The organism is Luteibacter anthropi (assembly GCF_023699965.1).
Classification (GTDB): domain Bacteria; phylum Pseudomonadota; class Gammaproteobacteria; order Xanthomonadales; family Rhodanobacteraceae; genus Luteibacter; species Luteibacter anthropi.
Genome location: NZ_CP077072.1, coordinates 4832185 through 4889855 on the forward strand (window position 1 = coordinate 4832185; position 57671 = coordinate 4889855).

Sequence of the window (57671 nt, forward strand, 5' to 3'; positions counted from 1 at the left end):
CCAGGCTCGCCAGCGGTGAGTGGGTGGGCGCGCTGGCCATGAGCGAGCCCGGTGCCGGCTCCGACGTGGTCGGCTCGATGAGCTGCAAGGCCGAACTGGTCGGCGACACCTGGGTCGCCAACGGCACGAAAATGTGGATCACCAACGGTCCCGATGCCGACGTGCTGCTGGTCTACATGCGCACCGCGCCGCGCGCAGCGGGCAGCCGCTGCATGACCGCCTTCATCATCGAGAAGGGCATGAAGGGCTTCTCCACCGCACAGAAACTCGACAAGCTGGGCATGCGCGGCTCGAACACCTGCGAACTGGTGTTCGAGAACTGCGAGATTCCGGCAGAAAACATCGTCGGCGAAGTGAACGAAGGCGTGCGTGTGCTCATGAGCGGCCTCGATACCGAGCGCCTCGTGCTCTCCGGCGGCCCCATCGGCATCATGCAGGCCGCGGTAGACCTCGTGCTGCCCTATGTGCGCGAGCGCAAGCAGTTCAACGCCCCCATCGGCACCTTCGGCCTCATGCAGGGCAAGGTGGCCGACATGTATACGGCGCTGCAATCCTCGCGCGGCTTCGCCTATATGGTGGCGCAGCAGTTCGACAACGGCGTGAAATCGCGTATCGATCCTGCCGCGTGCCTGCTCAATGCGTCCACCAACGCCGTGATGGTGGCGCTGGAAGCCATCCAGGCGCTAGGTGGTAATGGTTATATCAACGAGTTCCCGGCGGGGCGGCTGCTGCGCGATGCGAAGCTCTACGAGATCGGCGCGGGCACGAACGAAATTCGCCGGATGCTTATCGGTCGCGAACTGTTCCACGGAAAGTCTTAACCAGGCGCCTCCCCGGTCACGTCACCGCAAGCGGCGTGTCACAACCATAGCGACCTGATCAACGCCGCCGCTTCCGGCACACGGAAGCGGCGGCGTTTCATTACCAGGCCACGCGCACACTCGCCGACGCCGAACGCGAATGATCCCGGTCGGCAAAGCGCTGATCCATGCCGAACGCCAGCTGCGTGCGCTCGCTCATGTCCCACCCCAACTGCAATCCGGCCGTGGCCGCGCTACGCGACAGGCCGATGCCTTCCACCGGGGCCCATTGCGAGAAGCCCGTGTAGCGTGCGGCAAACACCTCGCCCCGCGTGGCGAACGCGTTCTGCCAGCCCAGCTTCATGTCCAGGCGCAACTTGCCGTACGACGTGAACCAGGAAGCCCCCGCACGTACGCCCACGCCAGCCTGCCAGCGCGACGTGGTGTGATCGTTGGCCGTCAGGCCGAAGCCATCGCCGCCTATTTCCTGGAAACCCGAGCGATGAATGCTGGCGTATTGCACATTGGCAAACGGCGTCAGCGAGAACGCGCCCATCTGCGTGCGATAACCCAGTTCGCCATAGGCGGAGTTGTAGCTGCCGTTGATATCGCCACCGGCAAAGGTCGCTGCCTGATCGCCGAAACGCAGCAGGCGACGCGTATCGCCACGGAAGCTGCCGTAGCCTACGCGCCCCACGCCGTACCAGTTGGCCCCTTGCGTTCCGGCATAGAACGAGCCTTCGGTGGAGCGGTTGCGCTGGCGGTCGAAGTTGCCGGAGAGCTGGCCGGTGCTGCGCATGGTAGCTACCGTCACACCGGCGAAGCCGTTGCTGCCGATGCGCACGTCCTGGCCGATCATGCCACCCGAGAGGTTGAAGCCGACGTTGCCGAAACCAGCGCGACTCATGCCACCCTGATCGTTGAGCGACTGCGCCCACGAACCCCGGGTGGTATCTGCATCCAGATGCGACATCAGCGCATCGTTACCTGCATCGATGCCGGCCAGCGTCACCGCCGTACCGGCAGCGTAAAGCTGGCCGGAAAGCGATTCCAGCGAAGCCTGCGCCTGGGCCGTGCTGCGCGACTGCTGGATGCCGCCCGCTGCGGACAAGGTGCCATTGGCGACGACATTACCTGCCGATGAAGCCAGCGACTGATCGATCTGTGCAAAAGCCGCATCGACGCGTGTGGCGGACGACTGCGCCGCCAGCGATGCAGGCATGGACGCCTGCGCCACCTTCACCACGCTGATGTGCGACGTGTCCACCCAGACTTCCGTCGGCGCATACTGCAACGTGGTCTGCAGATAGATGCCCGGTGCTGTACTCAGGCCGGCAAACTGCCCGCTCACGGACGAAGCCGTCAGCACCTGCTGGTGCGATGCCGGCACATATTTGTCCTTGACGCCCGAAATATAGAACTGACCATTCAACGATGCGGTGCCGTTGACGATCAGTGGTGCACCCAGCACCTGCGCCAGCGTACCCGTGCTGCCCTGGACGAAATTGCCCGTGATCGTCGTACCCGCATCCGTCGTCTGTAACCGACCCTGGTTGAGCACGTTGCCGCCGATGTCACCGTGCGCAATCACCTGCCCCGCCGGCGATCCAGACTGGGCAGGGAGAATCGTGACCGCACCGGGCAACCGGCCCATGGATTCGAGCGTGGTGCCTTCGCCGACAATGCTGCCGCCGCTGTAGCTGTTGTTTTTGCTCGTCAGCACGAGCCGTGCATTGCCGCTGGTGGTAAGTCCACCCGTGCCGCTGATGTCGTTGCTGAAAGTGACGTCGCTGCCCGCAACGAGATTGATCGTCAGCGGACCCCAGTCGAGCGTGCCGGGCCCACCGATGGCACGGCCCACGTTGAGGCGACCGTAGCCGTATACCGGGTCGGGACCCGGCGCGCCCAGATCATCGGCGGTGCCAAGGATGATCTGGCGCACTGCGTCCTTCGACAACGTGGGAAACACGCCAGATACAACCGCAGCGCCGGCGGCCACCTGTGGCGCGGCAAAGGAGGTGCCGCTCCAGACCTCATACGAAGGATTGGCCGCCGTCGCATTGGCCGCCAGCGTCACGACGGCGCCCGGCGCCGCCAGGCAATAGTTCTGCGCGATACCGCACCGGTTGGAGTAGGAGGCAATGCTGGTGGGGTTGGCGCTGTCCAGCGCTACTACCGTCAGCCAGCCACGCTCAAGCTCGGGCGCGCGATTGGGTAGTGCGGCGACATCCGACGGATTTGCCTGGCCACTATTACCCGCGGCAAAAACGAACAGCGCCCCGAACCGGGCGGCCGAATACGCGTCACGGAAACTCTGCGTGGTGGACGCGCTGGATGCATCCCAGTAAAGGCCACCCCACGAATTGTTGATGATCGTGGCCTTGGCACCGATCAGGTCGCTATTGATCTTGCCCAGCGGATCGGCCGACGTGACCTTGTTCCCCTGGCCGCTGCCGTCGTCGGTCGGCGCCTTGTCGGCAATGATCCGGGCCGTGACGATGCTGGCGGACGGTGCGATGCCGCCACCGAACAGACCCTGTGTCGTGCCCACCGCCACTTCGGCCACGGCCGTGCCATGGCCCACCACGTCGCCCACGCTGGTGTTGTTTACCACCGGGTCCACGTAGCTGAAGCTCTGCAACACTTTGCCGTTGAGGGTGGGATTCGTCGCGATCACCCCCGAATCGACGATACCGATGATGGTGCCGGCACCCTTGGCACCTGCCGCCTGTGCCGCTTTTGCATTGGTGGCCGTGAGCTGGATATCCGACGGCGGCGCCGGAGCCGACGGCGTGGAAGGCGGTGTCGCCGGCTGCACCGGGGGCGGGATGTTATAGGAGGGACGGCTATTGCTCCCGCCTCCACCGCCGCCGCACGCGGTTACGCCCAGACTCACGCAAACAGCCAGCGCAAGCTCGCGCTGGCGGAGCAGGTTCCAATGCATCTCGTTGTTCCCCCGAATGGACGTCAATGTCGTGAGGCCTGATCCTGGCCACATGGCGCAGGATGTTGCCAAATCATTGAGAATTTGCGCAAGGCCTTGCGCGCCTGACGCAGCGCAGATTGCCCCTCACCGGGCGCCACTGCGATACTCGACGGGTTTTCCGCCCCCAAGGGCGGCCATCCGAGCATTACGGAGTTCCCATGTCCGACATCGTCATCGCAGGTGCCAAGCGCACTGCCATCGGTTCCTTCCTCGGCCAGTTCACCGGCGTGCCCTCCCCCGAACTGGGCTCCATCGCCATCAAGGCGGCCCTGGAGCAGTCCGGCATCCCCGCGGCGGACGTGAGCGAAGTGATCATGGGTTGCGTGCTGCCGGGCAACCTCGGCCAGGCCCCGGCCCGCCAGGCCTCGCTCAAGGCCGGCCTGCCGACCTCGGCCGGCTGCACCACCATCAACAAGGTGTGCGGTTCCGGCATGAAGGCGCTCATGCTCGCCCACGACCTCATCAAGGCCGGTTCGGCCAACGTGGTGGTGGCCGGCGGCATGGAGTCGATGACGAATGCCCCGCACATGGTCAACGCCCGCACCGGCATCCGCTACGGCGACGGCCAGCTGGTGGACCACATGGCCTGGGACGGCCTCACCAATCCGTACGACGGCAAGGCCATGGGTGTGTTCGGCGAGCAGTGCGCCGACAAGTACCACTTCACGCGAGAAGCGCAGGACGCCTATGCCATTGCCTCGGTGGAGCGCGCGCAGGCGGCGCAGAAGTCGGGCGCGTTCGCGAATGAAATCGTTCCGGTGACCGTGCAGGGCCGCAAAGGCGCGCAGGATTTCGCCGAAGACGAACAGCCCGGCCGTTCCGATACCGCCAAGATTCCCACCCTGCGCGCGGCATTCCGCAAGGAAAACGGCACCATCACCGCCGCCAGCTCGTCCAGCATTTCCGACGGCGCCGCCGCGATGATCGTGCTCTCGGCCGATGAAGCGAAGAAGCGCGGCGTGACCCCGCTGGCCCGTGTCGTGGCCCATGCCACGCACTCGCAGGAACCCGAGTGGTTCACCACCGCACCGGTGGGCGCCATCCAGAAAGTGCTCGAAAAGGCCGGCTGGAAAGCATCCGACGTCGATCTGTTCGAAGTGAACGAGGCGTTTGCCGTGGTGCCGATGGCCGTCATGCACGAGCTTGGCGTCTCGCACGAGAAGATGAACGTCAACGGTGGCGCGTGTGCGCTGGGCCATCCGATCGGTGCCAGCGGTGCCCGTATCGTGGTCACTCTTCTCAATGCGTTGACAGCCCGTGGGGCAAAAAGGGGCGTCGCGGCGCTTTGCATTGGCGGCGGCGAAGCAACGGCGGTCGCTATCGAACTGATGTGAACCCGGCGTCGAAATTTCAGGCGGTCATCTCGAAAAAATCACGCGATGTACATGGGTTTTAATACCCCCTGAAGCACACACCGGCATTCGGTAGCCATGCCTGAGCAACTAAGCTATTAATACGCCCGCCTAACGGCATTCCACGGCTAAGGAGAAACACAATGAATTTGACGCGTACCCTTCTCGCCTCTGCGCTCGTCGCGCTGCTGGCAGCATGCAGCAACGGCGCGCAGGATTCCGCGCAGGATGCCCAGAAGTCCGCTGCGGATGCCCAGCAGCAGGCTGACAAGGCCCAGCAGGCCGCCGACCAGTCGCAGAACGCCGCGACCTCGCAGGCCGCCGACCAGGCCCAGCAGTCCGCCGACCAGGCCAAGGACGCTGCATCCCAGGCCCAGGCCGCCGCCTCGTCCTCCACCGGCGCCGCCAAGGATGCCGCTTCCAACGCTGCCGACCAGGCCGACAAATCGGCTGACCAGGCCAAGGACGCTGCGTCCAACGCCAACAGCGCGAAGGACGACAAGAAGTAATCGGGGCACTGTCCCGCTGAAAACGGCCGCCTCCGGGCGGCCGTTTTTTTATGGCCCGCAGGCAGCTCCCCGCACCGCTTTCGCTTATTTGTAGGAGCGCGCCTTGCGCGCGACCCCTGAACGCGATTCATAAAAGGGCAATGCAGACAATGATCGGGCAGCGTTCACACCCCCGACCCACCGCCTGCCCGATCATCTCAACGCATCATTCGCCATACGTATCCTTGCGGGGTCGCGCGCAAGGCGCGCTCCTACAGGTCACGGGGGCATCGCAACAGATCAAGGCGCATCACGGGATACCGCAACGCAGCGTTCGCAGGCATTGCCAGCCCGCTATGATGGCCGTTTCGTCCGTCGCGAACGTCCCCCATGCCCATCCTCACCTCGCAGATCGACACCCGCTCCGCCGATTTCCAGGCTTCCAGCCAGCGCCTGCGCGCGCTCACCGACGACCTGCGCGATACGCTCAAGCGCACCGCCGAGGGCGGCGGCGCCAAGGCCCGCGAGAAACACGTGGCGCGGGGCAAGCTGCTGCCGCGTGAGCGCATCCGCGCCCTGCTCGATCCCGGTTCGCCCTTCCTCGAAATCGCCCCGCTCGCCGCGCACGGCATGTACGACGACGCCGCACCCGCAGCCGGCGTCATCGCCGGCATCGGTCGCGTGATGGGCCAGGAAGTGGTGGTGCTCGCCAACGACGCCACGGTAAAGGGCGGCACGTACTTCCCCATGACGGTGAAAAAACACCTGCGTGCGCAGGAAGTAGCGATGGAAAACCGCCTGCCCTGCATCTACCTGGTGGATTCCGGCGGCGCCTTCCTCCCCTTGCAGGACGAAGTATTCCCCGATCGCGAGCACTTCGGCCGTATTTTCTACAACCAGGCACGCATGAGCGCGCAGGGCATTCCGCAGATTGCCGTGGTGATGGGGTCGTGTACCGCCGGCGGCGCGTACGTGCCAGCCATGAGCGATGAAACCATCATCGTGCGCGAGCAGGGCACGATCTTCCTTGGTGGTCCGCCGCTGGTGAAGGCCGCCACGGGCGAGGTCGTGGATGCCGAAGCGCTCGGCGGTGCCGACGTGCACACCTCCGTCTCGGGCGTAGCCGATCATTTCGCGGAAAACGACGCCCATGCGCTGTCCATCGCGCGTGACATCGTTGGTTCGCTCAATCGCGTGAAGCGGGTGCCGCTGGCATTGCGTGCGCCCATCGAGCCGCGTTTTTCCGCCGAAGAGCTTTACGGCGTGATTCCGGAAGATACCCGTCGTCCGTTCGATATCCGCGAAGTGATCGCACGTATCGTCGACGATTCCGATTTCCACGAATTCAAGGCGCGCTACGGCAAGACCCTGGTCACCGGCTTCGCGCATATCCACGGCTACCCCGTGGGCATCGTCGCCAACAACGGCATCCTCTTCGGCGAATCCGCGCAGAAGGGCGCGCACTTCATCGAACTGTGCAACCAGCGCAACGTGCCGCTGGTGTTCCTGCAGAACATCACCGGCTTCATGGTGGGCCGCAAGTACGAAAACGGCGGCATCGCGAAGGATGGCGCGAAGATGGTCACGGCTGTGGCCTGTTCACACGTGCCCAAGTTCACCGTGGTGATCGGCGGCAGCTTCGGTGCCGGCAACTACGCCATGTGCGGCCGCGCCTATGGCGCCCGTTTCCTGTGGATGTGGCCGAACTCGCGCATCAGCGTGATGGGTGGCGAACAGGCGGCGTCGGTGCTGGCGACCGTGCGTCGCGATGGCATCGAGGCGGGTGGCGGCACGTGGAGCGCGGAGGAAGAAGAAACCTTCAAGGCGCCGGTACGCGAGCAGTACGAGCGCCAGGGGCATCCGTATTACGCGAGCGCTCGCCTGTGGGACGACGGCATCATCGATCCGGCCGACACGCGACGCGTGCTGGGCCTGGCGATCTCGGCATCGATGAACGCCCCCATCGAACAAGGCCGCTTCGGCGTCTTCCGCATGTAACCTCCTGTAGGAGCGCGCCTCGCGCGCGACCGGTACAAAGCCTTGAGCCCACCGCTCCGCACGGTCGCGCGCAGGCCCGCTCCTACACAACCTTGCCCTGTAGGAGCGCACCTCGCGCGCGACCGGTACAGGGCCTTGAGCCCATCGCTCCGCACGGTCGCGCGCAGGCGCGCTCCTACACAACCTTGCCCTGTAGGAGCGCGCCTTGCGCGCGACCGGTACAGGGCCTTGAGCCCACCGCTCCGCACGGTCGCGCGCAGGCGCGCTCCTACAGATGAACTGAGGAATGGTGGGTAAGTCACTGGGCCATCGACATTCCCGACCAGCGTGATAACCTCGCCGGTCCATGTCCGACCTTGATCGCAACGCCCCCCACGTCTTCACGCCCTCCGGCCTGAACCGGCTGGTGCGTGATCTGCTGGAAGACGCCCTGCCCATGGGCGTGTGGATCGAAGGCGAGCTGTCGAATGTGTCGCGCCCCGCCTCCGGTCACATCTATTTCACGCTGAAAGACGCCAACGCCCAGGTGCGTTGCGCCATGTTCCGCATGGCAGCATCGCGCCTGCGCTTCCGTCCCGCGGACGGCATGCACGTGCTGATGCGGGCCAAGGTGGGCCTGTACGAAGCCAGGGGCGAATTCCAGCTCGTGGCCGACCACATGGAGCCGGCCGGCGAAGGTGCGCTCCAGCGCGAGTTCGAGCAGCTCAAGGCCCGCCTCGGCGCCGAAGGCCTGTTCGATGCCGAGCGCAAGCGTCCCCTGCCTGATTTCCCGAAACGGATCGGCGTCATCACCTCCCCTTCCGGCGCGGCCGTGCGCGACGTGCTCAGCGTCATGGGCCGGCGCTTCCCGCTGGCCGAGGTTGACGTACTCCCCGTGCCCGTACAGGGCCGCGAGGCACCGCCCGCCATCGCCGCGATGCTGCGCAGCGCGTCCGCCAGTGGCCGTTACGACGTACTGCTGGTCACCCGTGGCGGTGGCTCGCTGGAAGACCTGTGGGCGTTCAACGACGAGAGCGTGGCGCGGGCCATCCACGCCAGCGACGTACCCGTGGTGTCCGCCGTGGGCCACGAGGTGGATTTCACCATCGCCGATTTCGTCGCCGACCTGCGCGCCGCCACGCCGTCCGCGGCAGCCGAGCTGCTGGTACCAGACGGCGCCGACCTGGAACGCCGCCTGGACCGCCTGCGCCAGCGCATGGCCACCCTGATGGCACGCCGCCTGCAGGCCGCCGCCCAGCGGGCCGATCACTGGCAGGCGAGGCTCAACGCCCAGCGCCCGCAGGCCCGGCTGGCCCGGGATGCGCAGCGACTGGAAGCCCTGCGTCGTCGCCTGCATATGAGCATCGGGCAAGCCAACGCCCTGCGCCGTGCCCGGCTCGAACGCCTTCAAGCGCGCCTCGCCGCGCGTCATCCCCGGTTGCGGCTGGATCCGTCGCGCGCCCGGCTGGCTGAGCTGCGCCAGCGGATGAGCAGCGCCATCGGCCGAAGGCTGGAGCGCGAGCGTGCCCGCGTGGCGCAACAGGGGCGCACGCTGCACGCCGTGAGCCCGCTGGCGACGCTGGAGCGTGGTTATGCCATCGTCTTCGACGAGCGCGACGCCATCGTGCGCCGGGCGGCCGATGTGGCCGTGGGTGAGCGGGTGCGGGTGATGTTGGGTGAGGGGGAGTTGAGGTTGCGGCGCGAGGATTGATTTCGTTCGCCCTGGGCCGGTCGCGCGCGAGGCGCGCTCCTACAGAGGGATTCGCATGACGGACCATTTACCCTGTAGGAGCGCGCCTCGCGCGCGACCGCTCCAACGCCAAGCCTCCCAGCGGCGAAACGCCTCACGACACCTGAACGCCTCCGGCACCATCATGTCGGGCATCGTGTCAAAGAGGGCCATGCCCATGCTCGCCAAGAGCTACCCCTACTACCTCGCCAACAAGCCCGTCAAAGCCAAGGCGAAACTCGACGTCACCGACAAATACACCGGCAAGGTCGCCACCCGCGTGGCCCTGCCCGATGCCGACGCACTCGAACAGGCCATCGCCGCCGCCACGGCCGCCGCTCCGGCCATGAAGCGCTTCAAGCCCTACGAACGCCAGGCCGTGCTCGAACACTGCGTGAAGCGCTTCCGCGAACGCCAGGACGAACTGGCCTACGCGCTCTGCGTCGAGGCCGGCAAACCCATCAAAGACGCCACCGGCGAAGTCACCCGCCTCATCGAAACCTTCAAGATTGCCGCCGAAGAAGCCGTGCGCCTCAACGGCGAAACGATCAATCTGGAAATCTCCCAGCGCAGCGCCGGCTACTACGGCTACACCCGCCGCGTGCCACTGGGGCCGGTGTCCTTCATCACCCCGTTCAACTTCCCGCTTAACCTCGTGGCGCACAAGGTGGCGCCCGCCATCGCCGCCGGATGCCCCTTCGTGCTGAAGCCCGCCGAGCGCACGCCACTGGGTGCGTTGATCATCGGCGAGATCCTCGCCGAGACGAACCTGCCCAAGGGCGCATTCTCGGTGCTGCCGATGGAAGGCCGCGATGCCGAGGCACTGGTGACCGATCCGCGCCTGAAACTGCTCTCCTTCACCGGCGGCCTGATCGGCTGGGACCTGAAAGCCAAGGCCGGCCACAAGAAGGTCACGCTGGAACTGGGCGGCAACGCCGCCTGCATCATCGACGCCGACCAGGGCCCGCACCTGGATGCCGTGGTGGATCGACTCGTCTTCGGCGCCTTCTACCAGTCGGGCCAGAGTTGCATCAGCGTGCAGCGCATCCTGGTGCACGATGATGTCTACGACACCCTGCGCCGCAAGCTCGTGGCGAAGGTCAAAACCTTGAAGGCCGGCGACCCGAAGAAGAAAAGCACCTTCCTCGGCCCCATGATCGACGAGGCGGCCGCCACCCGCCTCGAAGGCTGGGTGGCCGAAGCGAAAAAAGCCGGCGCCAAGGTACTGTGCGGTGGCAATCGCAAGGGTGCGATGCTGGAAGCCACCCTGCTGGAAAACGTGCCGCACGATGCAAAGCTGCAACGCATGGAGGCCTTCGGCCCCGTGGCGCTGCTGCAACGATTCATGACCTTCGACGAGGCCATCGGCATCGTCAACGACTCCGACTTCGGCCTGCAGGCCGGCGTGTTCACCGACAACCTGCGCCACGCCATGCGTGCATGGGACGACCTGGAACAGGGCGGCGTCATCGTCAACGACGTGCCCAGTTTCCGCGTGGACAACATGCCCTACGGCGGAGCCAAGTCGTCGGGCATCGGCCGCGAAGGCGTGCGCTATGCCATCGAGGACATGACCGACCTGCGCCTGATGGTCATTCGTGACGCCTGACACGAAGACTGCACACTAGGCCAGCTAGGCTGTCGCTTCCTCCCGACGGAAGCGACACGTGTCCACCCTGGTCTTCGTGCACGGCTGGAGCGTTACCGATACATCCACCTACGGTACCCTGCCGGCCACGCTCGTGCAGCGTGCCGCGCAGACCGGCTCCACACTGCGGGTGCTCGACATCCGCCTGTCTGAATACGTGACCTTCGACGATGCCGTAACGATGGACGACATCGTGCGTGGCTTCGATCATGCGCTGCGTGGGCTGGATCTTCCCGATGGCCAGTTCGACTGCGTAACGCATTCCACTGGCGGGCCGGTGGTCATGGCGTGGCTACGTGCGCAACGGATGATGCCCAAGGCTTATGCGAACGTGAAAGCACGTCACGTCATCATGCTTGCACCTGCTCACTTCGGGTCCGCTCTGGCGAAACTCGGCAAGGGCGTGCTCGGTCGCCTCAAGGCGTGGTTCAACGGTATCGAACCGGGTCAGCGCATCCTCGACTGGCTGGAACTGGGCAGCCCCGAATCGCTGTCGCTCAATCTCGGTGTCGTGCATGGCGCCGATCTTTCATCGCAAGGCACATATCTGTTCAACCTCATCGGCGACCGCCCCGACCGCAAGCTCTACGACGTCATCAACGCCTATACCGGTGAAGATGGCTCCGATGGCGTCGTGCGTCTGGCGGCTGCCAACCTCAACGTCACGCATCTGACACTCACCCAGCAGGCCGGTGGCCCGCTTCTCACCGCCACCACGGCGCGCGCACCACGCAGCGCGTTCCGTCTGCTGCCGGGCCTTGCACATTCCGGCACCACGCAAGGCATCATGGCCGCGCAGCCACCACCGTCGATCACGGTGGAAACCATCCTGCGCTGCCTCGCGGTGAATTCGGCCGCATCGTATGCCGCACTGTGCGATGCCTTCGTCGCCGAAAACGCGCAGCGTGATGCAAACAAGGTAGAACTGGAGCCAGCTGGCATCTTTGCGCCACGCGTGCATATCCATGATCCACGCAGCCTGCTTATCGTGCGGCTGCGCGATGATCGTGGCGAAGTCCCGGTAAACGCGCAATTCCAGCTCACCGCCGGCCCTGAAGCCTCGCCGGATCAACTACCGCCCGGCTTCATGATCGACCGGCAGGCGAATGATCGCGACGCAGCGACGTGGGCGCTGTTTCTCAACCATGCCATTCTTGCGGGTGATGCGGCCGTGCCCGATCCGCGCGATACCTCGAAAACCCTGCGTGGCCCGCTCGTGGCGCATTCGCCCTACGGCGCGCGCATCCAGCCTGCGGACATCAGCGGACTTATCCGTCATGTAGTCGCGAACACGGCGCAAAACAGCGATCTGCTCACCAACATGCGCCCCCATGAAACCACCATCATCGATGTGGTGCTGTCTCGCCGCGTAGCCGAAGGCGTCTTCCGCCTCACCGACAAACTGACGCCCGTCGAAGATTTCCGCCACCCCACTCCCGGCCCAGACCTCCTGTAGGAGCGCGTCTGCGCGCGACCCCTGAACACGGCAACGGCGAAGGAACCTGCACACTTGGTCATGATCGCAGTCAGGGGTCGCGCGCAAGGCGCGCTCCTACACCATCGATTGCAGCTCACCAATGAGCGTGGGTATCAGCTCCGACACTGTCGGATGAATGGGCACCGCCCATTGCAGCGTGTCGATCGTGGCACCGGCATTCATCATGTCCAGTACGCCATGAATCGCTTCGTCACCTCCTGTACCGAGAATCGCCGCCCCCAGGATCAGCCGCGTTTCGGCATCGGCCACCATCGACATGAACCCTTGCGTTTCGCCCTTTTCCACTGCGCGCCCCACGCGCGTCATCGGCCGCTTCGCCACCAGCAAAGGGCGCCCCGTGGCACGCGCCTGCGCCTCCGTCATGCCCACGCGCCCAAGCGGCGGATCGACATACAGCGCATACCCGGGAATACGCTCGCTAACTTTGCGCGAGCCACCGTCGAGAAGATTCGCTGCGACAATCTCGTAATCGTTCCACGCCGTATGCGTAAACGCTCCTTTGCCGTTGCAGTCGCCAAGCGCCCAGACACCTTCCGCACGCGTCTCCAGCGCATCGTTGACAACGATGTAACCCCGCTTGTCCACGGCTACACCCGCACATTCGAGACCGAGATCATCCGTGTTCGGCCTGCGGCCCACGGCAAGCAGCACATGCGATCCCACCACATCCGGATGACCTTCGCGACAATCCACGCCAACGACCACGCCATCGGCATGACGCCCCAGGCGGATACAGCATGCATCGGTACGCACGGCGATTCCTTCAGACACCAGTATCTCGCGTACGGCGTCTGAAACCGCCTCGTCTTCACGGGCGATCAGGCGAGCACCCTGCTCCACCACCGTCACCTGCGCACCGAAGCGCCGGTACATCTGCGCGAACTCCAGTCCGATGTAGCTGCCACCCACTACGACAAGATGCTCAGGCACGGTTTCCAGCGGGATGATCGTGCTGTTGGTGAGGTAGTCCACCTCATCAATGCCCGGAAAATCGGGGACGTTTGCGCGCCCACCTACGTTGAGGAAGATCCACGGTGCCGTCAGCGCCTCGCCATTGACCTCGATCACGCGCGGCCCGGTAAAACGTGCATGCCCCCGGATGAGTTCCAGTCCCGGCATCCCGGCAAGCCAGTCTTCATTGCCCTTGCGTGAGTCCAGGATGACCTTGCGCGCCCGCGCCGCCACCGTGGGCATATCGATCTCGACGGGCCCCGTGATAACCCCGTATTCCGCACCACGTCGCGCCAGGTGCGCGGCGTAGGCGCTGGCAACGAGGGTCTTGGTGGGTTTGCATCCGGTGTTGACGCAGGTGCCGCCGACCAGATGGCGCTCGATCAGGGCGACGGAGCGGCCCGAGGCAGTGAGCCGCCCGGCAAGCGCGGGACCGGCCTGGCCGGCACCGACGATGATGGCATCGAACGAACGGGGCATGCGTGGGTCCCTGTCGATGGTGACCCCGGCCCGATTCGAACGGGCGACCTTCCCCTTAGGAGGGGGACGCTCTATCCAGCTGAGCTACGGGGCCCCGGCCGCGAAGCATACCCTACCGGCCCCGGCGAAAAGAAGGGTTGAACGGCCTTCAGCGATTTCCGCGCGCCGTCGCTGCCGCTTTAGGGCTGGCGAGAACCCAGCCGGCAATCAGGATGGCTGGCACACCCAGCGTGATGATGGTGCCTATCAGCGGATCCTGGAGGTAAGCGATGCAGCAACCGAAGAGCACCGCCAGCAGGGCGACGATAAAGCCGAACACCAGGGCAAACATGCCGCGCACGTGACGCCGGCGCTCCAGCGTGCGGCGATGGGCACCCTCCTCCTCCGCCATGCGAATGGTGTGCTCGAAGGCGCGCTCGGTCATGTTCAGGATGCGCTCGGAGGCACCGGGCACCGTTCTTTCGTAGGCCATCACGGTTTCCGCCGATGGCAGGGTAACCGGAAGCCTGGCCGTGGCATCCTCATGACCGGTGGTTCCGTTTACGTTGTCGTCGCTCATCGCCACCTCCCCTTCGATCAGCCGACTCTAGCGACCTGACACAGGGGACGCCAACCGACGAAGGTCATGGATGGCGATCAATGACTGGCCGCCAAGCCAGGCTCTTCCCTGGCGGCAGTCTCCGAAAAGGCCCTATAAGTTCACTTTCATGATCCGAACCCCGTGCAGGTCGGCTTGCGCAAATCGATGGCCTCGATGTGCTGATCCAGCGATACGCGAAGATTGGCCCTGTCGATGCACGATGCCAGCAGCCCCTCCTGTAATCGCGTACAGGTAATCCACTGGCCTGCCGCATCATTCGACATCGCATGGCAGCTGAAACGAATGCCTGACAGGCGCTCTTCCACGTCCGCTCGCGGGTCACCAATGCGTACGCGCTTGTGCACGGCCGATTTGAAGTGACCGTCGGGAATGAGGCGATGGCATGCGCCCAACCCTGTCGTCGCCAGAGCCACGACGAACACCGCGAGCAGGCGTTCAGGCCTCGACATAACGCAGGTATCCCACCACGCCGCCGCCACCGTCCTTCGGATGGTGCGCGCCGTCGAGCACCTGCACTTCGGCGAAATCGAACGGGCTCACGCCCTCGATGCAGGCCGCGTTCACGCCATACTGGTTGGGATTGGAACGGCGCTGGTGAAAGGTGTAGATGCCGCACTTCGAGCAGAAGAAATGCTTCGCCGTGCCCGTGTTGAACTGGTATTCGGTGAGCTCATCCTGGCCTTGCTCGATGGTGATGCCGCCCAGGTCGGCCGAAACGGCCACGGCACCACGCATCCGGCAATACGAGCAGTTGCAGCGGCGCGCGGTGCGCAGGCCATCGGTGAACTTGACGGTGAAACGAACGGTGCCGCAGTGACAGGCGGCGCGCGCCTCGGTGATGTCGGGAAGCATGGCGGACCTTCCGGGTGAGGAGGCGCCATGATAATCCTTCACCGCACCAGCGAGAGATGCCGCTGCGGCAACGGCGGCACCCGGGAAGGCCGCTTCGCGTCGCTTCCAAAGGGCCGCCATACCCCATCGGCCCCTTCGATGCCGATGCTGGCGTCGCCGCCATCGGACACGGCCCGGTTCAGGGCGGCCCGCAGGGCCTCGTAGCGCGAGGGAAACGACTCGACGACCACCCCGTCGACCCTCACCGGCCAGCGGGTGTCCTCGCCGGGATGGAACGGAATCTCGTAGACGCGGGTCATGGCTGCAGTGTCCTCAAGTACAACTTGAGGCAAAGCATGCGGTTGCGCGCGTCATCGCAGGGTCGTTTTAACCCTGCCCGTCACTAACGTTTCCCCCACATCCGTCCCGCGCCGCACAACAGGTCGTGAAGGGGGTGTTTGCTAGAATCCCGGTTTTCCCTCGCACGCCGGCATCCTGCCGGCGCGTCGCCAAAGGAGTTGCCATGTCCGTCAAGATCCTCGAAGCGCTCGGCCTGAAGTCCACCGAATCCGGTACCTACCTCGGCCGCGGCGAATGGGCCGCCACCAGCGGTGCCGGCACGCTGTCCCCCACCAATCCGGCCACGGGGGAAGTGATCGCCACGGTGCAGGCCTCCAGCGCGGCGGACTACGAGACCATCGTCCAGCGCGCCCAGGAAGCCTTCACGGTGTGGCGCAACACCCCGGCCCCGCGCCGTGGCGAGGCCGTGCGCCTGTGTGGTGAGGCCCTGCGCAAGCACAAGGATGCCCTTGGCTCGCTGGTGGCCCTGGAAATGGGCAAGATCAAGCCCGAAGGTGACGGCGAAGTGCAGGAGATGATCGACATCGCCGACTTCGCGGTGGGCCAGAGCCGCATGCTCTATGGCAACACCATGCATTCGGAGCGCCCTGGCCACCGCATGTACGAGCAGTGGCATCCGGTGGGCCTGGTGGGCATCGTCAGCGCGTTCAACTTCCCCGTGGCAGTGTGGAGCTGGAACGCCTTCCTGGCCGCCATCTGTGGCGATATCTGCATCTGGAAGCCGTCGCCGAAGACCCCGCTCTCGGCCATCGCCACCATGAAGATCTGCAACGAGGCGCTGAAGGACGCCGGCTTCCCGGACATCTTCTTCCTGTTCAACGACGCCGGCACCGAGCTGGCCCAGACCTTCGTCGACGACAAGCGCATCCCGCTCGTCAGCTTCACGGGCTCCACGAAGGTCGGCCGCATGGTGGGTGAGCGCGTGGCCCGTCGCATGGGCCGCAGCCTGCTGGAGCTGGGCGGCAACAATGCCATCATCCTCGACAAGTCGGCCGACCTGAAGCTGGCGATCCCGGGCATCGTGTTCGGTGCCGTCGGCACCGCCGGCCAGCGCTGCACCACCACGCGCCGCCTGATCGTCCACTCGTCCATCCACGATGCCGTGGTCGATACCCTCGTGAAGGCCTATGGCCAGGTCGAACAGAAAATCGGCGACCCCACCCTCGCCACCACCCTCATGGGCCCGCTGAACAGCCCGGAGGCCGTGCAGGCCTACGTGGACGCGGTGGCCAAGGCCAAGGCATCGGGCGGCACCGTGCGCACGGGTGGCAAGGCGCTCACCGACCGCAAGGGCAACTTCGTGCTGCCCACCATCGTCACGGGCCTCACCAACGACACCGAGGTGGTGCAGACCGAAACCTTCGCCCCGATCCTCTACGTGATGCCGTTCGACACCCTCGACGAGGCCATTGCCATGCAGAACGGCGTGCCGCAGGGCCTGTCATCGGCCATCTTCACGCAGGATCTCAAGTCCGCCGAGCAGTATCTGTCGGCATCGGGCTCCGATTGCGGCATCGCCAATGTGAATATCGGCACCTCGGGCGCGGAAATCGGTGGCGCCTTCGGTGGCGAGAAGGAAACCGGCGGCGGTCGCGAGTCGGGCTCGGACGCCTGGAAGGTGTATATGCGCCGCCAGACCAACACCATCAACTACTCCGATTCGCTGCCGCTGGCGCAGGGCATCAAGTTCGAGTTTTAAGCAACGGGTGATGCCATGACCGACCTGCGCTCCACGGAACGTTTCTCCGACCGCGTCGAGGACTATGTCCGCTACCGGCCGGATTACCCACGGGCGCTGGTCGGCTGGCTGCATCATCACGGCGTGGGCGCCGACTGGACGGTGGCCGATATCGGTGCCGGCACGGGCATCTCGGCGAAGATGTTCCTCGATGCCGGTCACCGGGTCACCGCCGTGGAGCCCAATGCGGCGATGCGTGCGGCCGCCACGCGGTGGCTTGCGGATCACGCGGGTTTCACCGCCGTGGACGGCACCGCCGAGGCCACCGGGCTGCCCGATGGCTCGGTGGACCTCATCATCGCCGCGCAGGCGTTTCACTGGTTCGACAGGGAAAAAGTACGCACGGAATTCCGGCGCAATCTTTCGCCGCGCGGGCTCGTGTCCGTGTTCTGGAACTCACGCCGCCTCGTCGGCACACCGTTTCTCGAAGGCTATGAGCGCCTGCTGCACGAGTACGGTATCGATTATGTCGGCGTAGCCGAGCGCTATACCGATGACGACACCATGCAACGATGGTACGGCGCCGGTTACGTCGGCATGGCATCGTTTCCCCATAGCCAGAAGCTCGATTACGCGGCCCTGGAAGGACGACTCATGTCGTCGTCCTACGTACCCAAGGCCGGCCATATCAACCACGAACCCATGCTGTTCGCCCTGCGCTCGCTGTTCGACGCCACGCAGGACGGTGGCACCATTGATTTCGACTACGACACCCGGATCTTCCTGGGTCGCCCGGACGCCTGATGTACGACCTGATCCGCCCCCTGCTCTTCAAGCTCGACGCCGAAACCGCGCACGGCCTCACCCTCTACGCCTCCGACGTCGCCCAGCGCAGCGGGTTGTCGAAGTGGGTGAACACGCCGCCCGCCGATCTTCCGGTGAAAGCCTTCGGCATCGATTTCCCGAATCCGGTCGGCCTTGCCGCCGGCCTGGACAAGAACGGCGAACACCTCGACGGTCTCGCCGCCATGGGCTTCGGTTTCGTGGAGATCGGCACGGTCACGCCGCGCTCGCAGGCCGGCAACGACAAGCCCCGCATGTTCCGCCTGCCGGAGCACGAGGCGGTGATCAATCGCCTGGGCTTCAACAACGGCGGCATCGACGCACTAGTGCGCAATGTGGAGAAGGCCACGTTCCGTGGCGTGCTGGGCATCAACATCGGCAAGAACAAGGACACGCCGAACGAGCGTGCCACCGATGATTACCTGGTGTGCCTTGAGCGTGCGTATCCGCTGGCCAGCTACATCACGGTGAATATTTCCTCGCCCAATACGCAGGGCCTGAGAGACTTGCAGGAAGAGGAAACGCTGCGCCGCTTCATCGGCACGATGCGTGAGGCACAGGAACGGCTTGCCGGCCAGCATGGCAAGCGCAAGCCGATGCTGTTGAAGATCGCTCCCGACCTTACCGAGGCCGAGCTCGATGCCATCGCCGAGGTGTTGCTGGCCTCGGGCATCGATGGCGTGATCTGCACCAACACCACCATCGACCGCGACACCGTGGCCGGCTCGGTGCATGCGAAGGAAATGGGTGGTCTTTCGGGTCGCCCCCTGTTCGCCAGGTCCACCGCCGTATTGCGCGGCATGAAGGCGCGCGTAGGCGAGCGCCTGTCCATCGTGGGCGTAGGTGGCATCCTCGACGGTGACAGCGCCGCCGAAAAACTCGAAGCCGGCGCGTCGCTCGTGCAGGTGTATTCCGGCCTCGTGTATCGCGGGCCGAAGCTTATCAATGAAGCGGTGGCGGAGATTCGCCGCCGTGGGATCCTCGCATGACCATGAACAACGCCCCGGTCGACATGGGCGGCTTTACCCTTGCCTCGGATGCGCCGCTGGGCGGCCGCAACACGCTGCGCGTGGATGCGCGCGCGAAGCTGCTCGCCGAAGTGCATGATCCGGTGAAAATTCCTGAGCTGCTGGCCTATCCCGCCGTGAAAAGCGGGCCGGTGCTAGTGCTTGGTGAAGGCAGCAACCTGCTCATCAAGGGCGATATCGACGGCACAGTGGTAGCCATGGCCAATCGTGGCGTGGAGACGTTCCAGCGTGACGACCGTGTGCTGATTCGCGTGGCGGCGGGTGAGCGTTGGGATGATTTCGTGCGCTGGTCGCTGGGACAGGGTTATGCAGGACTGGAAAACCTGATCCTTATTCCGGGCACGGTGGGTGCGGCGCCGATCCAGAACATCGGTGCGTACGGCGTGGAAGTGGCCGAGTTCATCGATACGGTCGAGGCATGGGACACCCACGCCAATGCCTTTGTCGTTCTGGATAAAGCCGCCTGTGCGTTCTCGTACCGGCATTCCAGTTTCAAGCAGCAGGCCGGCCGCTGGATCGTCGTCGCCGTGACGTTTGCGCTACCGCGTGAGCGGCCGTTGTCGCTCGATTACGCGGGTATCCGCGAGGAAATCGCCAAGATGGGCATCGAGCGGCCCACGCCATATCACGTGGCCGAAGCGGTGGTGCGGTTGCGTTCGCGCAAGTTGCCCGATCCAGCGGTAATCGGCAATGCGGGTAGTTTCTTCAAGAACCCCGTGATTCCCAAGGCCAAGGCCGATGCATTGGCACTGGCTCATCCTGGGTTGCCGGTGTGGCCGCATGTCGGTGGCACGGCGAAAATCTCGGCCGCGTGGCTCATCGAGTCCGCTGGCTTCAAGGGCGAGCGCGAGGGCGATGCAGGCATTTCCAACCGACACGCGCTGGTGCTGGTGAACCATGGCAAGGCTACCGGCCCGCAGCTATGGGCCTTCGCACAGAAAGTTATCGCAGGGGTACAGGCCAAGTTCGGCGTCACGCTAGACCCCGAACCTCTGGTCATCTGACCCCTGTCGCGCGCAGGCGCGCTCCTACAACGGTGAGGCCATCAGCTGCACAGGGCCCTGTAGGAGCGCGCCTCGCGCGCGACCGGTTTTCGCGAAAACCTTACCTCGCTGCAAATACCCTGTCGCGCGCAGGCGCGCTCCTACATCAGAGAGTGTGGAGCCAGGCGAGTTCGGATTCCGAGAAGCCGGCTTCGCGGCGGGCTTCAAGATTGAAAGGGCCGCGTAGCGAGCCATGCATGTAGTCGTCGAGCAGCTTGGCGAACGTGGCTTCCGGCTCGATGCCGTCGCGTTCGCAGCAGTGGTGGAACCAGCGCGTGCCGGCGGCGACGTGCGCCACTTCCTCGCGCAGGATCACCTCGAGAATCGCCACGGTGCGATCGTCGCCCTGCTTGCGCAGGCGATCCATCATGCCCGGCGTGACGTCCAGACCACGCGCTTCCAGCACGCGCGGTACCAGCGCCATGCGGGCGGTATCGCTATGCGCGGTTTTCTCGGCCATGTCCCACAGGCCGTTATGCGCATCGAAGTCGCCGTAGGCATGGCCCAGTTCGGCCAGACGCCCCGACAACATCGTGTAGTGCCGCGCTTCGTCATTGGCGCATGACGCCCAGTCGCGGTAGTACTGCATCGGCTTGCCACGGAAGCGGTAGACCGCGTCCCAGGCCAGGTCGATGGCATTGAATTCGATATGCGCGATGGCATGCACCAGCGCGGCCCGCCCTTCCGCCGAACCCAGTCCACGCTGCGACAGCTGGCGTGGCGATATCAGCCGGGGACGCTCGGGACGCCCCGGCAGGGCAATGGGCAGCGGCGCCGGCGAGGCCTCGTCGGGACGCAGTTCGCCCCGACACAGTGCATCCCACGTAGCGAAGCTCAGCCGGACCTTCTCGGCCGGATCGGACGCATCGAGGCAGCGGCGGGCGGCGGCGTGGAGATCATGCATCGTGCAACGGCGGCGCGACGAACGCGCCGCCTCATCCTCAGGCGCTGCGGCGTTCGGTCTTGGCGGAATCCGAACGCTGGGCTTCCTGCTGCTGGAGGAAGTTCTTGTCCACGCCCGTGACGTACTCGCCCGAGAAGCACGAGGTATCGAAACGCTTCAGGTCGTCGTTGCCATCGGACACGGCCCAGATCAGGTCTTCGAGATCCTGGTAGATCAGCCAGTCGGCACCGAGCGCCTTCTCCACTTCTTCCACCGTGCGGCCGGCAGCGACGAGTTCCGACGTGGCCGGCATGTCGATACCGTAGACGTTGGGGTAACGCACCGGCGGCGCGGCGGAAGCGAAGTAGACGTTCTTCGCACCCGCGTCGCGAGCCATCTGGATGATCTGGCGCGACGTGGTACCGCGGACGATGGAGTCGTCCACCAGCAGCACGTTCTTCTTGCGGAATTCCAGGTCGATGGCGTTGAGCTTGCGACGCACGGATTTCACGCGCTCGCCCTGCCCCGGCATGATGAAGGTGCGACCGATGTAGCGGTTCTTCACCAGGCCTTCGCGCATCGGCACGCCCAGCGCCTGCGCCAGCGAGCTGGCGGCGGTGCGCGAGGTGTCGGGGATGGGGATGACGGCGTCGATGCCGTGGTCCGGGCCGCGCTCGCGAAGGATCTTCTCGGCCAGCTTCTCGCCCATGCGCAGGCGGGCCTTGTAGACCGAGACGTCTTCCATCATGGAATCAGGACGCGCGAGGTACACGTATTCGAAGATGCACGGGGTGTGCAGCGCGCCTTCGGCGCAATGCTTCGCATGCAGCTCGCCACCATCGGTGACGATCACGGCTTCGCCCGGCGCGATGTCGCGCACGCGCTTGAAGCCCAGCACGTCGAGGGCAACGGATTCCGACGCGATGGCGTATTCGCGGCCTTCGGCCGTGACGCGCTCGCCGAGCACCAGCGGACGGATGCCGTTGGGGTCGCGGAAGGCGATAAGGCCGTAGCCCAGCACCAGCGCGAGGCAGGCATAGCCGCCCTGGGCACGGGCATGCACGCGCGACACCGCCTTGAACACGTGCTCCGGCGTGAGGTCGCCGCGATCATCCACCTGCAGCTCGTGCGCCAGCACGTTGAGCAGCACTTCGGAGTCGGAGTCGGTATCGATGTGGCGACGGTCGTCCTCGAACATCTCGCGACGCAGGGTCTCGGTGTTCACAAGGTTGCCGTTGTGCGCGAAGGCGATGCCGTAGGGCGAGTTCACGTAGAAGGGCTGGGCCTCTTCCATGCCCTCGGAACCAGCCGTGGGATAACGGCAATGGCCGATGCCGATGCGGCCGCGCAGCTTGCTCACGCCTGCCGAGTTGAAGACGTCACGCACCAGGCCATTGCCCTTGTGCAGACGCAGTCGGGCGCCGTCCACGGTGGCGATGCCGGCGGCATCCTGCCCGCGGTGTTGCAGGACGGTCAGGCCGTCATACAGGGCCGATGCCACTTCCGTGGTACCGACGATGCCGATGATTCCGCACATGGGAGTTGCCTTCCTAAGGAGTAGCCGCTGTGGACGATGCGGCAGGTTGAGCGTGGTCTTGTCGCGGGGCCTGACCGGGGAGCGTCAGGTCGCGCAGTTTCATGAGATCGTCGCGGCTGGGGAGCTGGACGTCAGGCATTTTAACGTTTTGCAGCGCTTCTGGCGGATGCAGGTACTGACGGACGTTGGACGGGATCTGCTGGCCGATCCATGCGGCCGGAGCCGCGAACTGGCCGAGCATGGTGGACTGGCGCCACCAGGGGTCGTTCGGCAACGGCGTGAAGCCGAGGATGAACACCACGAGGCTGACGATCAGCACGCCGCGCGCCAGGCCGAAAATCATGCCGCAGAGGCGATCCGTGCCGCCGAGGCCCGTGCTGGAGATGAGTCGCGAGATCATGAACCGGACGACCGCGCCACACAGCAGCACACTGATGAAGCAAAGCCCGTAGCCGATGGCGGCGCGGGCTGTCGGCACCGAAATGGTGCCCGCGAAATAATCGGCCAGGGTGGGACCGAACGCCCAGGCCACCCCGAAGGCCACCACCCAGATCACCAGCGACAGCACCTCCGAGATGAGGCCACGCGCGAGGCCGATCAAGACCGAAATGAACAGCACGGCCAGGATCGTGTAATCGGCCCAGTTCATGAACGCCCCCTCCCTGTGTCAATCGTGGTGCCGGCGCTCAGGGCGCCGTCACCACGACACCGTCGAGGCCAACCTTAGCCTTGATCTGATCCTTGAGGCGTACCGCGTCATCGCGTTGCGTCTGCGGACCGGCGCGCACGCGCCAGAGCTTGGCGCCGCTGCTGGAAGCGATGCTGTCGGTGTAGCCCGGGATGCCGGCGGCGCGGAGCTTGTCGCGCAGGCGGGTGGCCTCAGCTTCGCTGCTGACGGCGGCCACCTGTACGGCAAAGCCACCGGCACGCGGCGCGGCGGCAGGCACGGCGGCGGCCGCCGGTGCTGCCGGTGCGGGTGCCGCAGCGGCCGGCTTGGCGGGGGCCGGTGCATCGGCCGTGACGGTTTCAGCCTTGGACGACAGCGACGCCGGAACGCCCGGTACCGCCGCGACGATCTTCAGGCGGGCCGCCTCGGCGGCGGCATGGGTCTCGAACGGACCGGCATGCACGCGCGTGAGTGCCTTGCCGCCCTGGTTCACGCCCACCGCTGTGACCGGGTAACCCAGCGCGCGCACCTTCTGCACCAGGGCGTCGGCCTTGGAACGGTCGGCGTAAGCGCTGAGGTTGATGGAGAAGCTGCCACGACCGGCCGTGCCGGGCGCCTGGGCCGGCGCGGATGCGGGCGGCGTAGCCGTGGCGACAGGCGTGGCCGGAACACTGGCCGGGACCGGCCTGGCGGGCTTCGTTGCCGCCGTGGTGCCCTTGGCGGGCGCCTGCGGCTGGTTGGCGAAGTCTTCCGGCAGGGCATCGGGCGGCTTGCGCGAGGTGATGCTCACCGACGCCAGGCGATCGCCACCGGCGGCCGGCGTGGGACGCGTCGCCGATGGCGTGGCGGCCACCGGTTGTGCCGGCGCATTGGCCGGGGTGTTGCCCGGCGCGTTCGCAGCTGCCACCGGCTGCGGCGCGGAGACCGCACCGGTGCCGTTGGGCGAGACGTCCAGCGTGCGGGCCTGCAATTCACGATCGGGTGCCGGGGGAATCTCCAGGCTCACCGTCTGCTCGGCATCGCCCTTCGGCGGGGCGTTGGAAAAAAGCATTGGCACGAACAGGACCAACAGGGCGATCAGGACGGCGGCACCCAACAGGCGTGTTTTCAAGGAAAGCTCCATACGACCGGCGCAATGCGAATCGGCGCGATTATAACCGTCAATGGAGCCCCTCGACGCCCTGTCGGTCGCAGGCGTTCACATCGCGGCCGACAAGGCGGCGCTCGCCACGAAGAACGAGCCGAACACCAGCACCACGTCATCCTCGCCTGCGGCGGAGCGCGCGGCGCTCCAGGCAGCGGTAACGCTTGGGAAGGCGTCGGACGACGCACCCGGCAAGGTCGCCGCAAGGCTTGCCGCGATGGCCGTGTCGCTGAGGCCGCGCGGCGTGTCCCGGTCGAGTGCGGCGAGGTACCAGTGGGCCACGCGATCGCCGAGCGCGGCGATCACGCCGCCGGTGTCCTTGTCCGAAAGTGCGCCATAGACGGCGAGCACCCTGCCCTGCGGCCGTTCGGCATCGATCCACTCAGCCAGCGCACGCGCGGCCTGCGGGTTATGACCCACGTCCACCAGGGTGAGCGGGCGCTCGCCGATGCGTTGCAGGCGGCCCGACACGCGCACGATGCGCAGCGCACGGGCAAGGGCCTGCGCCGGGACGGTGAGGCGGTCGGCCAGCGCATGCAGCGTGGCGATGGCGGCAGCGGCGTTGGCGAACTGCACCGGCGCGTCGAGTGCCGGGCGCGGCAAGTCGAATGCGCTGCCGTCGCGATGCGTCCAGCGCCAGCCTTCGCCCTGGATGTGCGTCGAGAAGTCCTGTCCTGCCCGCTGGACCGATGCGCCAATGCCTTGCAATGCGTCGATAAGGCCATCGGGCGGATTCGTTTCGCCGATGATGGCGGTACGTCCTGCGCGGGCGATACCCGCCTTTTCGCGACCGATACTGTCGCGATCGTTACCGAGCCAGTCCTGGTGATCGAGATCGATGGTGGTGACCACCGCGATGTCGGCATCGATGATGTTCACCGCGTCGAGGCGGCCACCGAGACCCACTTCGAGGATCGCCACATCGAGCGAGGCGCGGGCCATCAGGTCGATGGCAGCCAGCGTGCCGAATTCGAAATAGGTTTGCGCCATGGCGCCGCGCGCGGCTTCGATGCGCTCGAACGAAGCCACCAGCGCCTCATCCGATGCGTCCTCGCCGTCGAGGCGGATGCGCTCGTTATAGTGAATGAGATGCGGCGAGGTATAGCAGCCCACCCGATAACCCGCCTCGCGCAGCATCGCTTCCAGCAGGGCCACCGTGGAACCCTTGCCATTGGTGCCGCCCACCGTGATCACGACGGGCGCCGGACGGGGCGAGCCCATGGCACGCCATACGGCGCTGACACGGTCGAGGCCGAGATCGATGCCGACAGTGTGGACGCCTTCCTGATAGGAAAGCCATTCGGCGAGGGTGCGGGTGGTCATGCGGGGTCCTTGGCGCGATCGATCGCGCGCATCCAGAAATCGAGGGAGTGTTCACGAGGGAGCACGTCGTCGCGCTCCCTCCAGGAGAGGGTGCAGGCCATGCCGGGCACGGGTGCATAGCCGCGCGTGCGCCAGAAGGCATCGTTGGGGCGATAGCCCTGCGGGGCACGCGGATCGGCCGGATCACGGCGTACCGAACAGAACGCCGTCCAGCGGAAGTCTCCTGCGCCGGTAGCGTGGGCTTCACGGGCGTCGAAGAACGCATGGCCCACGCCCCGGCCACGCCAGGGCGTCAGCAGCACGGATTCACCGAAGTAGAAAACCTCGTCCAGCGCCATGCCGCGCGCCAGGAACGGCTGGTGGAAGGCCTCGCCATCGTCGGCCAGCGGGATGCCCGTGGAGGCCCCCACGGCCTCGCCCGCCTCGTTGCGGGCCACCACGCAGACACTGCGGGGTGAACCGGCGTACGCGGCGAGGTATTCTTGTTCGTAGCCGATGTCGCCTTCGTAGAGGTATGGCCAGTCGCGGAACACCGCGATACGCAGTGCAGCAAGCTCCTTGATCACCGGCAAAATGGCGTCGCCCACATGGACGCCGATGGCGATCCCGGGAGTGTGTCGCATGGCGGAAAGCCCAACGAAAGAGGCGTGAAGCTTAAATGTTGCCATTGGACCCGCGCATCCCCCCGCCGGGTCCCTTCGAAACACAAAGGTTTATCGCATGTTCGCGCCATGGTCCCATCTGGTCGACTGGACGAGCGCCCACGCCATCGTCCCCTTCCTCAGCCTGCTGCACCTCAATGGTCTGGCGGGCGATCCGCGTGAGATCGCGGAAGCCATCCTCATCTCGCTGTTGCAGGTCGGCATCATCGCGTTCCTGTTCCGTCCGCTGGAAACCCTGGCACCGGCGGAGAAGTGGACCGATCGCAAGCTGACCAACGTGGACTGGCAGTACACGTTGATGATGTTGCTGGGCATCTTTCCGATGTTCAGTTACCTCGTGCTCACGCCGATCAGCAATTATTTCGGCGGTGCCGACAACACGCCGGGCGATGAGTCGTTGCTGGGCATCGTGCATCTGATTCCGGCGTTGAAGGACCATCCATTGGCCCTCTTCGTCGTCTACTACGCGATCTACGATCTCGTCTATTACTGGATGCATCGCCTCCAGCATGCGCTGCCGTGGTGGTGGGCGCTGCACAGCATGCATCACAGCACGCGGCAGATGAGCTGCTGGACGAACGATCGCGGCAGTCTGGTGGATGGTTTCCTGCAGTCGATGGTGCTGGCCGGTGTGGGCCTCATCATCGGCGTGGCGCCCACGGAGTTCGCGTGGCTGATGCTTCTGGGCGAGCTGGTGCAGAATTTCTCGCATGCCAATGTGCGCGTGCGCTTCGGGCCACTGTTCGACCGCCTGCTGGTGTCGCCGAAGTTCCACCGCCTGCATCACATGCTGGTGGACCCGGACCGCCCTAACCTGCACAACTGCAATTTCGGCCAGGTGTTCTCCCTCTGGGACGTTATTTTCGGCACAGCGCTTTATAACGAGCCGATCCGCCCGACGGGCGTGGGCGACCCGATGGTGGATGCCGACAACGACAAGGGCCTGGTAGGCCTGCACTGGGCCGCCTTCCGCCGGTTCTGGGGCGCGGTGACCTGCAAGTCAGGCTGGAAGCTGGGCGACGTGGCCTTCGGCGAGGATTACCGCCCGGTGCCGGTGAGCGAAATCGACCTGCACGCGCTGGAAGCCGGTCACGGCGTGCGCCGCAAGTCGGAGATCACGCCCCCCGAAGAACCCCTCACGGCAGAACAAGCCACCCTGTAGGAGCGCGCCTGCGCGCGACCGCTGTCGCGAACCGCCGCATTTCGCCCGGGCCGGTCGCTCGCGAGGCGCGCTCCTACAGGGGTGCGGCTACAATTCGGGGTATGGCCATCCAGAACCCCTCCCGTAAAGCCCTCCCCATCGAAGTGCGCGGCAGCGCCAGCCAGCCGCTTGGCATGAGCGCCACGCAGTTCCTGCGCGATTACTGGCAGAAGCGCCCGTTGCTCATCCGCAACGCCTTCCCCGACTTCGAAAGCCCGATCGAACCCAACGATCTCGCCGGCCTGGCCTGCGAGGACGGCGTGCTTGCCCGCCTCATCGTCCATGACGAGAAGCGCGACCGCTGGACGGTGAAGAACGGCCCCTTCGACGAGGCCACCTTCGGCAAGACCCCCAAGCGCGACTGGACCCTGCTGGTGCAGGACGTCGACAAATGGGACGCCGACGTGGCCGCCCTGCTCGACACCTTCGCCTTCCTGCCCTCCTGGCGCCTGGACGACATCATGATCTCCTACGCCGAGGACGGCGGTGGCGTGGGCGCGCATGTCGACCAGTACGACGTCTTCCTGCTCCAGGGCATCGGCCAGCGTCACTGGGCGATCAGCGACGACCCCGACGCCCCGCTCGACTTCCGCGACGACGTGGAACTGAAGCAGCTCAAGACCTTCGAACCCACCCACGAATGGCTGCTGGAACCGGGCGACATGCTGTACCTGCCCCCGGGCGTGCCCCACGACGGCGTGGCCATCGGCGACTGCATGACCATCTCGGTCGGCATGCGCGCACCATCGCAAGCGGAGCTGACCGGCGACCTCGCCGACTTTCTCGCCGAGCGCATGCCCGAGGAACTGCGCTACACCGACCCCGACCTGGCCCCCGCCAAGCGGGCTGGCGAGATCGATACGGCCGCCCTCAACCGGGTTCGCCAGGCCGTGCCGTTCGCCAGCGCCCTCGACCGCGACCTGCTCTCTGACTGGTTCGGCCGCTTCATTACCCGCTACCGCAACGCCCAGGATGCCGTCGCCCCGCCGAAGGCCACCACGGCCGCCGCGCTGGACAAAGCCCTGGAAGCTGGCTCGGGCCTCGTCCGTCACCCCTACGCCCGGATCGCCTGGGTACGCGGCAAGAAGGACGCCACCCTCTACGTGAGCGGCCATGCCTACGAATGCCCGGTCGATCTGGCCGAGCGCCTGTCGGGCGAGCGGGAACTGGCCTTCGACGCCCTGCCTTCCGCGGCCGCCCGCACCACCCTGCTGGCCCTGATCAATGACGGCCACCTCGCCATACGCAAAGGCCGTCGCCGGTGACCGGGCAGGCTGACACGCGCCTGCTGGCCCTGGACCGCACCGGGCTGGAAGCCGCGCATGTCAGCCTGCTCGCCGCGGCCCGCTACCGGGTCTGCATCTACCTGCCGGTGGTGGATGCCGGCCTGTTCGAAAGCGAGGCCGCGCTGGCCGGGCTACGCCGCATCGCCACCAGCGGCCGGCACGCCCGCATCCGCCTGATCACCCACGACGCCAATCGCGCCCATCGCGAGGGCCATCGCCTGATCGCCCTCGCCCAGCGACTGCCCACCGCCGTGAGCATCCGCGTCCCCTCCGACGAAACTCATCTTCGCTATGCCTCGGCCTTCGTCACCGATGAGGCCAGTGCGTATCTGTTCAGGAGCGTGGCCGCCCGTTTCGACGCCGAGGGCGACCTGGCCCGACCCGGTGAGACCTCTCGCCTGACGGCGTATTTCGACGAAGTCTGGGAGCGGGCCGAGCCGGCGTGGGAGATAAGACCACTCGGTATTTGACCTTCGTCGAATTACCGCAAATAGGTTGGCGCGGCGCAGCAGGGCGGGGCTATAATTAACGGATTCTTAGTGCCGCGGGGGCCGTCCCCACATGCCTCCGCGACACCCCGCCCTTCTCCGTGTGCCGGTGGTGACGTGAGCGCAAACCTGATCCGCGAGTTTTCCGAATCCTCCCAACTCGCCGGCGGCAACGCCGATTACGTAGAGCAAGTCTACGAAGCCTGGCTGGCCGATTCCGGCTCTGTCCCGGCCGAATGGGATGCCTATTTCAAGTCCTTCAAGGGCCGTGAGGCGGGCGATGTTCCGCACTCCGACGCCATTGCCCGCATCGAGGCCGCGCAGAAACAGCGCCGTGGCAGCGGCGGTGCCGTGGCCGGTCCGGTCGACGACGCCTACGCGCGAAAGCAGGCCGGCGTGCTCCGCCTGCTCACCGCTTACCGCTCGCGCGGCCACCTCGGCGCCCAGCTCGATCCGCTTGGCCTGACCAAGCCGGATCTCGACGCCCCGGACCTCGGCCTCGCCTTCCACGGCCTGTCCGACGCCGACCTCGACACCGAGTTCGACGCAGGCACCTTCGCCGGCGGCGGCAAGCGCGTGAAGCTGCGCGACCTGCTCGCCACGCTCAAGAAGGTCTACGCCGGCACCGTCGGTGCCGAGTTCATGTACATCTCCGACTACGAGCAGCGCTCGTGGATCTACTCGCGCCTGGAAAAGGCCGCGGGCAATCCCGGCCTGCAGAAGAGCGAGAAGGTGCGCGTTCTCGAAGCGCTCACCGCGGCCGAAGGCCTCGAGCGCTACCTGCACACCAAGTACGTCGGCCAGAAGCGCTTCTCGCTCGAAGGCGGCGACAGCCTCATCCCGATGGTCGACGACGTCGTCCGCGCCGCCGGCGACAACGGCGTCAAGGAAGTCGTGATCGGCATGGCCCACCGTGGCCGCCTCAACGTGCTGGTCAACATCCTCGGCAAGGCTCCCGCGCAGCTCTTCAACGAGTTCGAGGGCAAGTTCGAGCACGACGACAGCCCGATCCACACCGGCGACGTGAAGTACCACATGGGCTTCTCCGCCGACGTCAAGACGCCGAACGGCGGCGTGCACGTGGCGCTGGCCTTCAACCCGTCGCACCTGGAAATCGTGAACCCCGTGGTGGCCGGCTCGGTGCATGCGCGCCAGTGCCGTCGCCGCGACACCGCCCGCGAGAAGTCGCTGGCCGTGCTGATCCACGGCGACGCCGCCTTCGCGGGCCAGGGCGTCAACATGGAGCTCCTGCAGATGTCGCAGGCCCGTGGCTTCGCCATCGGCGGCACGCTGCACCTGGTGGTCAACAACCAGGTGGGCTTCACCACGTCCAAGCGCGAAGACTCCCGTTCCACGCTGTACTGCACCGACCTGGCCAAGATGGTCAATGCGCCGGTCTTCCACGTGAACGGCGACGATCCGGAAGCCGTGATCCAGGTCACCCGACTGGCCTACGAATTCCGCAAGCAGTTCAAGAAGGACGTCGTCATCGACCTCGTCTGCTACCGTCGCCACGGCCACAACGAGGCCGACGAGCCGGCAGCCACCCAGCCGCTCATGTACCAAGTGATCCGCAAGCGCCCCACCACGCGCGACCTCTACGCGCAGGCGCTGGTCAAGGATTCCACCATCGGTGCCGACGACGGCCAGAAGATGCTCGACGATTACCGCAGCCGCCTCGAAAAGGGCGCTTCGCTGATCGCCATCGATCCGAACCCGCAGCGTGACATCGCCGTCGACTGGGCCCGCTTCCAGGGCAACAAGCTGTCGATGGAAGTGAACACGGGCGTGTCCCGCGAAGTGATGGGCAAGGTGCTCGACACCCTGCTGGACATCCCGTCCAACGTCACCCTGCACGCGCGCGTCGCCAAGATCTACGACGACCGTCGCAAGATGGCCTCGGGCGAGCTGCCGGGCGACTGGGGCTTTGCCGAGAACCTCGCCTACGGCACGCTCATCGCCGAAGGCAACGACCTGCGCGTCGTGGGCCAGGATGCCGGCCGTGGCACGTTCTTCCATCGCCACGCGGTGCTGCACGACCAGAACAGCGACGACACCTACATGCCGCTGCAGAAGGTCCGCGAGGGCGCGCGCGTCGACGTCATCGACTCGCTGCTGTCCGAAGAAGCCGTCATGGCCTTCGAATACGGCGAAGCCACCACGTCGCCCGACCAGCTCACGATCTGGGAAGGCCAGTTCGGCGACTTCGCCAACGGCGCCCAGGTGGTGATCGACCAGTTCATCAGCTCCGGCGAAGCCAAGTGGGACCGCCTCTGCGGCCTCTCGCTCTTCTTGCCGCACGGCTACGAAGGCCAGGGTCCGGAGCACTCCTCCGCCCGCCTCGAACGCTTCCTGCAGCTGTGCGCGCTCGACAACATGCAGGTCTGCGTGCCCACCACGCCGGCCCAGGCCTTCCACATGATCCGCCGCCAGCAGGTGCGCCCGGTGCGCAAGCCGCTGATCGTGATGACGCCGAAGTCGCTGCTGCGCCACAAGCTGGCCGTATCCACGCTCGACGAGCTGGCAAATGGCAAGTTCCAGCTGGTGATCGGCGAGCACCGCGACGTGGCGGCCAAGAAGGTCAAGCGCGTCGTGCTGTGCTCGGGCAAGGTCTACTACGACCTGCTCGAAGACGCCGAGAAGCGTGGCCTCAACGACGTGGCCATCGTGCGCGTGGAACAGCTCTACCCGTTCCCGCGTCCGGAAGTCACCGCCGAGCTCGAAAAGTACCCCGCCGCGAAGGAAGTGGTGTGGTGCCAGGAAGAACCCATGAACCAGGGTGCCTGGTTCCAGATCCGCCACCATCTGCAGGCCTGCATCAACTCGAAGCAGAGCCTCTCGTACGCTGGCCGCAACCGTTCGCCGTCGCCGGCAGCGGGCCATCTCAATACCCATATCGCCGAACAGACGGCGCTCGTCGAACAGGCGCTCGTCGCGCCGGTCGGCACCGATCACGCAGCGGAGTAAGACAAGCATGTCCATCGAAGTCAAAGTACCGGTCCTGCCCGAGTCGGTCTCCGACGCGCTCATCGCCACCTGGCACAAGAAGGCCGGTGACGCCGTCAAGCGCGACGAAAACCTCCTCGATCTGGAAACCGACAAGGTCGTCCTCGAAGTGCCCTCCCCGGTCGACGGCGTGCTGAAGGAAATCAAGTTCGAAGAAGGCTCCACCGTCACCAGCAGCCAGGTCATTGCCGTGATCGAGGAAGGCGCCGCTGCCGCTGCTGCGCCGGCCCCGGCCGCCGCTCCGGCCGCTGCCGAAGCCCCGAAGGCCGAAACCTCCAAGGAAGCCCCGAAGGGCGTCGACGAACTCTCCCCGGCCGGCCGTCGCGTCGCCGTGGAAGAAAACATCGATCCGTCCAAGGTCGCCGGCACCGGCCGCGACGGCCGCGTGACCAAGGAAGACCTGGTCAACGCCGCCAAGGGTGGTTCCGCCCCGGCTGCCGCCGCGCCCGCCGCCAGGCCCACCCCGGGTTCGCGTCCGGAAGAGCGCGTGCCGATGACTCGCATCCGCACCCGCATCGCCGAGCGCCTGATGCAGTCGAAGAACTCCATCGCGATGCTCACCTCGTTCAACGAAGTGAACCTCGCCGAGGTGGTGAAGCTGCGCAAGAGCCTGGGCGAGCAGTTCGAAAAGGCCAACGGCGTGAAGCTGGGCTTCATGAGCTTCTTCGTGAAGGCCGCCACCGAAGCGCTCAAGCGCTACCCCGTGATCAACGCCTCGGTCGATGGCAGCGACATCATCTATCACGGCTACCAGGACATCTCGATCGCCGTGTCCACCGACAAGGGCCTGGTCACGCCGGTGCTGCGCGACGTGCAGGACATGTCGTTCGCCGACGTCGAGAAGGGCATCCTCGGTTATGCCAAGAAGGCCCGTGACGGCAAGCTCGGCCTGGACGACCTCCAGGGCGGCACCTTCACCATCACCAATGGCGGCACCTTCGGTTCGCTGCTCTCCACGCCCATCGTGAACCCGCCGCAGAGCGCCATCCTCGGCATGCACACGATCAAGGAGCGCCCGATCGTCGAGAACGGCCAGGTGATCGCCGCTCCGATGATGTACCTGGCCCTGTCGTACGACCACCGGATCATCGACGGCCGCGACGCCGTGCTGTTCCTGGTCGACATCAAGAACCAGCTCGAAAACCCGCAGCGCATGCTGCTCGGCCTGTAATGGCCGCCTGAAGGCCTATGTGAAGGCGGGAGTCGAAAGACTCCCGTTTTCATGTTCCGCCCCCATATTTAGCGGTAGTCCCTACCGCCGTTTGATCGGAGCAAGCTAATGAGCGAGAAGTTCGACGTCATCGTCATCGGTGCAGGCCCCGCGGGCTATGTGGCCGCGATCCGCGCCGCGCAGCTGGGCCTGAAGACCGCCATCATCGACGCCTTCGTCGGCAAGGACGGCAAGTTCGCGCCGGGCGGCACCTGCCTCAACGTGGGCTGCATCCCCTCCAAGGCGCTGCTGGACTCCTCCAAGCAGTTCCACAACCTCACGCACAACTTCAAGGATCACGGCATCACCGCCGAGAACCCGAAGATCGACATCGCGACCTTCATCGGCCGCAAGGACAAGATCGTCAAGCAGTTCACGGGCGGCGTGGCCCAGCTGTTCAAGGCGAACAAGATCACCTCGTTCTTCGGCAAGGGCAAGCTGCTGAAGGGCAATGACGTCGAAGTCACCGGCAACGACGGCAGCAAGCAGACCATCTCGGCCACCAACGTCATCCTCGCCTCGGGCTCGGTGCCCATCGAGCTGCCGTTCGCCAGGTTCGATGGCAAGCACATCATCGACAACACCGGCGCGCTCGACCTCACCGAGGTGCCGAAGCGCCTGGGCGTGATCGGCGCCGGCGTCATCGGCCTGGAGCTGGGCAGCGTGTGGAAGCGCCTCGGCGCCGAGGTCACCATCCTCGAAGCCCTGCCGAAGTTCCTCCAGGTGGCCGACCAGGACATCGCCAAGGTCGCCGCGCGCGAGTTCGCCAAGCAGGGCCTGGATATCAAGGTCAACGCCAAGGTCACCAAGGCCGAGGTCAAGGGCGACGAAGTGCACCTGTCGTACACCGACAAGGACGGCGCCGAGCAGAGCTTCGTGGTCGACAAGCTGCTGGTGGCCGTGGGCCGCCGCGCCTACACCGACGGCCTGCTGGCCGACGACACCGGCGTGAAGCTCGACGAGCGCGGCCGCATCGTGGTCGACGAGCACAACTACACCGGCGTGAACGGTGTGTGGGCCGTGGGCGACGCCGTGCGCGGCCCGATGCTCGCCCACAAGGGTTCCGAGGAAGGCGTCATGGTGGCCGAGCTCATCGCCGGCAAGCCGGGCCATATCAACCTCGACACCGTGCCCTGGGTCATCTACACCGAGCCGGAAATCTCCTGGGTCGGCAAGACCGAAGAACAGCTCAAGGAAGAAGGCATCCCCTACAAGACCGGCTCCTTCCCGTTCTCCGTCAACGGCCGCGCCGTGGCGATGAACGAAGGCATCGGCCTGGTGAAGGTGATTGCCCACGCCGAAACCGACCGCCTGCTGGGCGTGCACATGGTCGGCCCCGTCGTCTCCGAGCTGATCCACGAGTGCGTGGTGGCGATGGAGTTCAAGGGCTCGTCGGAAGACCTCGCCCGCATCGTCCACGCTCACCCGGCCCTGTCGGAAGTGGTGCACGAAGCGGCCCTCGCGGTCGACAAGCGCGCCATCCACAAGGGCAACTGATCGCCCTGTTGGCAAAAGCCCGTCCATGCGCAAGCATGGGCGGGCTTTGTCGTTTCTACGGTACGCAGCGGCGTTTCTGTAGGAGCGCGCCCTGCGCGCGACTGGTTTTCGCGTCCATGTTGTTTCTCGCGAAAACCAGTCGCGCGCAGGGCGCGCTCCTACACAAACATCGTGAGGTGGGTTTATGCGCAACATCCAGTCCCTCTGCGTCTACTGCGGCTCCAGCAGCGGCGCGCATCCGGAGTACACGGAGGTCGCGACGGCCTTCGGCACGCGCCTGGCGAAGGAAGGCATCGCCCTGGTCTACGGTGGCGGCAAGGTCGGCCTGATGGGCACCGTGGCCGATGCCGTGCTCGCGGCCGGCGGTCGTGTCATCGGCGTGATCCCGCGCCAGCTGGTCGAGAAAGAAGTGGCACACCCGGGCCTTACCGAGATCCATGTCGTCGAGACCATGCACCAGCGCAAGACGCGCATGTATGAACTCTCGGAAGCCTTCGTCGCCCTGCCCGGCGGCTTCGGCACCATGGATGAGATGTTCGAGATGCTGACCTGGGCGCAGCTCGGCCTGCACACCTACCCTTGCGCCTATCTCGACGTACGCGGCTTCTATAGCCACCTCGCCGCCGCCATGGACCACATGGTGGACGAAGGCTTCGTGCGGAAGATCCAGCGCGACCAGGTGTGGTTCGGCGAAAGCATGGATGCCTTGTTCGACTGGATGAAGCACTACGAGTCCACGTACACGCCCAAGTGGATCACGCCGAGCAGCATCGACAGCCAGTCGTGAGGTCTCCCATGCCATCGTTCCGCGCCTTCCGTATCCATAACGACGACGCCGGCCATCGCGCCGGCATCGAGACGATGACGCTCGATGCGCTTACGCCGGGCGACGTCGTCATCCAGGCCCAGTGGTCGTCGGTGAACTACAAGGATGCGCTGGCCGGTACGGGCAAGGGGAAGATCCTCCGCCGCTTTCCGCTCAACGGTGGCATCGATGTGGCGGGTGTCGTGGCAGCATCCACGTCACCCGCGTTTCGCGAAGGCGACAAGGTGCTGGCCACCGGCTGCGGCATCTCCGAAACCCTGGATGGCGGCTATGCGGAGTACGTGCGCCTGCCCGCCTCCGCCGTGGTCGCGCTGCCCGGTTCGCTGACCACGCGCGAAGCCATGATCATCGGCACCGCAGGCTATACGGCTGCACTGGCGCTGCTGCGCATGACCGACAACCGCCAGACGCCCGCAAAAGGCCCCATCGCCATCACGGGCGCCACGGGTGGCGTCGGCATGCTCGGCATCGATATCTTCAGCCGCGCCGGTTACGAAGTGCATGCCATCAGCGGCAAGCACGATCGCTTCGATACCCTGCGCCAGCTCGGTGCCACCACCTGCCTGGATCGTCATGCGCTGGCCTTCAGTGGCAAGCCACTTGATTCGTCGCGCTATGGCGGCCTGCTCGACAACGTCGGTGGCAAGACACTCGCCGGCCTGCTGCCGCTCATCGCGCCTTACGGCAACGCCGCCATTTGCGGTAACGCGGGCGGTCCGGAGCTGGCTACCACCGTCCTGCCCTTCATCCTGCGCGGTGTGAGCCTGCTGGGGATCGCCTCGGCCGGGAGCCCCCGCGATGTGCGCGAGAACGTCTGGCAGCGCCTTGCAGGCGAATGGCGCCCCCGCCACCTGGACACCATCTGCACCCGGGAAGTGGCTCTGGATCAGGTTACGGGCGTTTTCGAGGGCATGCTGGCAGGCGAGTCGTTTGGCCGCACCGTCGTGCGGATCGCCCCTTAGGAGATTTTCGACATTGCGGCGCGGGCCGTGGCCGGTAGAATGGCCTCGCCGAAAGCGCATCACGTGACGGGTTTTCGTCGCGGCGCCCAAAGACAAGAACACATCGGGCAGCAGGCCCGGGGGAAAGTGAATGGCTCGTATCCTGATCGTCGACGATTCGCCGTCGCAGTTGCTGGGCATCAAGCGCATCGTTGAAAAGCTGGGCCATGAGGCCATCACGGCGGAAGACGGCGCGCAAGGCGTCGAGGTCGCCAAGCGCGAGCTGCCCGACCTCATCCTGATGGACGTGGTCATGCCCAACCTCAATGGTTTCCAGGCGACCCGCACCATCGCCAAGGAAGACACCACCAAGCACATCCCCATCATCCTGGTCACCACGAAGGACCAGGACACCGACAAGGTCTGGGGCCTGCGCCAGGGCGCCAAGGCCTATGTGACCAAGCCGATTCGCGAGGAAGAGCTGGTGGCTGCGCTGAAGGCGCACCTGCCGGCGTGATACCGGGCGCCATGCGCCTTGCGGGCTGACACCCCATGTAGGAGCGTGCCTTGCGCGCGACCGGTGTTGGCGTAAATGTTGTTTTTCGCGAAAACCGGTCGCGCGCAAGGCGCGCTCCTACAAGAGCATGGCCATCCGTGCAGCCGATCGCATAGGCGATCCGCGCATAGCGCGGCTCGGTTAGCGCCGCGGGTCGAAGCCCTTGAACGCATCCTGGAACTCCGCGTACGCGGCCTGTTCCTCATGTGTCTCCGGCACCGGCACGCGGATCTCCAGCACCACGATCTGGTCGCCCGGCTCCGAACCCGGCAGGCCACGGCCCTTCAGGCGCAGTTTGCGGCCTGACTGCGAGCCTGCCGGAATGCGCAGGTCCACATGCCCACCCAGCGTCGGCACGGGCACCGTGGCGCCCAGCGCGGCTTCCCAGGGGGAAATCGGCAGGATGTGCGTCACCGTGCGGCCTTCCAGCCGGAAGCGCGCGTCGTCGCGGATGGCGATTTCCAGCAGCAGGTCGCCCGACGGGCCACCGCCGGCTCCCGGATGACCCTGGCCACTCAGGCGGATGGTCTGTCCCGAAGCGATGCCGGCAGGGATCTTCACCTCCAGCACGCGCTCACCACCCGACGAATCGTTGAGCACCACGCGCGTCTTGCCGCCGTTGTAGGCCGTCTGCAAGTCGGTTTCGATCTTCGCCTGGATGTCGCGGCCACGCCGCGCCTGCGTCTGCTGCTGGCCGCGACCACGGCCGCCGAACAGGCTTTCGAAGAAGTCGCTGAAATCGCCGTTGCCACGGCCACCCATGTCGCCGAAGTCGAAGCCACCACCCTGCCCCCATCCCGGCGGCGGACGGAACTGCTCGCCCTGTCGATAGCCGCCAGCGCGGAACTGGTCGTAGGCGCGCCGCTTTTCAGGGTCTTTCAGCGCTTCGTTGGCCTCGTTGATGGCCTTGAACTTCTCTTCCGCACCCGGCTCCTTGTTCTTGTCCGGATGGTATTTGCGGGCAAGCTTGCGATACGCCGCCTTGATGTCGGCGTCGCTGGCGTCGGGCTTGACCCCGAGGGTCTCGTAATAATCCTTGAACTCCACAGGCTCTCCCGGGCTTGTGTCGAAAAACCAAAAACGAAAGACCCGCGGTGGACCAATCCACCGCGGGCCAGGGGTGCAAGCTTAGACCGAATCAGCCCGCGGCGTTGATCGCAATGCGACGCGGCGCGCTTTCGGCCTTCTTCGGAATGGCGATTTCAAGCACGCCATTGCGACCCGATGCGGTGATGCCTTCGGCATCGGCGCTGTCCGGCAGCGTAAAGCTACGCTTGAAGGCGCCAGCCACGCGCTCCACGCGAGCGTACTTGCCTTCGGTCTCGCTCGTATAGGCCTTGCGTTCGCCCTTGATGCTGAGCACGTTCTTGTCCATCTGGATCTCGATGTCGGCGAGGTCCACGCCCGGTACGTCGGCCAGGATCAGGAAGCGCCCGGCCTCTTCACGAATGTCGATACGCGGCGCCCAGGCGGATTCCGTCGCGGCCACCGGTGCGGCGGCATCGCTGCCGAAGAAGTGATCGAACACATGACGAAGGTCTGCACCCACGGCCGGCGAACGACGGAAAGCGACATGACGAAGCTGATTCATCTGTTTGACTCCAAAGAAGTTTTCCGGCCCCGCGGCCGTCTGGGGAGAAAGATATGAGCGACGGACGGCGATTCAAGGGGGCTATCGATCCGGTTGCCATCGCTTCAGCTTAACGGCCCTCCCGTACACTCCGCGGTTTCCCCCACGAGAGCATTGTCATGACCATCGCCGTTGGTGACCGCATTCCCGAAGCCACGATGAAAGTCTACAAAGACGCCCCGCAGGATGTGTCCAGCACCGAGGAACTCGGCAAGGGCAAGGTTGTGTTGTTTGCGGTGCCGGGGGCGTTCACGCCCACGTGTTCGAACAAGCACCTTCCGGGCTATGTGCAGCACATGGATGACTTCACCCAGCGCGGCGTGAAGGTCTACTGCCTGTCGGTCAACGATGCGTTCGTGATGCATGCATGGGGCAAGGAGCGTGGCATTCCCGAGGCCATGCATCTGCTTGCCGATGGCAATGCGGACTTCACGCGTGCGCTGGGCCTGGAGCTGGATGGCACGAAGAACGGCATGGGCATTCGTGCGAAGCGCTTTGCCATGTATATCGTCGATGGCGTGGTGAAGGTGCTGAACGTCGAGGCGCCGGGCGAGTTCCGGGTGAGCGCGGCCGAGGCCATGCTGGAAGCCGTCGACGCCTGAGCAAGGCACCCTCCTACATGGATGTGGCTCCCGTGCGACTCCCTATCCGCCATGGGTTGCGCCTGACCTGTAGGAGCGCGCCTTGCGCGCGACCGGCGCGAAGCGATGTGCTCACCGTTCCAGACCGGTCGCGCGCGAGGCGCGCTCCTACATGAAAAAACCCGCCTTTCGGCGGGTTTTTTATCAGGCTTCCGGGGATTCCGTGTCGCCATCGACCGGGCCGGATTCCGTCGGCGGCAGGTCGGCGGGGACATCACCGACTGGCGTTTCGATGTCGCCGTCCTCGATCTCTTCCTCGGCTTCCAGGCGAACGACACCGATGAGGGTTTCGTCCTTGGGTAGCTTGATCAGCGTGACGCCCTGCGTGTTACGACCCACCTGGGCCACTTCCGATACGCGGGTGCGCACCAGCGTGCCCTGGTCGGAAATCAGCATCAGCTGCTGGGTTTCGGTGACCTGGGTGGCAGCCACGAGCTTGCCGTTGCGCTCGGAGCACTGGATGGCAATGACGCCCTGCGTGCCTCGGCCCTTCTTCGGGAACTCGTCGAGCACCGTGCGCTTGCCGTAGCCACGCTCGGTGGCAGTGAGGATATCGCCCTCACCCCTGGCGACGATGAGCGACACCACTTCGGCGTCGTCGGAAAGACGCATGCCGCGCACACCGGTGGCCGTACGACCCATCGAGCGCACGGTGTCTTCATCGAAGCGCACCGACTTGCCGTTGGATGCAAACAGCAGCACATCGCTATTGCCGTCGGTCATGGCGACATTCACCAGCGCATCGCCCTCGTCGAGGTTGATGGCGGCCTTGCCCTTCTGCAGCTGGAACGCGAACTCCGTGAGCGGCGTCTTCTTCACCGTGCCGTTGCGGGTAGCAAAGAACACGAAGTGCTCCGGATCGTATTCACGCACCGGCAGCAAGGCCTGCACCTTCTCGCCCTCGCCCAGCGGCAGGAGGTTGACGATGGGCTTGCCGCGCGCGCCCGGACCGGCTTCCGGCATCTGGTACACCTTGAGCCAGTACACGCGACCGGTGCTGGTGAAGGTGAGCAGCGTGTCGTGGGTGTTCACCACCCACAGCTGCTGCACGACATCTTCGTCCTTCAGTGCCGAAGCCGAACGACCCTTGCCGCCACGTCGCTGCGCACGATACAGGCTGGCCGGCTGGCGCTTCACGTAACCCGTGTGCGACAGCGTGACCACGACATCTTCCGGCGCGATCAGGTCGAGGACGTTGAGGTCTTCCTGCGAGTGCTGGATCTCGGTGCGACGCGCATCGCCGTAGTCGGTGCGGATCTGTTCGAGCTCTTCGCGAATGACTTCGAGCAGGCGGGTGGGGTTTTCGAGGATCTCGATGAGCTCGCCGATGACCTTGAGGATCTCGCGGTATTCGTCGGAGAGTTTTTCCTGCTCCAGGCCGGTCAGGCGATGCAGGCGCATCTGCAGGATTTCGGTGGCCTGGGCTTCGGAGAGCTGGTAGCCGGCCTCGCTGAGGCCGTCACGCGGGTCCATGTCTTCCGGACGCGAGGATTCGGCACCCGAGGCGGCCAGCAGGGAGCGGACCAGGCCCGGCTCCCACTTGCGGGCGACCATGCGCTCGCGCGCTTCCTGCGACGACTTCGACGTGCGGATCAGCTCGATCATCTCGTCGATGTTGGCGAGCGCCACCGTGAGGCCTTCGAGGATATGCGCGCGCTGGCGGGCCTTGCGCAGTTCGAAGATGGTGCGACGGGTGACCACCTCGCGACGATGGCGGATGAACGCCTCGAGGATGTCCTTGAGGTTCAGCAGCTTCGGCTGGCCGTCGAGCAGCGCCACCATGTTGATGCCGAAGGTGACCTGCAGCTGGGTCTGCTGGAACAGGTTGTTGAGCACCACGTCGGCCATGGCATCGCGGCGGATCTCGATGACCACGCGCATGCCGTCCTTGTCGGACTCGTCGCGCAGTTCGCTGATGCCTTCGAGTTTCTTTTCCTTCACCAGCTCGGCGATCTTCTCGATCAGACGCGCCTTGTTCACCTGGTAGGGCAGCTCGTGGACGAGGATCGTCTCGCGGCCATTGGCTTCGGTTTCGATCTCGGTGCGCGCGCGCACGAGGATGCGGCCACGACCGGTGCGGTAGGCCTCGATGATGCCCGACGAGCCGTTGATGATGCCGGCGGTGGGGAAATCCGGACCCGGGATGTGGGTCATGAGGTCGTCGATGCTCAGCGAAGGATCTTCGATGAGCGCCAGCGTGGCGTTGATGACCTCGGTCATGTTGTGCGGCGGGATGTTCGTCGCCATGCCCACCGCGATACCGGCCGAACCATTGACGAGCAGGTTCGGCACGCGGGTGGGAAGCACCAGCGGCTCGCTTTCGCTTTCGTCGTAGTTGGGGCCGAAATCGACGGTTTCCTTGTCGATATCCGCCAGCAGCTCATGCGTAAGGCGCGCCATGCGCACCTCGGTGTATCGCATGGCCGCGGCGTTGTCGCCGTCTACCGAACCGAAGTTGCCCTGGCCGTCAACCAGCATGTAGCGCAGCGAGAACGGCTGGGCCATGCGGACGATGGTGTCGTAGACCGAGGCATCGCCGTGCGGGTGGTATTTACCGATGACGTCACCGACCACGCGCGCCGACTTCTTGTACGGCTTGTTCCAGGCATTGCCCAGCTCGTTCATCGCGAACAGTACGCGTCGGTGCACCGGCTTCAGGCCGTCACGGACATCGGGCAGCGCACGCCCGACGATGACGCTCATCGCGTAGTCGAGATAGCTCTGACGCATCTCGTCTTCGATGTTGACGCGGATGACTTCTTTGGCGAGTTCTGCCATCAATCGGCTTCCTGGAAAATCCGTGAAAATGCCCCCGCCGACCGCATGCAGCCACGGTGTCGCGGCGCGGTCGACCCAACCCAACAATCATACCATAGAAGCCGTCAAAAAGACAGCTAAAAACCCCGTAAAATCAGCGACTTAAACTTCGGTTTTGGGGGCATTGAAAAGCAGCGCGCGGGCGAGCACGAAGTTGGCTGCCGCGCCTGCGACCGAACCTGCCGCCACGGCCACGATCGGCCATGCGTGCAGCACGGGAAAGAGGTAGATCGCAAGCACGTAGGTGCCGTTGTTGATCGCTGCGCCGACGAGCATCAGGCCCATCCAGTGCAGCCATTCCGAGCGCTGGTCACGCCCGGATTCGCGATCCGCGAAGGTCTGGTGACGGCTCCACCACCAGGTGAAGGTAGCGGCAGCCAGGAAGGAAACGACCCGGGCGCTGTAGACGTTCCAGTCGGCCAGCCGCACAAGCGACTGGGCGATGCCGCCATCGATCGCGAAACCCAGCACGCCACCGACGGCGAAAAGGGCCAGCTCGCGACGGAGCGCCGTCACGGGAACATGATCCGCATCTGTTCTTCGTCGGGCTTCAGGATCACGCCGCGCTCGGTGACGATGGCGTCGATCAGCTCGGCCGGGGTTACGTCGAACACGGGGTTCCACGCATCGGCGCCTTCGATGACGGTGCGCGTGCCGCCGACGGAGAGCAGTTCGGTGGCGTCGCGCAGTTCGATCTCGATGTCATCGCCGTTCGCGGTGGCCATGTCCACGGTAGTGGACGGCGCCACCACCATGAACTTTACGCCGTGATGGCGGGCAGCGATGGCGAGCTGGTAGGTGCCGATCTTGTTGGCCGTGTCGCCGTTGGCGGCAATGCGGTCGGCACCGACGATGACCCACTTCACCTTGCCGTCCTTCATGAGGTGCGAGGCGGCGGAATCGGCGATGAGCTTCGCGGGAATGCCGTCGCGGACCAGCTCCCACATGGTGAGGCGGGCACCCTGCTGCCAGGGGCGCGTTTCGCCGGCATAAACGTGTTCGATGCGGCCGGCCTCGACACCGGCGCGGATCACGCCCAGTGCGGTGCCATAGCCCGCGGTGGCAAGCGAACCGGTATTGCAGTGGGTCATGACGTGCGAACCCGCTTCGATCAGCGCCGCGCCCAGTTCGCCCATATGACGGTTGGCAGCAAGGTCTTCGTCCTGGATGGCCTGCGCCTCACGCTCCAGCGCGTCTGCGTCGGCACCGGCCTCGATGCGCGACTTCATGCGATCCAGCGCCCACATCAGGTTCACCGCCGTGGGCCGTGCGGCACGCAGGACGGCAAGTGCCTTCACGAGGTCGTCGCCCGCTTTCGCTGCGAGCACCACGCCCCAGGCTGCCGCAATGCCGATGGCCGGCGCGCCGCGCACGGCGAGGTCACGGATGGCGCGGGTGACGTCGTCGTAGGTCAGGCAGTCGAACCAGAGTTCCTCGGCGGGGAGGCGGCGCTGGTCGAGCAGGCGCAGGCGGTCGCCGTGCCACTGCACGGCGCGAATGGAGTCGTGGGAGGCGTGGTTGTTCATCAGCCCATTATCGCATGCCTCCACCTACCCTGTAGGAGCGCGCCGGTCCGGTCGCGCGCGAGGCGCGCTCCTACAGGAGGTTTTGATCCTGGTCGGGCTGGTTGACGAAGACCAGGACGCCCAGCAGGGCCATGTAGAAACGGAAGGCGCCTTCCTGACCGTTCCATGTCTTCGACTGCCACATGGCGAACCATTCGCCGCCGACGACCATGAAGCCGAAAAACCACACGAGGAAGCCCACGGTGCAGCCCGCCACCACGAAGCGCTTGGCGCGCTGGAACGTGGCGGCCGACTGGTGGCGTGCGAGGAACAGCTCGATGGCACCGAGCACCAGCAGGCCGGCCGTGAGCGCCTCGCCGGCGATGATCGCGATGTAGCCCGCATGCCAGGCCAGCGGCAAGGTGATCGCACGCCCCATCAGCGCATTGCCGGGGAACGTGGTGTCCATGGACAGCACATGCTGCACGAAGGCGAAGTTGGAGCCGTAGTCGATCAGGTTGTCGAAGGCGACGACCAGGGCGAAGGCTGCAAGTGCGAGCACCATCGCCAGTTTGGACCAACGTACGACCATGCTGCCCCTACCTTTTGTCCAGCCACTCGTGGATGGCCGGAGGCACCAGTTTCTGCGCGCGCCCGGACACATAGATGCCGATATGACCGCCTGGAAACGCCAGCGCGGTGTAATCCTTGCTGCCGATGACATCGCGCATCGGCGTGGAAGCGGCCGGCGGCACCAGGTGATCCTGCTCGGCGTAGACGTTCAGCACCGGCTGGGTCACCTTGCGCAGGTCCACCGTGTGGCTGCCGATCTGTACCCTACCTTGCATCAGCAGGTTCTTCTGGAAGAAATCGCGCGCGAACTGACGGAATGTCTCGCCGGCCTGGTCGGGTGAGTCGAAGATCCACTTTTCCATGCGCAGGAAGTTTTCCAGCTCCTTCGGGTTGTCGAGAATGTCGACCAGCCCGACGTATTTCTGCTGGTTCAAGCGTAGCGGCTTCAACGTGAGGTACGCGAAGTTCATCAGGTCGGCAGGCACATTGCCCACGGTGTCGACGAAAAGATCGATGTCGACGTTGCGGGCCCAGTGCGACAGCATGTTGTCCGGCGTATGGAAGTCCACCGGCGTCACCATGGTGACGAGATTGCGTACCTTTTCCGGATGCAGTGCCGAGTAGCACAGCGAGAACACACCGCCCTGGCAGATGCCAAGCAGGTTCACGGCATCGACGCCGTGGCGACGGGCCACTTCGTCCACGCAGCGATCGAGATAACCGTCGATATAGTCTTCCAGGGTCAGCCAGCGGTCGGCGCCATCCGGGTAGCCCCAGTCCATGAGGTACACGTCTTCGCCCTGCGCCAGCAGGTTGCGCACCATCGAACGGTCTTCCTGCAGGTCGACCATCCACGGCGTGTTGACCAGCGCATAGCAGATCAGCAGCGGCACCTTCGCGGTCGGCTTGTCGGCGCCCTTGAAGTGCCAGAGCGTGAGCTTGTCTTCGCGATAGACGGCTTCGCGTGGTGTCGAGCCCAGCTCCACCGGCCCGACATGCCGCAGCGTTTCCATGCCGGCTTCGAGCTTGCGGCGGAAGGCGTCCATTTCGGCACGGGCGCGCTCCGGATCGATATGGAACGGCGAGTCCGTCATCGGGGGCGGGACCGAGTGGTTTTCTTCGGTGCGCCCTTCAGCGTGGCGATTTCCGCCTTCAGCGACTGGACTTCCGCAGCCAGACCCTGCATGTGGCGCAGCTCGCGACGCATGGCCTGAAGACGCTCGCCGAGGCTGTCCACTTCCTTGCGGGTGGGCATGCCTGCCTGCGCGGAGAAACGCTCGATCTGTCGCTGCTGAAGCAGCTTCAGGCGCATCTGGGCGTTCACCAGCGCGGCATAGACTTCGCGAAATTCCGCCGATAGCGCGGCTTCGGCGTAGGTTTCTTCCGCGAGATTCACCCAGCGGTCGTACAGCGAGCGCATGGACTCGGCATCCGTCGGCGCCTGCTGGCGGCGCAGTGCTTCGGAAGCGCGGTCGTGTACGCCCTGGAGCAGGGTCTGGTAGCGGCCGTATTGTTCGGCGTAGTCGATCCAGGCGCGCAGCAGGGCCTGTTGTTCTTCCTGCTGTTCGCGGGTGATGCCGAAGGCTGGCAGGGACAACACTTCGCGGGCTACGCGAGCCCAGTCGTCGAAGCGTTCGGTGCCCGGTCGGGCGCCAGGCGGCGGGCCGAAACCGAAGTCGAAGGGTGTTCCGGCGGAGCCCGTTGGGCCGAACGGTGGCACTCCGCCAGCGCCGGGCTGACCAAAGGGAGGCACGGCCCCACCGAAGGGCGACGGGGGAGCCATGCCGTTCATCATGGAACGGAGCCAGTCGCCGTAGCCGTCCAGCCCGGAGAACAGGCGGCCGACGATATCGGGCGACGGCGGCGTCACCGGCTCGGCCTTGGGATCGAACTGGCGCGACCAGGCTTCCACACCGTCGCGGACAAGGGCCTGGTACTGGTCGATGAAATCATTGGTCTTTTCGGACATACCCTAATCGTACCTCGCCAGCCCCGCTCTTGTAGGAGCGCGCCTTGCGCGCGACCGGCACAAGGCCATTTCGTTCACGATCTCCATCGTCAGCCTGAACCTGTAGGAGCGCGCCTTGCGCGCGACCGGTCAGGGCGATGCGGTTCTCCATTTCAACCGGTCGCGCGCGAGGCGCGCTCCTACAACGGCTGGGATCCGTGATGGGTGGGACGGGCATAAAAAAGCCCGGCATCTTGCGATGCCGGGCTTTTTACACCACAGACCGATCAATCAGCCCGCGGCGCCTTCTTCTTCGGTGACGGCCTTCATCGACAGGCGGATGCGGCCCTGCTTGTCGACTTCGAGGACCTTGACCTTGACGATGTCGCCTTCCTTCAGCTTGTCGGAGACCTTCTCGACGCGCTCGCTGGAGATCTGCGAGACGTGCACGAGGCCGTCCTTGCCCGGCATGATGGTGACGAACGCGCCGAAGTCCATCAGCTTGGCGACCTTACCCTCGTAGATGCGACCCGGCTCGACGTCCGAAACGATCTGCTCGATGCGCTTGCGGGCCGCTTCGGCGGCTTCGCGGTTGACCGAGGCGATCACGACGTTGCCGTCGTCGGTGATGTCGATGGTGGTGCCGGTCTCTTCGGTGATCGAGCGGATGGTGGCGCCGCCCTTGCCGATGACTTCGCGGATCTTGTCCGGGTGGATCTTGATGGTGAGCAGGCGCGGTGCGTACTCGGACATTTCCGAGCGGGCCGTGCTCATGACCTTGGCCATCTCGCCGAGGATGTGCAGGCGACCACGCTTGGCCTGGGCCAGCGCCGTGCGCATGATCTCTTCGGTGATGCCGTCGATCTTGATGTCCATCTGCAGCGCGGACACGCCATCGGCGCTACCGGCCACCTTGAAGTCCATGTCGCCGAGGTGGTCTTCGTCACCCAGGATGTCGGAGAGCACGACGAAGTCGTTGCCTTCCTTCACCAGGCCCATGGCAATACCAGCCACCGGCGCCTTGAGCGGCACGCCGGCGTCCATCATCGCGAGCGACGAGCCGCAGACCGAAGCCATCGACGAGGAACCGTTCGACTCGGTGATTTCCGAGACGACGCGGACCACGTACGGGAATTCTTCGATCGTCGGCTTGACGGCCTGCACACCACGCTTGGCGAGGCGGCCGTGGCCGATCTCGCGACGCTTCGGGGCGCCGAAGCGACCCGTCTCACCCACCGAGAACGGAGGGAAGTTGTAGTGGAACAGGAAGGTGTCCTTCGACTCGCCTTCCGGCGCGTCGATGATCTGCGAATCACGGGTGGTGCCCAGCGTGGCGATGACCAGCGCCTGGGTTTCGCCGCGGGTGAACAGCGCCGAACCGTGGGTGCGCGGCAGGACGCCGACGCGGACGGAGATCGGGCGGACGTCGTCGAGCTGGCGACCGTCGATACGGACCTTGGTGGCGAGCACGCCGTCACGCAGGGTGCGGTATTCGACTTCACCGAAGGCGGCGCCGATGTCGGCGTCGGTCCAGCCATTGGCTTCGGCGTCGGCGGCGATGGCAGCCTTGACGTCGGTCTTCAGCGCGCCGATGACATCACGACGGGCCAGCTTGTCGCGGATCTGGAAGGCTTCGGCGAAACGGTTGCCGACGGCAGCCTTGACGGCGTCGTACAGCGCGGTCTTCGGAGCCGGGGCTTCCCACTTGAAGGTCTTGGCACCAGCTTCGGCGACGAAGGCGTTGATCGCGTTGATCGCCGCCTGCATCTGCTGGTGGCCGTGGACCACGGCGCCGAGCATGACGTCTTCGCTGAGCAGCTTGGCTTCGGATTCCACCATCAGCACGGCGTTGGCCGTGCCGGCCACGACGAGGTCGAGGTCGGAGGTCTTCAGCTCGGTGGCCGTCGGGTTCAGCAGGTACTGACCGTTGGCGTAACCGACGCGGGCGGCGCCGATGGGGCCCTTGAAGGGCACGCCGGCAAGGGCCATGGCAGCCGAGGCGCCGAGCAGCGCCGGGATGTCACCGTCGACTTCCGGGTTCAGCGACACGACCTGTGCGATGACCTGCACTTCGTTGCGGAACTCTTCCGGGAACAGCGGACGAAGCGGGCGATCGATGAGACGCGAGGTCAGCGTCTCCTTCTCGGTCGGGCGGCCTTCGCGCTTGAAGAAGCCACCCGGGATGCGACCGGCGGAGTAGAACTTCTCCGTGTAGTCGACCGTGAGGGGGAAGAAGTCCTGACCGTCGCGTGCCTTGGGGGCTGCGACCACGCTCACCAGGACGACGGTGCCGCCCATGCTGACCATGACAGCACCGGAGGCCTGCCGGGCGATTTCGCCCGTCTCCAGTGTGACTTCGTGACTACCGTACTGGAATGACTTGGTTACTTTCGCCACTGAGATCTCTCCTCGTCCTGTTTCGTTGGATTAGCGACGCAGGCCGAGGCGTTCGATGAGGGCTTGATAGCGAGCGAAGTCGCTCTTCTTCAGATAGGCAAGAAGCGTCTTGCGCTTGTTGACCATCTTCAGCAGGCCACGACGCGAGTGGTGATCCTGCTTGTGCGCCTGGAAGTGATCCTGCAGCGCGGTAATGTTGGCGGACAGCAGGGCGACCTGGACTTCGGTCGAGCCGGTGTCGTTTTCCTTGCGGCCGAAATCCTTGATGATCTGGCTGGTCTGTTCGACAGTGAGCGACATGTGTATCGATTCCTTAAAAGCGGATGCGAGACTTGAGCAACCTCAACGGCCCCCGATGAAGTTGCGCAAGCCTCGCTTTTGATGAAAACCGTTAAACGAGCACGTAATTGTAACGTCCCGGGAGTAGCGGCAACAAGTGCAGTCACTCCGTGGGCAGATTGAAGCCCCTGAGAACCTTCAGAATACCACTCTCCCCGACTTCCCCCAGTGCCATGAGGCGTCCGTCGGCACCCCAGACGCCGCAGCGCCCGGCGGCCACGCCGGTCAGCGGCACCGGCTGGCCGAAGCCCAGCACGCGACTTTGGGCTGGGTCAAGTTCCACCCGGGGAATATGTGACAACCCCGCCTCGACAGGCAGCACGCAGGCATCGAGCGGATCGGGACCGGTTTCAGCGGCCTCCCTAAGCTGGTCGAGGGTGATCATCGCCGGCGCCATGAACGGCTCGACCCAGGTCCGGCGAAGGCCGGTCAGGTGGGCACCGCAGCCCAGGTTCGCGCCGAAATCCACGGCGAGGCTGCGCACATAGGTGCCCGAACCGCACTCCACGAGGAGACGAACCGTATCCCCTTCCCTGCCCAGTACCTCAAGGCGGTAGACATCGACCTCGCGGGCCGGCACGTCCACGGCCTCGCCGCGCCGGGCGCGGACGTAGAGCGGCACGCCGTCCTGCTTGATCGCCGAGTAGGCCGGGGGAATCTGGACGATATGGCCACGCAGCGGCGCCAGCGCCGCCTCGACGGTGGCGTCGTCCAGCTCAGGCACAGCCTTAGTCTCGACCACATCGCCTTCGAGATCGGCGGTGGTGGTGGTGACGCCCAGTCGCACTTCAGCCTCGTAGGCCTTGCGCGAGCCAAGCAGCCAGCCGGCGATCTTGGTGGCCTCGCCAAAGCACAGCGGCAGCAGGCCGCTAGCCAGCGGGTCGAGACTGCCGGTGTGGCCGCCCTTGGCGGCGCCCACGAGACGGCGCGCCGTCTGCAAGGCCTGGTTGGAGCTGAGGCCGAGCGGCTTGTCGAGCAGCAGGATGCCGTGGATGTCGCGGAAGGTGCGGCGGTTCATAAATCCAGAAACATGAGCTTTTGTAGGAGCGCGCCTTGCGCGCGACCGGGAATGGCGAATACCGGGACGGTTATCGCGATGACCGGTCGCGCGCAAGGCGCGCTCCTACAGGTTTTTATTCGTCTTCGGCCGGGGCCGGGGGGACCGGGTTTTCGCGCAGCAGGGTTTCGATGCGTTCGCCGCGGTCGACCGATTCGTCGTACTTGAAGCGCAGCTCGGGCACGCGACGCAGGCGCATCGTGCGCGAGAGCTCGCGACGGAATTCCTTGGCCAGATCCTTGAGCGCCTTGACGGCCTCGACCGACTTCTCGGGCATCAACGCGGTGACCCACACCGTGGCGACGTCGAGATCCTTGGTGGTTTCCACGTCGGAAACGCTCACCGAAGGCAAGCCATGGTCACGCACGGCGGCATGCACCAGCAGGCCGATCTCGCGACGGAGTTCGGCGGAGACGCGGTCGGTGCGTTTGAAATCACGGGACGGCATATCCGCCTCCTATAAACGATAAAAGCCTCCCCGGCGTACCGGGGAGGCGTTGGCTTGCGATTTAGAGCGTACGGGCGACTTCGATGCGCTCGAAGCACTCGATCTGGTCGCCGACCTTCACGTCGTTGTACTGCTTCACGGCGATACCGCACTCGGTGCCATTGCGGACTTCGTCCACCAGCTCCTTGAAGCGGCGCAGCGATTCCAGTTCACCCTGGAAGACCACCACGTTGTCGCGCAGCACACGGATCGGCTTGGAACGCTTGACGATGCCCTCGATGACCATGCAACCGGCCACCGCGCCGAACTTCGACGAACGGAACACGTCGCGGACCTGGGCGACGCCGATGATCTCTTCGCGGATTTCCACGCCGAGCAGACCGGACGCCGCCTGCTTCACCTGGTCGATGACGTCGTAGATGATCGAGAAGTAACGGACATCGAGGCCCGAGGTATCGATCACCTTGCGCGCCGAGGCGTCGGCACGGACGTTGAAGCCGATGATCAGCGCCTTCGAGGCCGCTGCCAGCTGGGCTTCCGACTCGGTGATGCCGCCCACGCCGGAGGCGATGACGTTCACCTTCACCATGTCGTTGCCGATCTGGGTGAGCGAGTCGCGCAGCGCTTCGACCGAACCCTGCACATCGGCCTTGACCAGGATGTTGAGGGTCTGCTGGCCTTCGCCCTGGCCCATCTGGGCCATGATGTCTTCCAGACGGTTCGACTTGGTGACCAGGCGGTTTTCGCGACGCTTCTGCTGACGCTCGGCAGCCACCTGACGGGCGAGACGCTCGTCTTCCACGGCCACGAAGTCGTCACCCGACTCCGGCACGCCGGACAGACCCAGCACCTGCACGGGGATGGACGGGCCGGCTTCGGCAACCTGCTTGCCCGTTTCGTCGATCAGGGCGCGCATGCGGCCGTATTCCACACCGCAGACGACGAAGTCGCCCTTCTTCAGCGTGCCCTGCTGCACGAGCACCGTCGCCACCGGGCCACGACCGCGGTCGAGGCTGGATTCGATGACCACACCGGAAGCGCGACCGTCGGCAACCGCCTTCAGCTCCATCACTTCGGCCTGGATCGAGATGGCGTCGAGCAGTTCGTCGATACCCATGCCGGTCTTCGCCGAGACGGGCACGAACTGCGTGTCGCCGCCCCAGTCTTCCGGGATGACTTCGAGGTTCGCGAGGCCCTGCTTGACGTGGTCCACATTGGTGTCGGACTTGTCCATCTTGGTAAGCGCGACGATCAGCGGCACCTTGGCAGCACGCGCATGCTTCACGGCTTCCTGCGTCTGCGGCATGACGCCGTCGTCGGCAGCGACCACGAGCACCACGATATCCGTGGACTGCGCGCCGCGGGCACGCATGGCGGTGAACGCCGCGTGGCCCGGGGTGTCGAGGAAGGTAACGACGCCACGGCTGGTTTCGACGTGGTAAGCGCCGATGTGCTGCGTGATGCCGCCCGCTTCGCCCGAAGCGACCTTGGTACGACGGATGTAGTCGAGCAGCGAGGTCTTGCCGTGGTCGACGTGACCCATGATGGTCACGACCGGCGGACGGGAAATCTTCTCGCCGTCCAGCTCCGCGTTCTGCGTATGCGAGGCCAGCGCGGCTTCCGCGTCGTTGTCGGTGGCGCGAACCGGCGTGTGACCGAGTTCTTCCACCACCAGCGCGGCGGTGTCGTGATCGATCGTCTGGTTGATGGTCGCCATGACGCCCATCTTGAAGAGCGTCTTCACGACCTCGGCGCCCTTCACGGCCATCTTCTGTGCCAGCTCGGCCACGACGTTGTTGTCGCCGATGACGACTTCGCGCACCACGGCAGCCGTGGGACGGGTGAAGCCGTGCGGACCGCCCGACGAGGCCGAGCCGCGGTTCGGTTCGATGCGACCGCCCCTGCCCGGCTTGCCACGACCACCCTTGCCGCTGGAGCGGCGGGCGCGGTCGGCATCCGACAGGTGCATTTCGCCACCGGCAAAACGCTTGCCGCCCGACTCGCGGTCGTTACGGCCGCCGTTGCCGGCGTTACCGCCACCACCGCCACCACCGTGCTTCGGACGTGCGTTGCCGCGCGCATCGCTGGCAGCCGCAGCGGCGCCCGGCGCCGGACGGGCAGCCGGTGCCGCCGGACGGGCAGCTGCCGGAGCGGGCGCAGCGGCAACGGGTGCGGGTGCCGGAGCGGGTGCCGGAGGCGGCGCAGGCTTGGACACCACGCGCTCGCGCTTGCGCGGCTCATGGATACGGGGAAGGATCATGCCCAGCGAGCGCGTATCGAGCTTCGCAACCTGATGGGTCGGCGCATCGTCACCCGATGCGGTGCCGGCCGGCGAGGTGCTGGCGCGCGCTTCGGCTTCGGCAGCCTCCGCGGCAGCACGTGCCTCGGCATCGGCGCGAGCGCGCTCGGCCGCGGCCTGCTGCTCGGCTTCCGCCCTGCGACGGGCCTCGGCGGCTTCTTCTTCCTTGCGACGAGCTTCGGCTTCGGCGGCCTCGCGTGCTGCCGCGGCCTCTTCGGCCTGGCGACGCTCGGCTTCCTGGCGGAGCAGCGCTTCATCGTGATCGTGCTGGTCGTGCGACTCGCCATGCTGCAGCGAGGCGTCGTCACGGTCGCCGTCGACAGCGGCGTCCTCGGCGATGACGCTGCGCTTGACGTAAGTGCGCTTGGCACGGACCTCGACGTTGACCGTCTTGGCCGGACCCGCACTGCGTCCCGTACCGGAGTTCACCTTCAGCTCGCCGACCGTGCGGCGCTTCAGCGTGATCTGGCGCGGAGCCGAATCCTCGGCCTCGACGGCGGTGTCGCTCTTGCCATGCGTGCGGCGCAGGAATCCGAGCAGTTTCACCTTCTCGGTGCTGCTGATGACCTGATCCGCGTTGTTGAATTTCATCCCGGCCTTGTCGAGCTGCCCAAGGAGCTTCTCGACTGGCATTTCCAGGACCTGTGCCAGTTGTTTGATTGTGACGTCCGACATCGTTCTTTACTCTCCGCCGTTCCCGCGCGTACCCACCTTACGTGCCGTTCGATGACCCGTACGGCTGCCTCCATCCTTGGTGGAGGGCATTTCAGCCCTCCTCGAGGCGCCCTTCCAGGGCGCTTCCGGTCCGCGCTTAGCCACCCTTCTCCAGACGGGCGATCATCGGTGCGCGGGCAGCCATGATCAGCTGCTTGGCGCGCTCCTCGGTCATGCCTTCGATATCGATCAGTTCGTCGACGGCCAGGTCGCCCAGGTCGTCGAGGGTCTTCACGCTGCGCTCGACCAGGGCGAAGGCCGTGGCCTCGTCCATGCCGTCGAGATCGAGCAGTTCCTGCGACGGGCCTTCGACGTTTTCTTCCACGGCCAGCGCTTCGTTGAGCAGGGCGTCGCGGGCACGGGCGCGGAGTTCTTCCACGATGTCCTCGTCGAAGCCCTCGACCGCGAGCAGCTCGGCGCTGGGCACGTAGGCGATTTCTTCGACCGAGGAGAAACCTTCGGAAACCAGGATGCCGGCGATTTCCTCGTCGACCTCGAGCTTGTCCATGAACAGGCTGAGTGCTGCCTGCTGCTCGGCTTCGCTCTTGGCGGTGACCTGGTCCTGCGTCATCACATTGAGCTGCCAGGCCGTGAGCTTGCTGGCCAGGCGCACGTTCTGGCCGCCGCGGCCGATGGCCTGGGACAGCTTGTCCTCGGCCACCGCGATATCCATGGAGTGCTTTTCTTCATCCATGATGATCGACTGGACTTCGGCCGGAGCCATCGCATTGATGACGTACTGGGCCTGGTTCTCGTGCCACAGGATGATGTCCACGCGCTCGCCATTGAGCTCGTTGGACACGGCCTGCACGCGCGAACCGCGCATGCCGATGCAGGCGCCGATGGGATCGGTGCGGCTGTCGTGAGCCACCACGGCGATCTTGGCGCGGTCGCCCGGATCGCGGGCACAGCCCTTGATCTCGACCAGGCCCTGGCCCACTTCGGGCACTTCGAGCTTGAACAGCTCGATCATGAATTCCGGGGCGCTGCGCGAGACAAACAGCTGCGGACCACGGACTTCCGACTTCACCTCGTAGAGGTAACCGCGCACGCGGTCGCCGACGCGGTGAGATTCACGGGGAATCGTCTTGTCGCGCGGGATGAAGGCCTCGGCATTGCTGCCCAGGTCGAGGTAGATGTTGCCGCGCTCGACGCGCTTGACGATGCCCGTGACCAGTTCGCCGACGCGATCCTGGAAGGCGTCGACCACCAGCTGGCGCTCGGCTTCGCGGACGCGCTGCACGATGACCTGCTTGGCGGCCTGTGCGGCAATGCGGCCGAACTCGGCGTTTTCGACCTGATGCTCGATCGAACCACCGACTTCCACCGCCTGCCCTTCGGCTTCGTCTTCGGCGTCCATGAGACGGATCTCGTAGGACGGGTCTTCCATCTCGCCGTCATTGGCGATGATCGTCCAGCTCCGGAAGGTCTCGTAATCGCCCGTGTTGCGGTCGATCACGACCCGGATGTCCGGGTCCTCATCGGGGTAGCGCTTCTTGGCGGCCGAGGCCAGCGCCGCTTCCATGGCTTCGAAAATGACTTCGCGCGGCACGCCCTTCTCGTTGGCGACCGCGTCGACTACCAGCAAAATTTCTTTGCTCATTGCCGCTACTCCCATGAGGGCACCGCTGGGGCACCCCGTCGTTTCGTGTTTCGTTATTTGGTTTTCTTCTTGGTGCCCGGCTTGGGCTTCGGCTGCGGCGCATAGCCGAGGGCCACCCAGTCGGGCACCACGCGGGCGCTTTCGACGTCCGCATGTTCGAATTCGAATCGGCCAGCCTCGCCTTCCAGCACAATGTGCTCGCCGTTTACTTCAACGACGTTGCCTTTCAGGCGCCGGCGACCCTCGATGGGGGCCTTCAGCAGCACCTTTACTTCCTGGCCGGACACCCGGGCGAACTGCTCCGCCGTGAACAGCGGGCGGTCGATGCCGGGAGAGGAGACTTCCAGTACATAGTTGCCGGGGATCGGATCTTCAACGTCGAGCCATGCGGAGAACTCGCGGCTGGCGGCCTCGCAATCCTCGATGTTCACCTCCGGCGGAATCTCGGCGGCCTCGCGACGCTCGCGTTCGGCTGCCGTGACATCCAGGAACACGCGCAGCGTGCTCTGCCCGTCGGACGGGGAAAATTCGATACCCAGGACTTCGAGGCCCAGTTCGGCCACGATGTCGGAGAAGCGCTGTGATAGTGCGTTGTTGTCCACGATGCCTGCGGTTTTCCGGTCGCCAGAAACAAAAAAAGGGCTCAAGCGGCCCATTCCTTTCGTCGCCGATGTATCCCGACACTCTCCTCCAGCGCCCTCCGCGATGCCCTGACGGCGCTCACAGTGTGTCGCAGGACGCTTCCATGCGCCCAACAAAAAAGCCTCACGAGGAGGCTTTCTTGTAAAAAGAAAGTTCCTGAAACGCCGCGGACACGAAAGCCGGAATATTCGTCAACGGCGCTTTAAGATTCACGAATTCTATCGCATTTTTCTTCCATCGTGCAAGGAGAACGAGCCTCGTAAGCTCCTGCCGCGTGAAGGGTTCCAGATGTCCGGAGATGGGGCAGATGCAGGCCGGCCCCCGCCTGTCTCAACAAAATTTGAGACGAGGCACTGTAGGAGCGCGCCTTGCGCGCGACCGGTATGGCAGTGAACCCACGGTTTCGCGACAACCGGTCGCGCGCAAGGCACGCTCCTACACAAGCAGGCCGGCTCACGCCCCCATGGTCACCGTGCCGATCCAGCCCCTCGCGCGGCGGGTCAGCCGGTCATCCTCCCCCTCCCCGTCGAAACTGATCGACACGGGATCCGCCACAGGAACCTCACCATCGAAGGTGCGAACGTTGACCACGGCATAGCGACGCCCTTCGATATCACTGGTACACACGGGAACGACCCCACAGACCTGGCAGACATGGAACTGCGCCGTACGCGTTCCGAATTCATGCCGCGAGACGCGCGACGCGTCCCGAAAGCGGATATCCAGCGAAGCCGAGGGATTCGCCGTCCATGCCGCGCCATGCTTGCGGCAGAAGGTACAGGTACACGCCCGCGTGGGAACCGGTGGTTCACCCGGCCATGCAAGGTCGAAAACGATGTTGCCGCAGTGACAGCTGCCGTGGATATGCACCCGTGCGCTCCGTTCCGAAGAATGGCCCCATGGTAACGCCAGGCTCCGCCCCCTTTTCTACCCGGCGGATTCTGGCTACCCGACCCGTTCCATTCGCCGGGACCTCAGCCATGGCGAGTACCCGAACGCCATCCACCCGGACATCACCAGGCTGAACATCCAGTCCGCGTGCGGATAATCATGGATATACGTATGTTGCGGCAGATCGACCAGCCGCTTCGCGTACTCGACCACGGCCTCCATGTCGCCCAGGATGGTGGCGGATCCGGCATCGTCTCCGATGACGCAAACCGTCCCGCGCAGACCCCGCACCTCGACCTGTTCCCGAAACCATGGCTCGAACGTATTCAGCACCTCGACACGCGTTGCGTGACGCATGTCGAGAATGATGGAACCGGGCACCTTGTCCCAGTCGATGGTGCTTCCGGAAAAAGGGTAGCGATCCGTGATCACATCGACGATCGGATCGACATCCATGGCCACCCTCAATCGTTCTTCCGCCATAGCCGGCTGAAGACCCCGCAGATACGCCTCATTTCGATCCATCGGAATAGCCTGCGGAAGAGGAAGTTGTGTAACGAACCCGGAGTCCTTATCGACCGAATAGATACTGTGACGTGCGACGTCTGCAGGAAACATCCGCCAAAAAGCCAGAAACAAAAAAACGC

50 protein-coding genes and 1 tRNA gene (2 of these 51 only partly in view) are annotated in these 57671 nt (G+C 65.2%); 21 read left to right on the top strand and 30 right to left on the bottom strand.

What is annotated here, in order from left to right:
* Positions 1–821: the 3' portion of an isovaleryl-CoA dehydrogenase gene (locus tag KR767_RS20700; protein ID WP_250877631.1), read on the top strand. 337 nt of this gene lie to the left of the window's left edge; only the last 821 of its 1158 coding nucleotides appear in the window; its start codon lies beyond the left edge, outside the window; the stop codon is at positions 819–821.
* 100 nt (positions 822–921) lie between these two features.
* Here KR767_RS20700 and KR767_RS20705 read toward each other — a convergent pair whose 3' ends face one another.
* On the bottom strand, positions 922–3744 hold the full coding sequence (locus tag KR767_RS20705) for an autotransporter serine protease (RefSeq protein ID WP_250877632.1): 2823 nt from the start codon (positions 3742–3744) through the stop codon (positions 922–924).
* A gap of 200 nt (positions 3745–3944) precedes the next feature.
* On the opposite strand from KR767_RS20705, the gene KR767_RS20710 reads away from it, so the two are divergent.
* The 6 genes from KR767_RS20710 (at position 3945) to KR767_RS20735 (ending at position 12436) form a co-directional block, all read left to right on the top strand.
* Positions 3945–5120, top strand: coding sequence for a thiolase family protein (locus tag KR767_RS20710; protein ID WP_250877633.1), 1176 nt, complete (start codon positions 3945–3947; stop codon positions 5118–5120).
* 161 nt (positions 5121–5281) lie between these two features.
* A complete protein-coding gene (locus tag KR767_RS20715; protein ID WP_166947019.1) occupies positions 5282–5647 on the top strand; it encodes a hypothetical protein in 366 nt (121 codons plus the stop codon).
* Between the two features lie 369 nt (positions 5648–6016).
* Entirely contained in the window at positions 6017–7624 is a 1608-nt protein-coding gene (locus tag KR767_RS20720; RefSeq protein ID WP_250877634.1) for a carboxyl transferase domain-containing protein, read from the top strand.
* A 346-nt stretch (positions 7625–7970) separates the two neighbouring features.
* A complete protein-coding gene (gene xseA, locus KR767_RS20725) occupies positions 7971–9314 on the top strand; it encodes an exodeoxyribonuclease VII large subunit (protein ID WP_250877635.1) in 1344 nt (447 codons plus the stop codon).
* Between the two features lie 196 nt (positions 9315–9510).
* The gene (locus tag KR767_RS20730; RefSeq protein WP_250879194.1) at positions 9511–10941 is read left to right on the top strand and encodes an aldehyde dehydrogenase family protein; all 1431 of its coding nucleotides are present in this window, start codon (positions 9511–9513) and stop codon (positions 10939–10941) included.
* Between the two features lie 58 nt (positions 10942–10999).
* Positions 11000–12436, top strand: a complete 1437-nt coding sequence (locus KR767_RS20735; RefSeq protein WP_250877636.1) for a lipase family protein — start codon at positions 11000–11002, stop codon at positions 12434–12436.
* 96 nt (positions 12437–12532) lie between these two features.
* Here KR767_RS20735 and KR767_RS20740 read toward each other — a convergent pair whose 3' ends face one another.
* The 6 genes from KR767_RS20740 to KR767_RS20765 form a co-directional block, all read right to left on the bottom strand.
* Positions 12533–13909, bottom strand: a complete 1377-nt coding sequence (locus KR767_RS20740; RefSeq protein ID WP_250877637.1) for an FAD-containing oxidoreductase — start codon at positions 13907–13909, stop codon at positions 12533–12535.
* 17 nt (positions 13910–13926) lie between these two features.
* Positions 13927–14003: transfer RNA gene (locus KR767_RS20745), tRNA-Arg, on the bottom strand.
* Between the two features lie 54 nt (positions 14004–14057).
* Positions 14058–14468, bottom strand: a complete 411-nt coding sequence (locus KR767_RS20750) for a DUF2335 domain-containing protein (RefSeq protein ID WP_250877638.1) — start codon at positions 14466–14468, stop codon at positions 14058–14060.
* A gap of 146 nt (positions 14469–14614) precedes the next feature.
* Positions 14615–14959 (bottom strand): hypothetical protein, encoded by a 345-nt coding sequence (locus tag KR767_RS20755; protein WP_250877639.1) that lies wholly within the window; start codon positions 14957–14959, stop codon positions 14615–14617.
* Positions 14946–15362 carry a GFA family protein gene (locus tag KR767_RS20760; protein ID WP_250877640.1) on the bottom strand — a complete coding sequence of 139 codons (417 nt, stop codon included), beginning with the start codon at positions 15360–15362 and terminating at the stop codon, positions 14946–14948. The genes KR767_RS20755 and KR767_RS20760 overlap by 14 nt, the downstream gene beginning before the upstream one ends.
* Positions 15363–15400: 38 nt before the next feature.
* Positions 15401–15661: a DUF2188 domain-containing protein gene (locus KR767_RS20765; protein ID WP_166947027.1), complete on the bottom strand. Its 261-nt coding sequence runs from the start codon at positions 15659–15661 to the stop codon at positions 15401–15403.
* Between the two features lie 203 nt (positions 15662–15864).
* Between KR767_RS20765 and amaB the strand changes: the two genes are divergently transcribed.
* The 4 genes from amaB to murB are packed head-to-tail and all read left to right on the top strand — an operon-like array spanning position 15865 to position 20254.
* On the top strand, positions 15865–17400 hold the full coding sequence (gene amaB / locus KR767_RS20770) for an L-piperidine-6-carboxylate dehydrogenase (protein ID WP_250877641.1): 1536 nt from the start codon (positions 15865–15867) through the stop codon (positions 17398–17400).
* 15 nt (positions 17401–17415) lie between these two features.
* Positions 17416–18183: a class I SAM-dependent methyltransferase gene (locus KR767_RS20775; RefSeq protein ID WP_250877642.1), complete on the top strand. Its 768-nt coding sequence runs from the start codon at positions 17416–17418 to the stop codon at positions 18181–18183.
* Positions 18183–19211, top strand: coding sequence for a quinone-dependent dihydroorotate dehydrogenase (locus KR767_RS20780; protein WP_250877643.1), 1029 nt, complete (start codon positions 18183–18185; stop codon positions 19209–19211). The genes KR767_RS20775 and KR767_RS20780 overlap by 1 nt, the downstream gene beginning before the upstream one ends.
* Before the next feature lie 23 nt (positions 19212–19234).
* Positions 19235–20254, top strand: coding sequence for a UDP-N-acetylmuramate dehydrogenase (gene murB / locus KR767_RS20785; protein WP_166947324.1), 1020 nt, complete (start codon positions 19235–19237; stop codon positions 20252–20254).
* Between the two features lie 145 nt (positions 20255–20399).
* Here murB and KR767_RS20790 read toward each other — a convergent pair whose 3' ends face one another.
* The 6 genes from KR767_RS20790 to KR767_RS20815 all read right to left on the bottom strand — a co-directional run bounded on the left by KR767_RS20790 (position 20400) and on the right by KR767_RS20815 (position 26470).
* Entirely contained in the window at positions 20400–21197 is a 798-nt protein-coding gene (locus KR767_RS20790) for a ferritin-like domain-containing protein (protein ID WP_250877644.1), read from the bottom strand.
* A 37-nt stretch (positions 21198–21234) separates the two neighbouring features.
* Entirely contained in the window at positions 21235–22713 is a 1479-nt protein-coding gene (gene purF / locus KR767_RS20795) for an amidophosphoribosyltransferase (RefSeq protein WP_166947032.1), read from the bottom strand.
* Positions 22714–22726: 13 nt separating this feature from the next.
* On the bottom strand, positions 22727–23362 hold the full coding sequence (locus tag KR767_RS20800) for a CvpA family protein (protein WP_166947033.1): 636 nt from the start codon (positions 23360–23362) through the stop codon (positions 22727–22729).
* Positions 23363–23399: 37 nt separating this feature from the next.
* Entirely contained in the window at positions 23400–24491 is a 1092-nt protein-coding gene (locus KR767_RS20805; protein WP_250877645.1) for an SPOR domain-containing protein, read from the bottom strand.
* 87 nt (positions 24492–24578) lie between these two features.
* Positions 24579–25847, bottom strand: coding sequence for a bifunctional tetrahydrofolate synthase/dihydrofolate synthase (gene folC / locus KR767_RS20810; RefSeq protein ID WP_250877646.1), 1269 nt, complete (start codon positions 25845–25847; stop codon positions 24579–24581).
* Positions 25844–26470 (bottom strand): GNAT family N-acetyltransferase, encoded by a 627-nt coding sequence (locus tag KR767_RS20815; RefSeq protein ID WP_250877647.1) that lies wholly within the window; start codon positions 26468–26470, stop codon positions 25844–25846. The genes folC and KR767_RS20815 overlap by 4 nt, the downstream gene beginning before the upstream one ends.
* A 97-nt stretch (positions 26471–26567) precedes the next feature.
* On the opposite strand from KR767_RS20815, the gene KR767_RS20820 reads away from it, so the two are divergent.
* The 9 genes from KR767_RS20820 to pilH all read left to right on the top strand — a co-directional run bounded on the left by KR767_RS20820 (position 26568) and on the right by pilH (position 37481).
* Positions 26568–27671 carry a sterol desaturase family protein gene (locus tag KR767_RS20820; RefSeq protein WP_166947037.1) on the top strand — a complete coding sequence of 368 codons (1104 nt, stop codon included), beginning with the start codon at positions 26568–26570 and terminating at the stop codon, positions 27669–27671.
* Between the two features lie 101 nt (positions 27672–27772).
* Positions 27773–28975, top strand: a complete 1203-nt coding sequence (locus KR767_RS20825; RefSeq protein ID WP_250877648.1) for a cupin domain-containing protein — start codon at positions 27773–27775, stop codon at positions 28973–28975.
* Positions 28972–29466, top strand: coding sequence for a DUF7931 domain-containing protein (locus tag KR767_RS20830; RefSeq protein WP_250877649.1), 495 nt, complete (start codon positions 28972–28974; stop codon positions 29464–29466). The genes KR767_RS20825 and KR767_RS20830 overlap by 4 nt, the downstream gene beginning before the upstream one ends.
* Positions 29467–29601: 135 nt before the next feature.
* Positions 29602–32451 carry a 2-oxoglutarate dehydrogenase E1 component gene (locus KR767_RS20835; RefSeq protein WP_250877650.1) on the top strand — a complete coding sequence of 950 codons (2850 nt, stop codon included), beginning with the start codon at positions 29602–29604 and terminating at the stop codon, positions 32449–32451.
* A gap of 7 nt (positions 32452–32458) precedes the next feature.
* The gene (gene odhB / locus KR767_RS20840) at positions 32459–33661 is read left to right on the top strand and encodes a 2-oxoglutarate dehydrogenase complex dihydrolipoyllysine-residue succinyltransferase (protein WP_250877651.1); all 1203 of its coding nucleotides are present in this window, start codon (positions 32459–32461) and stop codon (positions 33659–33661) included.
* 108 nt (positions 33662–33769) lie between these two features.
* On the top strand, positions 33770–35197 hold the full coding sequence (gene lpdA, locus KR767_RS20845) for a dihydrolipoyl dehydrogenase (protein WP_250877652.1): 1428 nt from the start codon (positions 33770–33772) through the stop codon (positions 35195–35197).
* Positions 35198–35381: 184 nt separating this feature from the next.
* Positions 35382–35984 (top strand): LOG family protein, encoded by a 603-nt coding sequence (locus tag KR767_RS20850; RefSeq protein WP_166947043.1) that lies wholly within the window; start codon positions 35382–35384, stop codon positions 35982–35984.
* An 8-nt stretch (positions 35985–35992) separates the two neighbouring features.
* A complete protein-coding gene (locus KR767_RS20855) occupies positions 35993–36985 on the top strand; it encodes an acrylyl-CoA reductase family protein (RefSeq protein WP_250877653.1) in 993 nt (330 codons plus the stop codon).
* 130 nt (positions 36986–37115) lie between these two features.
* Positions 37116–37481: a twitching motility response regulator PilH gene (pilH, locus tag KR767_RS20860; RefSeq protein WP_166947045.1), complete on the top strand. Its 366-nt coding sequence runs from the start codon at positions 37116–37118 to the stop codon at positions 37479–37481.
* A 180-nt stretch (positions 37482–37661) separates the two neighbouring features.
* Here the strand turns inward: pilH and KR767_RS20865 are convergent, their stop codons facing one another.
* Complete coding sequence (locus KR767_RS20865) at positions 37662–38567, bottom strand: DnaJ C-terminal domain-containing protein (protein ID WP_250877654.1); 906 nt, start codon at positions 38565–38567, stop codon at positions 37662–37664.
* 91 nt (positions 38568–38658) lie between these two features.
* Positions 38659–39111 carry an Hsp20/alpha crystallin family protein gene (locus KR767_RS20870; protein WP_250877655.1) on the bottom strand — a complete coding sequence of 151 codons (453 nt, stop codon included), beginning with the start codon at positions 39109–39111 and terminating at the stop codon, positions 38659–38661.
* Between the two features lie 158 nt (positions 39112–39269).
* On the opposite strand from KR767_RS20870, the gene KR767_RS20875 reads away from it, so the two are divergent.
* Positions 39270–39752: a peroxiredoxin gene (locus KR767_RS20875; RefSeq protein ID WP_166947048.1), complete on the top strand. Its 483-nt coding sequence runs from the start codon at positions 39270–39272 to the stop codon at positions 39750–39752.
* Between the two features lie 183 nt (positions 39753–39935).
* On the opposite strand, the gene gyrA is transcribed toward KR767_RS20875, so the two are convergent.
* From gyrA to KR767_RS20950, 15 genes are all read right to left on the bottom strand, one after another.
* The gene (gene gyrA / locus KR767_RS20880; protein ID WP_250877656.1) at positions 39936–42569 is read right to left on the bottom strand and encodes a DNA gyrase subunit A; all 2634 of its coding nucleotides are present in this window, start codon (positions 42567–42569) and stop codon (positions 39936–39938) included.
* Between the two features lie 141 nt (positions 42570–42710).
* Positions 42711–43124 (bottom strand): GtrA family protein, encoded by a 414-nt coding sequence (locus tag KR767_RS20885; protein ID WP_166947050.1) that lies wholly within the window; start codon positions 43122–43124, stop codon positions 42711–42713.
* Positions 43121–44134 carry an S-methyl-5-thioribose-1-phosphate isomerase gene (gene mtnA / locus KR767_RS20890; protein ID WP_166947051.1) on the bottom strand — a complete coding sequence of 338 codons (1014 nt, stop codon included), beginning with the start codon at positions 44132–44134 and terminating at the stop codon, positions 43121–43123. The genes KR767_RS20885 and mtnA overlap by 4 nt, the downstream gene beginning before the upstream one ends.
* Positions 44135–44204: 70 nt before the next feature.
* The gene (locus tag KR767_RS20895; RefSeq protein ID WP_250877657.1) at positions 44205–44705 is read right to left on the bottom strand and encodes a DUF2165 family protein; all 501 of its coding nucleotides are present in this window, start codon (positions 44703–44705) and stop codon (positions 44205–44207) included.
* A gap of 7 nt (positions 44706–44712) precedes the next feature.
* Positions 44713–45780 (bottom strand): class III poly(R)-hydroxyalkanoic acid synthase subunit PhaC, encoded by a 1068-nt coding sequence (locus KR767_RS20900; protein WP_250877658.1) that lies wholly within the window; start codon positions 45778–45780, stop codon positions 44713–44715.
* Complete coding sequence (locus KR767_RS20905; RefSeq protein WP_250877659.1) at positions 45777–46655, bottom strand: poly(R)-hydroxyalkanoic acid synthase subunit PhaE; 879 nt, start codon at positions 46653–46655, stop codon at positions 45777–45779. The genes KR767_RS20900 and KR767_RS20905 overlap by 4 nt, the downstream gene beginning before the upstream one ends.
* 270 nt (positions 46656–46925) lie before the next feature.
* Complete coding sequence (gene pnp, locus KR767_RS20910; RefSeq protein WP_250877660.1) at positions 46926–49031, bottom strand: polyribonucleotide nucleotidyltransferase; 2106 nt, start codon at positions 49029–49031, stop codon at positions 46926–46928.
* A gap of 30 nt (positions 49032–49061) precedes the next feature.
* The gene (rpsO, locus tag KR767_RS20915; protein WP_250877661.1) at positions 49062–49331 is read right to left on the bottom strand and encodes a 30S ribosomal protein S15; all 270 of its coding nucleotides are present in this window, start codon (positions 49329–49331) and stop codon (positions 49062–49064) included.
* Between the two features lie 142 nt (positions 49332–49473).
* Positions 49474–50388, bottom strand: a complete 915-nt coding sequence (gene truB, locus KR767_RS20920; RefSeq protein ID WP_166947057.1) for a tRNA pseudouridine(55) synthase TruB — start codon at positions 50386–50388, stop codon at positions 49474–49476.
* Positions 50389–50503: 115 nt separating this feature from the next.
* A complete protein-coding gene (rbfA, locus tag KR767_RS20925) occupies positions 50504–50875 on the bottom strand; it encodes a 30S ribosome-binding factor RbfA (protein ID WP_166947058.1) in 372 nt (123 codons plus the stop codon).
* Between the two features lie 61 nt (positions 50876–50936).
* Positions 50937–53849, bottom strand: a complete 2913-nt coding sequence (gene infB / locus KR767_RS20930) for a translation initiation factor IF-2 (RefSeq protein WP_166947059.1) — start codon at positions 53847–53849, stop codon at positions 50937–50939.
* Positions 53850–53985: 136 nt separating this feature from the next.
* Positions 53986–55491: a transcription termination factor NusA gene (nusA, locus tag KR767_RS20935; protein WP_166947060.1), complete on the bottom strand. Its 1506-nt coding sequence runs from the start codon at positions 55489–55491 to the stop codon at positions 53986–53988.
* Positions 55492–55544: 53 nt separating this feature from the next.
* Positions 55545–56093, bottom strand: a complete 549-nt coding sequence (locus KR767_RS20940; RefSeq protein ID WP_166947325.1) for a ribosome maturation factor RimP — start codon at positions 56091–56093, stop codon at positions 55545–55547.
* Positions 56094–56586: 493 nt separating this feature from the next.
* Positions 56587–57003 (bottom strand): GFA family protein, encoded by a 417-nt coding sequence (locus KR767_RS20945; RefSeq protein ID WP_250877662.1) that lies wholly within the window; start codon positions 57001–57003, stop codon positions 56587–56589.
* A 75-nt stretch (positions 57004–57078) separates the two neighbouring features.
* Positions 57079–57671, bottom strand: partial view of a hypothetical protein gene (locus KR767_RS20950; protein ID WP_250877663.1) — the 3' portion only. The gene runs 43 nt beyond the window's last position; 593 of the gene's 636 nt are visible here — the last part of the coding sequence; its start codon lies beyond the right edge, outside the window; the stop codon is at positions 57079–57081.

What these genes read in the sequence shown, in the direction of transcription:
- KR767_RS20870 (WP_250877655.1), bottom strand. Translation starts at nt 39,111, where the DNA reads ATGAATCAGCTTCGTCATGTCGCTTTCCGTCGTTCGCCGGCCGTGGGT.
- rbfA (WP_166947058.1), bottom strand. Translation starts at nt 50,875, where the DNA reads ATGCCGTCCCGTGATTTCAAACGCACCGACCGCGTCTCCGCCGAACTC.
- KR767_RS20780 (WP_250877643.1), top strand. Translation starts at nt 18,183, where the DNA reads ATGTACGACCTGATCCGCCCCCTGCTCTTCAAGCTCGACGCCGAAACC.
- folC (WP_250877646.1), bottom strand. Translation starts at nt 25,847, where the DNA reads ATGACCACCCGCACCCTCGCCGAATGGCTTTCCTATCAGGAAGGCGTC.
- nusA (WP_166947060.1), bottom strand. Translation starts at nt 55,491, where the DNA reads ATGAGCAAAGAAATTTTGCTGGTAGTCGACGCGGTCGCCAACGAGAAG.
- rpsO (WP_250877661.1), bottom strand. Translation starts at nt 49,331, where the DNA reads ATGTCGCTCACTGTCGAACAGACCAGCCAGATCATCAAGGATTTCGGC.
- odhB (WP_250877651.1), top strand. Translation starts at nt 32,459, where the DNA reads ATGTCCATCGAAGTCAAAGTACCGGTCCTGCCCGAGTCGGTCTCCGAC.
- KR767_RS20900 (WP_250877658.1), bottom strand. Translation starts at nt 45,780, where the DNA reads ATGACGGACTCGCCGTTCCATATCGATCCGGAGCGCGCCCGTGCCGAA.
- KR767_RS20800 (WP_166947033.1), bottom strand. Translation starts at nt 23,362, where the DNA reads ATGAACTGGGCCGATTACACGATCCTGGCCGTGCTGTTCATTTCGGTC.
- KR767_RS20760 (WP_250877640.1), bottom strand. Translation starts at nt 15,362, where the DNA reads ATGCTTCCCGACATCACCGAGGCGCGCGCCGCCTGTCACTGCGGCACC.
- KR767_RS20710 (WP_250877633.1), top strand. Translation starts at nt 3,945, where the DNA reads ATGTCCGACATCGTCATCGCAGGTGCCAAGCGCACTGCCATCGGTTCC.
- lpdA (WP_250877652.1), top strand. Translation starts at nt 33,770, where the DNA reads ATGAGCGAGAAGTTCGACGTCATCGTCATCGGTGCAGGCCCCGCGGGC.
- KR767_RS20855 (WP_250877653.1), top strand. Translation starts at nt 35,993, where the DNA reads ATGCCATCGTTCCGCGCCTTCCGTATCCATAACGACGACGCCGGCCAT.
- truB (WP_166947057.1), bottom strand. Translation starts at nt 50,388, where the DNA reads ATGAACCGCCGCACCTTCCGCGACATCCACGGCATCCTGCTGCTCGAC.
- amaB (WP_250877641.1), top strand. Translation starts at nt 15,865, where the DNA reads ATGTCCGTCAAGATCCTCGAAGCGCTCGGCCTGAAGTCCACCGAATCC.
- KR767_RS20755 (WP_250877639.1), bottom strand. Translation starts at nt 14,959, where the DNA reads ATGTCGAGGCCTGAACGCCTGCTCGCGGTGTTCGTCGTGGCTCTGGCG.
- KR767_RS20825 (WP_250877648.1), top strand. Translation starts at nt 27,773, where the DNA reads ATGGCCATCCAGAACCCCTCCCGTAAAGCCCTCCCCATCGAAGTGCGC.
- KR767_RS20705 (WP_250877632.1), bottom strand. Translation starts at nt 3,744, where the DNA reads ATGCATTGGAACCTGCTCCGCCAGCGCGAGCTTGCGCTGGCTGTTTGC.
- KR767_RS20765 (WP_166947027.1), bottom strand. Translation starts at nt 15,661, where the DNA reads ATGACCCGCGTCTACGAGATTCCGTTCCATCCCGGCGAGGACACCCGC.
- KR767_RS20905 (WP_250877659.1), bottom strand. Translation starts at nt 46,655, where the DNA reads ATGTCCGAAAAGACCAATGATTTCATCGACCAGTACCAGGCCCTTGTC.
- KR767_RS20740 (WP_250877637.1), bottom strand. Translation starts at nt 13,909, where the DNA reads ATGCCCCGTTCGTTCGATGCCATCATCGTCGGTGCCGGCCAGGCCGGT.
- KR767_RS20720 (WP_250877634.1), top strand. Translation starts at nt 6,017, where the DNA reads ATGCCCATCCTCACCTCGCAGATCGACACCCGCTCCGCCGATTTCCAG.
- gyrA (WP_250877656.1), bottom strand. Translation starts at nt 42,569, where the DNA reads ATGGCAGAACTCGCCAAAGAAGTCATCCGCGTCAACATCGAAGACGAG.
- KR767_RS20895 (WP_250877657.1), bottom strand. Translation starts at nt 44,705, where the DNA reads ATGGTCGTACGTTGGTCCAAACTGGCGATGGTGCTCGCACTTGCAGCC.
- KR767_RS20820 (WP_166947037.1), top strand. Translation starts at nt 26,568, where the DNA reads ATGTTCGCGCCATGGTCCCATCTGGTCGACTGGACGAGCGCCCACGCC.
- KR767_RS20875 (WP_166947048.1), top strand. Translation starts at nt 39,270, where the DNA reads ATGACCATCGCCGTTGGTGACCGCATTCCCGAAGCCACGATGAAAGTC.
- KR767_RS20850 (WP_166947043.1), top strand. Translation starts at nt 35,382, where the DNA reads ATGCGCAACATCCAGTCCCTCTGCGTCTACTGCGGCTCCAGCAGCGGC.
- KR767_RS20750 (WP_250877638.1), bottom strand. Translation starts at nt 14,468, where the DNA reads ATGAGCGACGACAACGTAAACGGAACCACCGGTCATGAGGATGCCACG.
- mtnA (WP_166947051.1), bottom strand. Translation starts at nt 44,134, where the DNA reads ATGAACAACCACGCCTCCCACGACTCCATTCGCGCCGTGCAGTGGCAC.
- KR767_RS20790 (WP_250877644.1), bottom strand. Translation starts at nt 21,197, where the DNA reads ATGCATGATCTCCACGCCGCCGCCCGCCGCTGCCTCGATGCGTCCGAT.
- xseA (WP_250877635.1), top strand. Translation starts at nt 7,971, where the DNA reads ATGTCCGACCTTGATCGCAACGCCCCCCACGTCTTCACGCCCTCCGGC.
- infB (WP_166947059.1), bottom strand. Translation starts at nt 53,849, where the DNA reads ATGTCGGACGTCACAATCAAACAACTGGCACAGGTCCTGGAAATGCCA.
- purF (WP_166947032.1), bottom strand. Translation starts at nt 22,713, where the DNA reads ATGTGCGGAATCATCGGCATCGTCGGTACCACGGAAGTGGCATCGGCC.
- KR767_RS20775 (WP_250877642.1), top strand. Translation starts at nt 17,416, where the DNA reads ATGACCGACCTGCGCTCCACGGAACGTTTCTCCGACCGCGTCGAGGAC.
- KR767_RS20715 (WP_166947019.1), top strand. Translation starts at nt 5,282, where the DNA reads ATGAATTTGACGCGTACCCTTCTCGCCTCTGCGCTCGTCGCGCTGCTG.
- pilH (WP_166947045.1), top strand. Translation starts at nt 37,116, where the DNA reads ATGGCTCGTATCCTGATCGTCGACGATTCGCCGTCGCAGTTGCTGGGC.
- murB (WP_166947324.1), top strand. Translation starts at nt 19,235, where the DNA reads ATGGGCGGCTTTACCCTTGCCTCGGATGCGCCGCTGGGCGGCCGCAAC.
- KR767_RS20815 (WP_250877647.1), bottom strand. Translation starts at nt 26,470, where the DNA reads ATGCGACACACTCCCGGGATCGCCATCGGCGTCCATGTGGGCGACGCC.
- KR767_RS20730 (WP_250879194.1), top strand. Translation starts at nt 9,511, where the DNA reads ATGCTCGCCAAGAGCTACCCCTACTACCTCGCCAACAAGCCCGTCAAA.